Origin of the sequence: Salmonella sp. SAL-020 (assembly GCF_017372215.1) — a bacterium.
Taxonomy (GTDB): domain Bacteria; phylum Pseudomonadota; class Gammaproteobacteria; order Enterobacterales; family Enterobacteriaceae; genus Salmonella; species Salmonella enterica.
The window spans coordinates 4,306,711-4,364,381 of sequence record NZ_CP071690.1 but is presented as its reverse complement, the minus strand read 5'-3'; the positions used below and the strand labels follow the sequence as shown (position 1 = coordinate 4,364,381).

Here is a 57,671-nt window from a genome sequence, read left to right as displayed (position 1 = left end):
CAATTCGAGGAATTTAGAATGGCTAAGAAAGTACAAGCCTACGTCAAGCTGCAGGTTGCAGCTGGTATGGCGAACCCGAGTCCGCCGGTTGGTCCAGCACTGGGTCAGCAGGGTGTGAACATCATGGAATTCTGCAAAGCGTTCAACGCAAAAACGGATTCCATCGAAAAAGGTCTGCCGATTCCGGTTGTTATTACCGTTTACGCTGACCGTTCTTTCACCTTCGTTACCAAAACGCCTCCGGCAGCTGTTCTGCTGAAAAAAGCGGCTGGTATCAAGTCTGGTTCCGGCAAGCCGAACAAAGACAAAGTAGGTAAAATTTCCCGCGCTCAGCTGCAGGAAATCGCGCAGACCAAAGCTGCCGACATGACCGGTGCCGACATTGAAGCGATGACTCGCTCCATCGAAGGTACTGCACGTTCCATGGGCCTGGTAGTGGAGGACTAAGAAATGGCTAAACTGACCAAGCGTATGCGCGTGATCCGTGAAAAAGTTGATGCGACCAAACAGTACGACATCAACGAAGCTATTGCCCTGCTGAAAGAGCTGGCCACTGCTAAATTCAACGAAAGCGTTGACGTTGCCGTTAACCTCGGCATCGATGCTCGTAAATCTGACCAGAACGTTCGTGGCGCGACTGTACTGCCGCACGGTACTGGCCGTTCTGTTCGCGTTGCCGTATTTACCCAGGGCCCGAACGCTGAAGCAGCTAAAGCTGCTGGCGCTGAGCTGGTAGGTATGGAAGATCTGGCTGACCAGATCAAGAAAGGCGAAATGAACTTCGACGTTGTTATCGCATCCCCGGATGCAATGCGCGTTGTTGGCCAGCTGGGTCAAGTTCTGGGTCCGCGCGGCCTGATGCCAAACCCGAAAGTCGGTACCGTAACTCCGAACGTTGCTGAAGCGGTTAAGAACGCTAAAGCAGGTCAGGTTCGTTACCGTAACGATAAAAACGGCATCATCCACACCACCATCGGTAAAGTGGACTTTGACGCTGACAAACTGAAAGAAAACCTGGAAGCTCTGCTGGTTGCGCTGAAAAAAGCAAAACCGAGCCAGGCGAAAGGCGTGTACATCAAGAAAGTTAGCATCTCCACCACCATGGGTGCTGGCGTTGCCGTTGATCAGGCTGGTCTGAGCGCATCTGCGAACTAAGATTAGTCTTTACGTGGGCGGTGATTTTGTCTACAATCTTACCCCCACGTATTCTGCTAATTGCAGACGTATATCCGAGATATTCGGGTTGTGGCAAGGCGGCAAGTGAGTGAGTCGCCAGGAGCATAGCTAACTATGTGACTGGTGCGAACGAAGGAAGCCAACGCCGCCACAAGCTGAATAGCGACGGATAGACAAGATTTGTTCGTTGGAGCCTGGCCTATCCAGGCCTCCGTCGAAGACCGCAGGCGTCTCGCAAGAGGCTTAATCCCCTGCGTAGACGGTGACAGAACGCTAAGATTATTTTTGATACTCTGGCTTGTTTCTGCTCACCGTATTAAGACGCTCTTCTCGTTGAGATGAGTGAAGTGAGTTCCGGAACATGAGTTCCGGCAAACATCCAGGAGCAAAGCTAATGGCTTTAAATCTTCAAGACAAACAAGCGATTGTTGCTGAAGTCAGCGAAGTAGCCAAAGGCGCGCTGTCTGCAGTAGTTGCGGATTCCCGTGGCGTAACTGTAGATAAAATGACTGAACTGCGTAAAGCAGGTCGTGAAGCTGGCGTATACATGCGTGTTGTTCGTAACACCCTGCTGCGCCGCGTCGTTGAAGGTACTCAGTTCGAGTGCCTGAAAGACACGTTTGTTGGTCCGACCCTGATTGCATACTCTATGGAACACCCGGGCGCTGCTGCTCGTCTGTTCAAAGAGTTCGCGAAAGCGAATGCAAAATTTGAGGTCAAAGCTGCAGCCTTTGAAGGTGAGCTGATCCCGGCGTCTCAGATCGACCGCCTGGCAACTCTGCCGACCTACGAAGAAGCAATTGCACGCCTGATGGCAACCATGAAAGAAGCTTCGGCTGGCAAACTGGTTCGCACACTGGCTGCTGTACGCGATGCAAAAGAAGCTGCGTAATCGCAGTTGTCTTTATCAAGCATTTGCTTACGTATAAACTTATTCTGATATTCAGGAACAATTTAAATGTCTATCACTAAAGATCAAATCATTGAAGCAGTATCCGCTATGTCCGTAATGGACGTTGTAGAACTGATTTCTGCAATGGAAGAAAAATTCGGTGTTTCTGCTGCTGCTGCTGTAGCTGTAGCTGCTGGCCCGGCTGAAGCTGCTGAAGAAAAAACTGAATTCGACGTAATTCTGAAAGCTGCTGGCGCTAACAAAGTTGCTGTTATCAAAGCAGTACGTGGCGCAACTGGCCTGGGTCTGAAAGAAGCTAAAGACCTGGTAGAATCTGCTCCGGCCGCTCTGAAAGAAGGCGTGAGCAAAGATGACGCTGAAGCACTGAAAAAATCTCTGGAAGAAGCTGGCGCTGAAGTTGAAGTTAAATAAGCCAACCCTTCCGGTTGCAGCCTGAGAAATCAGGCTGATGGCTGGTGACTTTTTAGTCACCAGCCTTTTTGCGCTGTAAGGCGCCAGTAGCGTTTCACACTGTTTGACTACTGCTGTGCCTTTCAATGCTTGTTTCTATCGACGACTTAATATACTGCGACAGAGCGTACGTTCTGTGTAAATCGCAATGAAATGGTTTAAGCGTGATAGCAACAGGCATTGCGGAAAGTATCCATTTTCCGGTCAACAAAATAGTGTTGCACAAACTGTCCCCCGCAGGACAGATGGGTCGACTTGTCAGCGAGCTGAGGAACCCTATGGTTTACTCCTATACCGAGAAAAAACGTATTCGTAAGGATTTTGGTAAACGTCCACAAGTTCTGGATGTACCTTATCTCCTTTCTATCCAGCTTGACTCGTTTCAGAAGTTTATCGAGCAAGATCCTGAAGGGCAGTACGGCCTGGAAGCAGCCTTCCGTTCCGTGTTCCCGATTCAGAGCTACAGCGGTAATTCCGAGCTGCAGTACGTCAGCTACCGCCTTGGCGAACCGGTGTTTGACGTTCAGGAATGTCAGATCCGTGGCGTGACCTATTCCGCACCGCTGCGCGTAAAACTGCGTCTGGTGATCTACGAGCGCGAAGCGCCGGAAGGCACCGTTAAAGACATTAAAGAACAAGAAGTCTACATGGGCGAAATTCCGCTCATGACCGACAACGGTACCTTTGTTATCAACGGTACTGAGCGTGTTATCGTTTCTCAGCTGCACCGTAGTCCGGGCGTCTTCTTTGACTCCGACAAAGGTAAAACCCACTCTTCGGGTAAAGTGCTGTATAACGCGCGCATCATTCCTTACCGTGGTTCCTGGCTGGACTTCGAATTCGATCCGAAGGACAACCTGTTCGTGCGTATCGACCGTCGCCGTAAACTGCCTGCGACCATCATCCTGCGTGCGCTGAACTACACCACTGAGCAGATCCTTGACCTGTTCTTTGAGAAAGTCGTCTTCGAAATTCGCGACAACAAACTGCAGATGGAGCTGATTCCAGAACGTCTGCGCGGCGAAACCGCGTCGTTCGATATCGAAGCTAACGGCAAAGTGTACGTTGAAAAAGGCCGTCGCATTACCGCGCGTCACATCCGTCAGCTGGAAAAAGACGATATCAAGCATATCGAAGTTCCGGTTGAGTACATCGCAGGTAAAGTCGTCTCTAAAGACTACGTTGACGAATCCACTGGCGAGCTGATCTGCGCGGCGAACATGGAGCTGAGCCTGGATCTGCTGGCTAAGTTGAGCCAGTCCGGCCACAAACGTATCGAAACGCTGTTTACCAACGATCTGGACCACGGCCCGTACATTTCTGAAACGGTACGCGTCGACCCAACCAACGATCGTCTGAGCGCGCTGGTAGAAATCTACCGCATGATGCGCCCTGGTGAGCCGCCGACTCGTGAAGCGGCTGAAAGCCTGTTTGAGAACCTGTTCTTCTCCGAAGACCGCTATGACCTGTCTGCGGTGGGTCGTATGAAGTTCAACCGTTCTCTGCTGCGCGACGAAATCGAAGGTTCCGGTATCCTGAGCAAAGACGACATCATTGATGTCATGAAGAAGCTCATCGATATCCGTAACGGTAAAGGCGAAGTGGATGATATCGACCACCTCGGCAACCGTCGTATCCGTTCCGTCGGCGAAATGGCGGAAAACCAGTTCCGCGTTGGCCTGGTGCGTGTAGAGCGTGCGGTGAAAGAGCGTCTGTCTCTGGGCGATCTGGATACCCTGATGCCTCAGGATATGATCAACGCCAAGCCGATTTCCGCCGCAGTGAAAGAGTTCTTTGGTTCCAGCCAGCTGTCTCAGTTTATGGACCAGAACAACCCGCTGTCTGAGATTACGCACAAACGTCGTATCTCCGCACTCGGCCCAGGCGGTCTGACCCGCGAACGCGCAGGCTTCGAAGTTCGAGACGTACACCCGACGCACTACGGTCGCGTATGTCCTATCGAAACGCCGGAAGGTCCGAACATCGGTCTGATCAACTCCCTGTCCGTGTACGCACAGACTAACGAATATGGCTTCCTTGAGACGCCGTACCGTCGTGTGGTTGATGGCGTGGTCACTGACGAAATTCATTACCTGTCTGCTATCGAAGAAGGCAACTACGTTATCGCTCAGGCGAACTCCAACCTGGATGACGAAGGCCACTTTGTAGAAGATCTGGTGACCTGCCGTAGCAAAGGCGAATCCAGCTTGTTCAGCCGCGACCAGGTTGACTACATGGACGTTTCCACCCAGCAGGTGGTCTCCGTCGGTGCGTCCCTGATCCCGTTCCTGGAACACGATGACGCCAACCGTGCATTGATGGGTGCGAACATGCAACGTCAGGCGGTTCCGACTCTGCGCGCTGACAAGCCGCTGGTGGGTACCGGTATGGAACGTGCTGTCGCCGTCGACTCCGGTGTTACTGCAGTAGCTAAACGTGGCGGTACTGTTCAGTACGTGGATGCGTCCCGTATCGTTATCAAAGTTAACGAAGACGAGATGTACCCGGGTGAAGCAGGTATCGACATCTATAACCTGACCAAATACACCCGTTCTAACCAGAACACCTGTATCAACCAGATGCCATGTGTGTCTCTGGGCGAGCCGGTTGAGCGCGGCGACGTGCTGGCAGACGGTCCGTCCACCGACCTCGGTGAACTGGCGCTCGGTCAGAACATGCGCGTGGCGTTCATGCCGTGGAACGGCTACAACTTCGAAGACTCCATCCTCGTTTCCGAGCGTGTTGTCCAGGAAGACCGTTTCACCACCATCCACATTCAGGAACTGGCGTGCGTGTCCCGTGACACCAAGCTGGGGCCGGAAGAGATCACCGCTGACATCCCGAACGTGGGTGAAGCTGCGCTCTCCAAACTGGATGAATCCGGTATCGTTTACATTGGCGCGGAAGTGACCGGCGGCGACATTCTGGTCGGTAAGGTGACGCCGAAAGGTGAAACCCAGCTGACGCCGGAAGAGAAACTGCTGCGTGCGATCTTCGGTGAGAAAGCGTCTGACGTTAAAGACTCTTCTCTGCGCGTACCTAACGGTGTCTCCGGTACGGTTATCGACGTTCAGGTCTTTACTCGCGATGGCGTAGAAAAAGACAAACGTGCTCTGGAAATCGAAGAGATGCAGCTCAAGCAGGCGAAAAAAGACCTGTCTGAAGAACTGCAGATCCTCGAAGCGGGCCTGTTTAGCCGTATCCGTGCGGTGTTGGTGTCCGGCGGCGTTGAAGCTGAGAAGCTCGACAAACTGCCGCGCGACCGCTGGCTGGAACTCGGTCTGACCGACGAAGAGAAACAAAATCAGCTGGAACAACTGGCTGAGCAGTATGACGAACTGAAACACGAGTTCGAGAAAAAACTTGAAGCGAAGCGCCGTAAAATCACCCAGGGCGACGATCTGGCGCCGGGCGTGCTGAAGATCGTGAAGGTCTATCTGGCCGTTAAACGCCGTATCCAGCCGGGTGATAAGATGGCAGGTCGTCACGGTAACAAGGGTGTTATCTCTAAGATCAACCCGATCGAAGACATGCCTTACGATGAAAACGGCACGCCGGTCGACATCGTACTGAACCCGCTGGGCGTACCGTCTCGTATGAACATCGGTCAGATTCTGGAAACCCACCTGGGTATGGCTGCGAAAGGTATTGGCGACAAGATTAACGCCATGCTGAAACAGCAGCAGGAAGTCGCGAAACTGCGCGAATTCATCCAGCGTGCCTACGATCTGGGCGCCGACGTTCGTCAGAAAGTCGACCTGAGCACCTTCAGCGATGATGAAGTGCTGCGTCTGGCAGAAAACCTGCGTAAAGGTATGCCGATTGCCACACCAGTGTTTGACGGTGCGAAAGAAGCGGAAATCAAAGAGCTGCTGAAACTGGGCGACCTGCCGACCTCCGGTCAGATCACCCTGTTCGATGGCCGTACGGGTGAACAGTTCGAACGTCCGGTAACCGTCGGTTACATGTACATGCTGAAACTGAACCACCTGGTTGATGACAAGATGCATGCGCGTTCTACCGGTTCTTACAGCCTGGTTACTCAGCAGCCGCTGGGTGGTAAGGCGCAGTTCGGTGGTCAGCGCTTCGGGGAGATGGAAGTGTGGGCGCTGGAAGCTTACGGCGCCGCCTACACCCTGCAGGAAATGCTCACCGTTAAGTCTGATGACGTGAATGGTCGTACCAAGATGTATAAGAACATCGTGGACGGCAACCATCAGATGGAACCGGGTATGCCGGAATCCTTCAACGTTCTGTTGAAAGAGATCCGCTCGCTGGGCATCAACATCGAACTGGAAGACGAGTAATTCTCGCTCAAACAGGTCACTGGTGTCGGGGTAAAACCCGACACCAGATTGTGCTAACTCCGACGGGAGCAAATCCGTGAAAGATTTATTAAAGTTTCTGAAAGCGCAGACTAAAACCGAAGAGTTTGATGCGATCAAAATTGCTCTGGCTTCGCCAGACATGATCCGTTCATGGTCTTTCGGTGAAGTTAAAAAGCCGGAAACCATCAACTACCGTACGTTCAAACCTGAGCGTGACGGCCTTTTCTGCGCCCGTATCTTTGGGCCGGTAAAAGACTACGAGTGCCTGTGCGGTAAGTACAAGCGCCTGAAACACCGTGGTGTTATTTGTGAGAAGTGCGGCGTTGAAGTGACCCAGACCAAAGTACGCCGTGAGCGTATGGGCCACATCGAGCTGGCGTCTCCGACTGCTCACATCTGGTTCCTGAAATCGCTGCCGTCCCGTATCGGTCTGCTGCTCGATATGCCGTTGCGCGATATCGAACGCGTACTGTACTTCGAATCTTATGTGGTTATCGAAGGCGGTATGACCAACCTGGAACGTCAACAGATCCTGACTGAAGAGCAGTATCTGGACGCGCTGGAAGAGTTCGGTGACGAATTCGACGCGAAGATGGGTGCGGAAGCTATCCAGGCCCTGCTGAAGAGCATGGATCTGGAGCAAGAGTGTGAAACTCTGCGCGAAGAGCTGAACGAAACCAACTCCGAAACCAAGCGTAAGAAGCTGACCAAGCGTATCAAACTGCTGGAAGCCTTCGTACAGTCTGGCAACAAGCCAGAGTGGATGATCCTGACCGTTCTGCCGGTTCTGCCGCCAGATCTGCGTCCGCTGGTTCCGCTGGATGGTGGTCGTTTCGCGACTTCTGACCTGAACGATCTGTATCGTCGCGTCATTAACCGTAACAACCGTCTGAAGCGTCTGCTGGATCTGGCTGCGCCGGACATCATCGTACGCAACGAAAAACGTATGCTGCAGGAAGCGGTCGACGCCCTGCTGGATAACGGTCGTCGCGGTCGTGCGATCACCGGTTCTAACAAACGTCCTCTGAAATCTTTGGCCGACATGATCAAAGGTAAGCAGGGTCGTTTCCGTCAGAACCTGCTCGGTAAGCGTGTTGACTACTCCGGTCGTTCTGTAATCACCGTAGGTCCATACCTTAGGTTGCATCAGTGCGGTCTGCCGAAGAAAATGGCGCTGGAGCTGTTCAAACCGTTCATCTACGGCAAACTGGAACTGCGTGGCCTGGCCACCACTATCAAAGCCGCGAAGAAAATGGTTGAGCGCGAAGAAGCTGTCGTTTGGGATATCCTGGACGAAGTTATCCGCGAACACCCGGTACTGCTGAACCGTGCACCAACACTGCACCGTCTGGGTATCCAGGCATTTGAACCGGTACTGATCGAAGGTAAAGCTATCCAGCTGCACCCGCTGGTTTGTGCGGCATATAACGCTGACTTCGATGGTGACCAGATGGCTGTTCACGTACCGCTGACGCTGGAAGCCCAGCTTGAAGCGCGTGCGCTGATGATGTCTACCAACAACATCCTGTCTCCGGCGAACGGCGAACCTATCATCGTTCCGTCTCAGGACGTGGTATTGGGTCTGTACTACATGACCCGTGACTGTGTTAACGCCAAAGGCGAAGGCATGGTGCTGACTGGCCCGAAAGAAGCTGAGCGTATCTATCGCGCAGGTCTGGCCTCTCTGCATGCGCGCGTTAAAGTGCGTATCACTGAATATGAAAAAGATGAAAACGGCGAATTCGTTGCGCACACCAGCCTGAAAGACACGACCGTTGGTCGCGCCATTCTGTGGATGATCGTACCGAAAGGTCTGCCTTTCTCCATCGTCAACCAGGCGCTGGGCAAGAAAGCGATCTCCAAAATGCTGAACACTTGCTACCGTATTCTGGGCCTGAAACCGACCGTTATTTTTGCGGACCAGACGATGTACACCGGCTTTGCTTATGCAGCGCGTTCAGGTGCGTCCGTTGGTATTGATGACATGGTCATCCCGGAGAAAAAACACGAGATCATTTCTGAGGCGGAAGCTGAAGTTGCTGAGATCCAGGAGCAGTTCCAGTCTGGTCTGGTAACCGCTGGCGAACGCTATAACAAAGTTATCGATATCTGGGCTGCGGCGAACGATCGTGTATCTAAAGCGATGATGGATAACCTGCAAACTGAAACCGTGATTAACCGTGACGGCCAGGAAGAGCAGCAGGTCTCCTTCAACAGCATCTACATGATGGCCGACTCCGGTGCGCGTGGTTCTGCGGCACAGATTCGTCAGCTTGCTGGTATGCGTGGTCTGATGGCGAAGCCGGATGGCTCCATCATCGAAACGCCAATCACCGCGAACTTCCGTGAAGGTCTGAACGTACTCCAGTACTTCATCTCCACCCACGGTGCTCGTAAAGGTCTGGCGGATACCGCACTGAAAACCGCGAACTCCGGTTATCTGACCCGTCGTCTGGTTGACGTCGCGCAGGATCTGGTGGTGACCGAAGATGACTGTGGTACGCACGAAGGTATCCTGATGACCCCGGTTATCGAGGGGGGCGATGTTAAAGAGCCGCTGCGTGACCGCGTTCTGGGTCGTGTGACGGCGGAAGATGTGCTGAAGCCGGGTACGGCGGACATTCTGGTTCCACGCAACACGCTGCTGCACGAACAGTGGTGTGACCTGCTGGAAGCAAACTCCGTTGACGCCGTTAAAGTGCGTTCCGTTGTATCCTGCGACACCGACTTTGGTGTATGTGCGCACTGCTATGGTCGTGACCTGGCGCGTGGCCACATCATCAACAAAGGTGAAGCTATCGGCGTTATCGCGGCACAGTCCATCGGTGAACCGGGTACACAGCTGACGATGCGTACGTTCCACATCGGTGGTGCGGCATCGCGTGCGGCTGCTGAATCCAGCATCCAGGTTAAGAACAAAGGTAGCATCAAGCTCAGCAACGTGAAGTCGGTTGTGAACTCCAGCGGTAAACTGGTTATCACTTCCCGTAACACCGAACTGAAGCTGATCGACGAATTCGGTCGTACCAAAGAGAGCTATAAAGTGCCTTATGGCGCTGTCATGGCGAAAGGTGATGGCGAGCAGGTTGCCGGCGGCGAAACCGTGGCAAACTGGGACCCGCACACCATGCCGGTTATCACCGAAGTGAGTGGTTTCATCCGCTTCACTGACATGATCGACGGTCAGACCATTACGCGTCAGACCGACGAACTGACCGGTTTGTCTTCGCTGGTGGTTCTGGATTCGGCTGAACGTACTACCGGTGGTAAAGATCTGCGTCCGGCGCTGAAAATCGTTGATGCTCAGGGTAATGACGTTCTGATCCCGGGTACCGATATGCCTGCGCAGTACTTCCTGCCGGGTAAAGCGATTGTACAGCTGGAAGATGGCGTACAGATCAGTTCTGGTGACACCCTGGCGCGTATTCCTCAGGAATCCGGCGGTACCAAGGATATCACCGGTGGTCTGCCGCGCGTTGCGGACCTGTTCGAAGCGCGTCGTCCGAAAGAACCGGCCATTCTGGCGGAAATCGCAGGTATCGTTTCCTTCGGTAAAGAAACCAAAGGCAAACGTCGTCTGGTGATTACGCCGGTTGATGGTAGCGATCCGTACGAAGAGATGATTCCGAAATGGCGTCAGCTCAACGTGTTCGAAGGGGAACGTGTAGAACGTGGTGATGTGATTTCCGACGGTCCGGAAGCGCCGCACGATATTCTGCGTCTGCGTGGTGTTCATGCTGTGACGCGTTACATCGTTAACGAAGTCCAGGATGTATACCGTCTGCAGGGCGTTAAGATTAACGATAAACACATCGAAGTTATCGTTCGTCAGATGCTGCGTAAAGCGACCATCGAAAGCGCCGGTAGTTCCGACTTCCTGGAAGGCGAACAGGTTGAATATTCCCGCGTCAAGATCGCTAACCGCGAGCTGGAAGCGAACGGCAAAGTGGGGGCTACCTTCTCCCGCGATCTGCTGGGTATCACCAAAGCGTCTCTGGCAACCGAATCGTTCATCTCTGCCGCATCGTTCCAGGAGACCACGCGTGTCCTGACCGAAGCAGCCGTTGCGGGTAAACGCGACGAACTGCGCGGCCTGAAAGAGAACGTTATCGTGGGTCGTCTGATCCCGGCGGGTACCGGTTATGCGTACCACCAGGATCGTATGCGCCGTCGCGCCGCGGGCGAGCAGCCAGCAACACCGCAGGTCACTGCGGAAGATGCATCTGCAAGCCTGGCAGAACTGCTGAACGCAGGTCTGGGCGGTTCTGATAACGAGTAATCGTTAAATGGTGGAGGGGTATTTATCCCTCCACCAGCTTCATGCTGGATACCGAATTCCGGGTCGCTTGCCTACAAGGAAAGAAAATGCCAGCGATTATTTCATTAATCTATTTAATGTTTAGTCTTTTAGTATTTACAAAAAAGATAACCATTTCAAACGTTCTGTCCGCTTTTTTATTGTTTCTATCGTTATATATACTTCACCATAAATCATTACTTATATTTATTTATTGTCTTATTATTATTGTCGCCACCGCTATTCTTCATCGAGTCAAAACCAGCGCGGATAAAAAAGCCGTATTTTATTTTTCAATGCCATGCTGGCTCTTGGTTTTATCTGTAATTATAAATATTAATGAATAAATGAATTATTTTTTCATGACTCTTGTTTCTCGTATTATTGGTGAAAAATCATTATCACTGGTTATATGAATAAATTGTCCAGTTTTTGTATTATATTTTGCCATCGCACAGGGAAGACTATTACCACCGTTAGCCATAACAAATTTTGCTTTTGTATTACGATAAAGATTGACGCCAGGAATGGGGTCTTGACCGAATGTATAAGGCGTTGGGACAATTACATTATGTTTGTTTGAGAGCCACTTTGCTAAAATCCCGCCAACGCCATCAACCGGCGTAATAAAAGTAGAGAATCCACAATACTCAAAATTGAAATTTTTTATCATTGGGTTTGTTTTTTTCTGTAACATTGATTCCAAATGTGACTTTAAATTTATCCCATAAATCTAAGTTATTAAAGTCTATTGGCTCGCCATTATAAAATACCTGCTGTTCATACATTAAATGATAAACCTGTTTTATTGATTGTTTACGCGGGACATTTTAAATTATTAAATGAAGGATTTAATTCCATTAAGGTCTTTGTTTGCTCTTATTACAGGAATTATAAATATGATGCCATTTCTGGAATAAAAGTAAAGTTAATAAATTATTTATTTAATTGCTCACTGGTAGGGTATTTATGTATCCTCCGGTTAATGCTTAGTTTAGCATCTTTTAGCTGACAGCGATTGCAACGCTAAAAAACATGTGCTAATAATCATCATGTAAAATATGTAATGAAGTAAGTATGGAGCATTTAATTGTTATGATCCCACCATTAAATAGATATGTTCCCGCGCTTTCAAAAAATGAATTGGTTAAAACTGTTACCAACAGGGACATTCAGTTTACAAGTTTTAATGGAAAAGATTATCCCTTGTGCTTTTTAGATGAGAAAACCCCTCTTCTTTTCCAGTGGTTTGAGCGGAATCCTGCTCGCTTTGGGAAAAATGATATACCTATAATTAACACAGAGAAAAACCCCTACCTTAACAATATCATTAAAGCAGCAACAATTGAAAAAGAACGTCTTATAGGTATTTTTGTAGATGGTGATTTTTTTCCGGGACAAAAGGATGCTTTTTCAAAACTTGAGTATGACTATGAAAACATAAAAGTCATATATAGAAATGATATTGACTTTAGTATGTACGATAAAAAATTATCAGAAATTTATATGGAAAATATTTCTAAGCAAGAGTCCATGCCAGAAGAAAAAAGGGATTGTCATTTACTGCAGCTATTGAAAAAAGAATTGAGTGATATTCAAGAGGGTAATGATTCATTAATTAAATCTTACTTACTGGATAAAGGCCATGGATGGTTTGATTTTTACAGGAATATGGCTATGTTAAAGGCTGGTCAGTTATTTTTGGAGGCGGATAAGGTTGGGTGTTATGATTTATCAACAAATAGTGGGTGTATATATCTTGATGCTGATATGATTATCACGGAAAAACTGGGGGGTATATATATTCCGGATGGAATCGCTGTTCATGTAGAAAGGATAGATGGCCGTGCTTCTATGGAAAACGGGATAATAGCTGTTGATCGCAATAACCACCCGGCTTTACTTGCTGGATTAGAAATAATGCATACTAAATTTGATGCTGATCCCTATTCTGATGGTGTATGTAATGGAATTAGAAAACATTTTAATTATTCTTTAAATGAAGATTATAATTCTTTTTGCGATTTTATTGAGTTTAAGCATGATAACATTATAATGAATACCAGTCAGTTTACGCAAAGTTCATGGGCGAGGCATGTGCAGTAGCGGAAATGGCAATAATCATGCTATTGAATACATAAAATATTGGCATAAACTATCAAGTTTCGGCGAAAAATATTTGTTGCTCAGTTTTCTCTACTACAACGCCACTTTAAAATCGCAGTGCTGTTCAGAACGGAGATATACGGCATTCCTTGTGAAATATGGGAGTAAGAAGAGCTTAAATAATTTAATTGGTTATTAAATAACAATTTTATTTATACAGATATCTGTCAGATTACATCTGGCTTAAATTTTTGTCAGCCCAGATGCGTTTTCCATCAAGTAACGTTACCATCGGCGTCCGGCCGCAACACATTTTTCCCTGATGGGTTCGCCCCTGATTCCCGTTGTTCTGGGGCATCATTTTATGGACAAAAACGATCAGCAGACACGGTTGGAAGAGGGGCCGCCAGCGAAATTACAGTCAGGAACGCTGCCCGAAAACTTCAAGTTCACCGCTATTTCGATAATCCAGTGGCCAGCCCCCGGTCGTCAGTTACTGATGAAGGGGTGAAGGCTGGGCAATAATGAGGAAGGGATACTTTGCCTTGGTCAGCTTCCGTTGCTGACGATGACAAAATAAAAAAACGGGAGGTCGATAACAATCTCCCGTTTTTCACATTACGTACTCGCTCGTGAAATACTAATGCGTTTACATACGGGTTCACCGAATTTGCGAAGCGCGCCCCAGCCAACTGTCCCAGTCTTTCCAGACGGGCTGCAATCCTTGCGCGCTTAACGCGCTTGCTACTGTTTCAGGCCGACGGGCATCGTGGGGAGAAAACTGCTCCAGTTCCGGATGATCGTCAGCGTAGCCGCCGGGCTGCGTTTTCGAGAAGGCGCTGACGTTGTTGATTGCCAGAGGAATCACATGGTCACGGAACCAGGGCGATTCGCGGGTGGAGAGTGAGAGCTCAATTTCTGGCGCCAGTAAACGAAACGCGCAAATGGTTTGCACCAGTTGCTTTTCATCCATCACAGATGCGGGTTCCACACCGCCAGTACACGGACGCAGACGCGGGAAGGAAACAGAATAGCGACTCTGCCAATAGTGTTTCTGCATCCACAACAGATGCTCCGCCACCATATAGCAATCAACCCGCCAGCTGTCGGAAAGCCCGATTAGCGCGCCTAAACCAATTTTGTCGATACCTGCCCGGCCTAACCGATCCGGCGTTTCCAGCCGCCAGAAAAAGTCCTGTTTCTTTCCCTTCAGGTGATGCTGTGCATAGATTGCCTCATGGTAAGTTTCCTGATAAACCATCACGCCATCGATCCCCAGCGTTTTGAGCTCCGCGTAGTTTTCTTGCGACAAGGGCTGGACTTCCATCTGTAATGATGAAAATTGGCGACGAATGGCCGGGAGATGGCGGCGGAAATAGTCCATGCCGACTTTGGCCTGATGTTCGCCGGTGACCAACAGCAGATGTTCAAAACCCAGCTCACGGATAGCTGAGCACTCGCGGGCAATTTCAGCCTCATCCAGCGTCTTACGCTTAATGCGGTTGCTCATCGAGAAGCCGCAGTAGGTGCAGTCGTTGGCACAGAGGTTTGAGAGATAAAGCGGCACGTAGAAACTGACGGTGTTGCCAAAGCGTTGTCGGGTCAGCCTTTGTGCCCGCTGCGCTATCGGTTCCAGATAATCGGCGGCGGCGGGGGAGAGCAACGCCATCAAATCGTCCCGGCTAAGATGCGCGGCGTTCAGCGCGCGCTCCACGTCGGCGGCAGTTTTACCGTTGATGCGCAGGCGAATATCGTCCCACTCCAGTTGCCGCCAGCGGTCGGTGAAGGTTTTCATGCCAGGGCCTCCAGAAAGCCGGTGAGCGGGCTGGTGGCGCTGGCGTAGGTGCTACGATTCCCCGGCACCGCCTGACGCGCCAGTAATCCGGCTTCCACCGCCAGACGGAAAGCGGTTGCCATCATCACCGGATCGTCCGCCACGGCAATCGCCGTGTTGACCAGTACCGCATCAGCGCCCATTTCCAGCGCCTGCGCCGCATGGCTGGGCACGCCGATCCCGGCGTCGACCACCACCGGCACGGTGGCCTGCTGGATAATAATCTCCAGCATGGTTTTGGTTTCCAGCCCCTGATTCGAACCGATAGGCGCGCCAAGCGGCATCACCGCCGCGCAGCCGACCTCTTCCAACCGCTTGCACAACACCGGATCCGCGCCGCAGTAGGGCAGCACCACAAAACCCTGCTTCACCAGCGCCTCGGCGGCTTTTAGCGTTTCGATCGGATCCGGCAATAGCCAGCGGGCGTCCGGGTGGATTTCTAATTTCAACCAGTTTGTGCCCAGCGCTTCACGCGCCAGCTGGGCGGCGAAGATCGCCTCTTCAGCGGTTTTCGCCCCGGAGGTATTGGGCAGCAGCGTGACGCCCGCTTCAATGAGCGGCGCCAGAATCGCATCGTTGTGCTGACGTAAATCCACGCGCTTCATCGCCAGCGTCACCAGTTGGCTGCCGGAAGCGCGAATTGCCTCGACCATCAGTTGCGATGAGGCAAATTTCCCGGTACCGGTGAACAGATGTGAATCAAACGTTTTGTCGGCAATACGTAACATCTCAACCCCCTGCAATAACCTGAAAAAGCAGGATCTGGTCGCCTTCCTGCACGATTTGCTGTTCCCACTGCTCGCGCGGCAGGATCTGCTGATTGAGCGCCAACGCTGCGCCCGGTTTGAGCTGGTTGAGCTGGATAAGCAGCCCGCTGACGGTTTGCCCTGCGGCGCACTGCATCGGCTCATCATTGAATTGAATTTGCATGCTGCCCTCCGCATACCGGACAGCCGCTGGCGCGACGCAGCGCGAGGCTGCGCCACTGGCTGGTTTTGCCGTCAAACAGACGTAGCTGCCCGTTCGGTGTTTCAATACCGCTGAGTAATTTAATCGCCTCCAGCGCCTGCAAGGTACCCATCACGCCCACCACCGGACCGAGCACCCCAGCGGTGCGGCAGTTGCGTTCCGGCTCCACATCATCTGGCCACAGGCAGCGGTAACAGCCTTGTTCCCACGGTGGCATGAGCACCATCAACTGGCCGCCAAAGCCGACGGCGCTGGCGGTGATGAGTGGGGTATTGAGCGCAACGCAGGCGGCGTTGATTTCCTGGCGCGTGGACATGTTATCGGTACAGTCGAGCACCACGTCGGCTCGCGAGACCGCATGCCGGAGCGCATCGCCTTTTAGTCGCCGCTGGAGCGAGACCAGTTCGATATCCGGGTTGAGCTGCGTCAGGCGCTGCCGGGCAACCTGGGATTTCGAACGCGCGATATCATCGGTGGTAAACAGGATCTGGCGCTGCAAATTGCTCAGATGAATGTCGTCATCGTCTGCCAGCGTCAGTTTGCCAATGCCTGCTCCCGCCAGATACAGCGCGGCGGGTGAACCTAACCCGCCTAAACCTACGATCAGTACATGACTCGCGAGCAGCTTTTGCTGGCCTTCAATGGCGATATCGCCGAGCAGGATTTGCCGGCTGTAGCGCATAAAATCGCGGTCATTCATCGCCAACTCCCGCAATATCCAGTAACTGCGCGGTAGCGGCGCGCCAGTCGGCGGCCTGAGTAATGGCGCTGACCACGGCAATACTGCCGACGCCGGTCGCCAGTACCGCTGTGGCGCGTTCAAGGCTGATGCCGCCGATCGCGACGGTCGGGTAATCCGCCAGTCGTTCAATATGACTGGCCAACTGCGCCAGCCCCTGTGGGGCGGAAGGCATCTGCTTGGTTTGCGTGGGGAAGACGTGGCCGAGCGCGATATAAGAAGGCTTAGCGGCGAGTGCGACGTCAATCTCCATATCATCGTGAGTCGATACGCCCAGGCGTAACCCCGCCGCCTGAATGGCCTTCAGGTCGGTGGTTTCAAGGTCTTCCTGGCCGAGATGCACGCCGTAAGCGCGGTGCTTAATTGCCAGACGCCAGTAGTCGTTGATAAACAGACGGGCGTTATAACGACGCCCCAGCGCGATGGCAGCGATAACATCCGCTTCCACCTCTTCATCGCGTTTATCTTTGATACGCAGCTGGATCGTGCGCACGCCCGCCTCCAGTAGACGCTCAATCCATGCAACGCTGTCCACCACCGGGTAAAGCCCGAGGCGGAACGGCACGGTCGGGAAATCAGGCTGATACATCAGGCTTCCTCCCGTTTGAGATAAATTTCGCCGCCTTTGGCGCGGAAGTTCTCCGACATATCCGCCATGCCGACTTCAATGGCTTGCGCGGCGGCGTAGTCGCGGACCTCCTGGCTGATTTTCATCGAGCAGAATTTCGGCCCGCACATGGAACAGAAGTGGGCGACTTTGCCGGACTCCTGCGGCAGGGTTTCATCGTGATAAGCGCGGGCGGTGAACGGGTCGAGCGCGAGGTTAAACTGATCTTCCCAGCGGAATTCGAAGCGCGCTTTCGACATGGCGTTATCGCGGATCTGCGCGCCCGGATGTCCTTTGGCTAAATCCGCGGCGTGGGCGGCGATTTTGTAGGTGATTAGCCCCTGCTTCACATCTTCTTTGTTCGGCAGGCCGAGATGCTCTTTCGGCGTCACATAACACAGCATCGCGCAGCCAAACCAGCCGATCATCGCGGCACCGATCCCGGAGGTGAAGTGGTCATAGCCCGGCGCGATATCGGTAGTCAATGGCCCTAAGGTGTAGAACGGTGCTTCATGGCAGCTCTCCAGCTCTTCGGTCATGTTGCGCTGAATCATATGCATGGGTACATGACCCGGGCCTTCAATCATCACCTGCACGTCGTATTCCCAGGCGATTTTGGTCAGCTCGCCCAGCGTATGCAGCTCGGAGAACTGCGCTTCGTCGTTGGCGTCCTGAATGGAGCCGGGGCGCAGGCCGTCGCCCAACGACAGGGAAACGTCGTAGGCGGCGCAGATTTCGCAGATCTCGCGGAAATGTTCGAACAGGAAGTTCTCTTTGTGATGGGAGAGACACCACTTCGCCATGATCGAACCGCCGCGCGAGACAATACCGGTCAGGCGTTTGGCGGTCATCGGCACGTAGCGCAGCAGCACGCCGGCGTGGATGGTGAAGTAGTCGACGCCCTGTTCGGCCTGCTCCAGCAGCGTGTCGCGGAACGCTTCCCAGGTAAGATCTTCGGCGATCCCGTTGACCTTTTCCAGCGCCTGGTAGATCGGGACGGTGCCGATCGGTACCGGGCTGTTACGCAGGATCCATTCGCGGGTTTCGTGAATATAGCGACCGGTGGAGAGGTCCATCACCGTGTCCGCGCCCCAGCGGGTTGACCACACCAGCTTCTCGACCTCTTCTTCGATGGAGGAGGTGACCGCCGAGTTACCGATGTTGGCATTCACTTTGACCAGGAAGTTGCGGCCAATAATCATCGGCTCCGATTCCGGGTGGTTGATGTTGGCGGGAATAATCGCGCGGCCCGCGGCGACTTCATCACGCACGAATTCCGGCGTAATGTTTTCCGGCAGGCGCGCGCCAAAGCTCATCCCCGGATGCTGGTGGCGCAGCACTTCACTGCAAATGCGCTCGCGGCCCATGTTTTCACGGATGGCGATGAACTCCATTTCGGGAGTGACGATCCCTTGGCGGGCGTAGTGTAACTGGGTGATGCGCTTGCCCGCTTTAGCGCGTTTTGGCGTCAGCAGGCCGGTAAAACGCAGATCGTCCAGGCCATCGTCGGCCAGACGTTCTCTGGTATAAGCCGAGCTACGGTCGTCTAATTCTTCGCTATCGTTACGTGCGTCAATCCATGGCTGGCGCAGTTTCGCCAGACCCTGCTGGACGTTAATCGCCACCTCAGGATCGCCATAGGGGCCGGAGGTGTCGTACACCGGCACGGCTTCGTTCTCTTCAAACTGCTGGTTGTCTTTACTGCCGCCGATGAGCGTCGGGCTCAGTTGAATTTCACGCATCGGTACGCGAATATCATGCTGCGAACCGGTCACGTAGATGCGTTTCGAGTTGGGAAAGGCAGTCCCTTCCAGCGTATCGATAAAATGCTGGGCTTTAGCGCGCTGCTCGCGGCGGGTTAACGTTGTTGTAGACATAGCTCATTCCAAAAAATTAAGGACGTGGCTTGTCAGACGACGGATGGAGTAATGGATGTGCGCCGCCCGTAAAGGCAGCAGCATAAAGCAGAATTACTCTTGTTCCCTTCGCAGGTATTAACCTGATCAGGTTCCGCGGATCCCGAATTAACGGTCTCAGCCTTTTCCACTTCATCCTTCGCGCTGCCTCTTCGTTGGCTTCGTCCGCTCACTCCATTCACTTACTTATGTAAGCTCCTGGAGATTCACCAACTTGCCGCCTTGACGCATCACGAACGCTTTTGTGGAAAATTAGCACTCCGACAAGATAACCGCCCCTCCGAAGAGGGGGCTGAAGTAAACTACCTGTTACTCGCGCAGAACTCAAGCGGGACGTTTGACTCTGGCGCCGTCGTGCATCGCGTCAAACACCAGCATAATCAGCTTGTCTTCCAGCACAAAGCGGGCTTCCAGCGCTTCGCCGATATCTGACAGAGCTTGTTGAAATTCGAGACAATTATCGTGATCGATGGCAGTTTCCAGGCTGGTGTCGTAATAATCCATAATGCGCTGCGTATTATCTTCCAGCAGCGGCCAGATTTTTGCCGCATGTAAAAGCTGACCGTTTCCTTCCAATTTATGGAGAATACGTTCATAAATACTGAAGTGCCCGGCGGAAAGGTAATCGACCAGGCTCTGACAAAAATCATCCAGCGCTTTTTCATTCAGCCGCATGTACGATTCTTTGCCAGGCTTAATGCCAACCAGATTGTAGTAAGCCACGAGCAGGTGCTTACGTACATCCAGCCAGCGATCGACCAGTTTGTTGCTTCCGCCAACGCGCTCCGTCAGGTTTTCCAGCTGGTTTAGCATGATTGTCTCCGCAAGTTAGATAAAGGCTGCTCGCCATGAATGTAAAAATAATGTTAACAACATGCCAGTGAAGCAAAGGTAGTGCAATAGCTATGGATCGTATAATTGAAAAATTAGAGAGTGGCTGGTGGATCGTCAGCCATGAACAAAAATTATGGTTGCCGTATGGGGAATTACCACACGGGCTGGCGGCAAATTTCGATCTTGTGGGGCAGCGCGCACTCCGGATAGGTGAATGGCAAGGCGAGCCCGTTTGGCTGGTGTTACAGCATCGACGTCATGATATGGGATCGGTTCGCCAGGTTATCGATCAGGATGCAGGGCTGTTTCAACTGGCGGGACGTGGCGTACAGTTGGCGGAGTTTTATCGTTCGCATAAATTTTGCGGCTATTGCGGGCACCCTATGCACCCGAGTAAAACCGAATGGGCGATGCTGTGCAGCCATTGCCGCGAACGCTACTATCCGCAAATTGCCCCCTGCATTATCGTCGCGATCCGCCGTGAGGATTCCATCCTGCTGGCCCAGCATGTTCGCCACCGCAACGGCGTGCATACGGTACTGGCCGGGTTTGTTGAAGTCGGCGAAACCTTAGAACAGGCGGTCGCGCGTGAAGTGATGGAGGAGAGCGGCATTAAGGTGAAAAATCTGCGCTATGTGACTTCCCAGCCGTGGCCTTTCCCGCAGTCGCTGATGACTGCTTTCATGGCGGAGTATGACAGCGGCGAGATTGTCATCGACCCGAAAGAACTGTTGGAAGCAAATTGGTACCGTTATGACGATCTGCCGCTACTGCCGCCGCCGGGCACCGTCGCGCGCCGTTTGATCGAAGATACGGTGGCAATGTGTCGGGCTGAATATGATTGACATGTTACACTGGGCGCATCAACGCTAAAGGAATGTAAAAATGACCGAACTCAAAAACGATCGTTATCTACGTGCGCTGCTGCGCCAGCCCGTTGATGTTACGCCAGTGTGGATGATGCGCCAGGCGGGCCGTTATCTACCGGAGTACAAAGCCACTCGCGCTCAGGCGGGCGATTTTATGTCGCTGTGCAAAAATGCCGAACTGGCCTGCGAGGTCACTTTACAGCCGCTGCGCCGTTATCCGCTTGATGCGGCGATCCTTTTCTCGGATATCCTGACGATTCCGGACGCGATGGGCCTGGGGCTCTATTTTGAAGCCGGGGAAGGCCCGCGCTTTACGGCCCCTGTCACCTGCAAAGCCGATGTCGATAAGCTGCCCATTCCCGATCCGGAAGATGAACTGGGTTATGTGATGAATGCAGTGCGTACGATTCGCCGCGAACTAAAAGGCGAGGTTCCGCTGATCGGCTTTTCCGGCAGCCCGTGGACGCTGGCGACTTACATGGTGGAAGGCGGCAGTAGCAAAGCCTTCACGGTGATTAAAAAGATGATGTACGCTGACCCGCAGGCGTTGCATCTGCTGCTGGATAAGTTGGCGAAAAGCGTCACGCTGTACCTCAACGCGCAAATCAAAGCGGGCGCGCAGTCGGTGATGATTTTCGACACCTGGGGCGGCGTGCTGACTGGCCGCGATTACCAGCAGTTCTCCCTCTACTACATGCATAAAATCGTCGATGGCCTGCTGCGTGAAAACGACGGTCGCCGCGTGCCGGTAACGCTGTTCACTAAAGGTGGCGGTCAGTGGCTGGAGGCGATGGCGGAAACCGGCTGCGACGCGCTGGGTCTCGACTGGACGACAGATATCGCCGATGCGCGCCGTCGCGTTGGCCATAAAGTGGCGCTGCAGGGCAATATGGACCCCTCGATGCTGTATGCGCCACCGGCACGGATCGAAGACGAAGTAGCGACTATACTTGCTGGTTTCGGTCAGGGAGAAGGGCACGTCTTTAACCTTGGACATGGCATCCATCAGGATGTGCCGCCAGAACATGCTGGCGCATTTGTGGAGGCAGTGCACCGACTTTCTGCGCAGTATCACAACTAAGGAGTTAGTATGGATCTCGCGTCGCTACGCGCTCAACAGATAGAACTTGCTTCATCGGTTTGCCGCGAAGATCGCCTGGACAAAGATCCGCCAGCGTTTATCGGCGGGGCGGACGTCGGTTTTGAGCAGGGGGGCGAGGTGACGCGGGCGGCGATGGTATTGTTGAAATATCCGTCGCTTGAACTGGTAGAGTACAAGGTGGCACGTATTGCCACCACCATGCCGTATATCCCCGGCTTTCTCTCTTTTCGTGAATATCCTGCGCTGCTGGCGGCGTGGGAACAGCTCTCGCAAAAGCCCGATTTGCTGTTTGTGGACGGTCACGGTATTTCGCATCCGCGTCGGCTTGGCGTCGCCAGTCATTTTGGACTGTTGGTGGACGTGCCGACCATCGGCGTGGCGAAAAAACGGCTATGCGGTAAATTTGAACCACTTTCCACCGAACCTGGCGCACTTAGCCCCTTAATGGATAAAGGCGAGCAACTGGCGTGGGTATGGCGCAGCAAGGCGCGCTGTAATCCGCTGTTTATCGCGACAGGGCACCGGGTCAGTACTGACAGCGCGCTGGCGTGGGTACAGCGCTGTATGAAAGGGTATCGCCTGCCGGAGCCGACGCGCTGGGCGGATGCCGTCGCTTCCGGACGTCCGGCGTTTGTTCGTTGGCAAGAAATTCAGCGCTGATTCAGGTAAACTGCCGCTAATTTCCGATTCGAGATTCCATCATGTTACAAAACCCGATTCATTTGCGTCTGGAGCGGCTGGAAAGCTGGCAGCACGTTACCTTTATGGCCTGCTTGTGCGAGCGCATGTACCCGAACTACGCCATGTTTTGCAAGCAGACGGAATTCGGCGACGGACAGATCTACCGTCGCATTCTGGATCTGATCTGGGAAACCCTGACGGTGAAAGATGCAAAGGTCAATTTCGATAGCCAACTGGAGAAGTTTGAAGAGGCAATTCCGGCAGCTGACGACTATGATCTGTACGGCGTTTACCCGGCGATTGATGCCTGCGTCGCATTAAGCGAATTAATGCATTCTCGCCTTAGCGGCGAAACGCTGGAACACGCTATTGAGGTTAGTAAGACTTCCATTACTACGGTAGCGATGTTGGAAATGACTCAGGCTGGTCGGGAAATGACCGATGAGGAGCTCAAAACGAACCCTGCCGTTGAACAGGAATGGGATATTCAGTGGGAAATATTCCGACTTTTAGCCGACTGCGAAGAACGTGATATTGAACTGATAAAAGGGCTCAGGGCAGACCTGCGCGAGGCTGGCGAGAGCAATATCGGTATAAATTTTCAGCAATGACACCAGAAAACGTGATTTAACGTCTGATTTGTCGTGCCATAAGGCTTCCCTTATGCCCCCCGTCTGGTCTACATTTGGGAGGCGAAAAAAAGTGGCTATCGGTGCGTGTATGCAGGAGAGTGCTTTTCTGGCATTTCCGTCGCACTCGATGCTTAGCAAGCGATAAACACATTGTAAGGATAACTTATGAACAAGACTCAACTGATTGATGTAATTGCAGACAAAGCAGAACTGTCCAAAACCCAGGCTAAAGCTGCTCTGGAATCCACTCTGGCTGCTATTACTGAGTCTCTGAAAGAAGGCGATGCTGTACAACTGGTTGGTTTCGGTACCTTCAAAGTGAACCACCGTGCTGAGCGCACTGGCCGTAACCCACAGACCGGTAAAGAAATCAAAATCGCCGCCGCTAACGTACCGGCGTTTGTTTCTGGTAAAGCTCTGAAAGACGCAGTTAAGTAAGACGCGTAGCTGTGAACAGTTTTATCGAAGGGGCTCGTCAGCCCCTTTTGTCTGTCTGGCGTCGCGCGTTTCTGTTTTCTGGCGCGCTGTTGCTGACTGCCTGCAGTCATAACGCTTCACCGCCTCCGTTTACTGCCAGCGGCTTTGCCGGCGATCACGGCGCGGTGCGTATCTGGCGTAAAGATACGAACGATGAAGTCCATCTGCTTTCTGTTTTTAGCCCGTGGCATAGCGGCAGCACGACGACCAGCGAATATCGTTGGCAGGGTGATACGCTTTCGCTTATTGAACTCAATATTTACAGCAAACCGCCAGAACATATTCGCGCGCGTTTCGACGCTCATGGCGAACTCAGTTTTATGCAGCGTGAAGTCGGGGGGCAGAAGCAGCAGCTTTCCAACGATCAGATTGCCTTGTATCGCTATCGCGCCGAACAAATCCGTCAGACCAGCGACGCCTTGCGCCTGGGGCGGGTCATACTACGCCAGGGACGCTGGCACGCCGACCATACGGTAACCACCTGTGAAGGTGAAACGCTGAAACCGGATCTGGATTCCTGGGCAATAAGCCACATTGAGCGCCGCCAGAACCACTCATCGGTAGAGGTGAGCGTAGCATGGCTGGAGGCGCCGGAAGGATCGCAACTTTTGCTGGTGGCGAATTCAGATTTCTGTCACTGGCAGCCGCAAGCGAAAACCTTTTGATGGAATACCGAATGGCGAAGCCGCCATTCGGCATACATGCTTTACCAGTTTCCCATACCCATATGACCGCCGCCGCGATGATAACCGCCGCCATAGCCGCCGCAACCGCCATAGCCCATTCCTGCGCCGCGTGGTATGCCAGCCTGCGCCATCGCGACATCCCGTTTCACGCGTTGCTCATCTAACTTCTGGCCTAATGACTCCATCTCTTTGGCAACCGCGTTAATTTTCGCAGTATCCGGCGAACTGGCGGTCAGTAGCGCGTTGTATTCATAACGTTTGGATATCAGTTGCTGGCGCAGCGCGCTGGTCTGCGTATAGTAATCATCATAAATCTTCTGCGCCGTCGCCTGCTGTTCCGTAGTTAACGGGCTACCTCCCTGTTGCCACATACCGTCATTGTTGCCCCAGTGATGCCCGGCGAAGGCGGCGCCGGAGCTCAGGGCCAAAAGAGAGAGGGCGATTAGCGCGATAGCTGATTTATTGTTCCGTTTCATTTTGCGTTCTCCTGTTGCTCATCTTATCCTCTCTCTTGCATCTTCCGTGCCAGGTAACTATTCCTTGTCGGGCAGCGAGTTAACCCGCTTCAGGCGGCAAAAAGCGAGTAAAAATGACTCGCATGACCCGCCTGGCGAGTCATTTTTACCCATCCGTATCCGAAAGGGTGTGCGGCAACGCGCGGTTATGCGGAGCGAAGAATGGCATGATCTCTGCTTAAGTAAGGAAAATAAAAACGAGCCGGGGAAGCCTGTGAGTTTTATACGATTACATAAAGATGCCGCTGCAACGTGGTTGAGTCGGCTGTTACCTGCGGCGATCTTCATTCTGGTGGGGCTATTTTCCATTATGGTCATTCGCGACTATGGCCGTGAGAGCGCTGCCGCCAGGCAGACGCTGCTGGAAAAGGGAAATGTACTCATTCGCGCTCTGGAGTCCGGCACGCGAGTAGGTATGGGAATGCGGATGCATCACGCGCAGCAGCAGACATTGCTGGAAGAGATGGCGGGTCAGCCAGGCGTGTTGTGGTTCGCCGTAACGGATGCGCAGGGGGTAATCATCACTCATAGCAACCCTGGCATGGTGGGCAAATCGCTCTATTCCGCATCTGAAATGCATCAACTAAACCCCGGGCCGCAGGAGCGTTGGCGGCGTGTCGACGTTGCTGCTAACGGCGAGACGGTGCCTGCGCTGGAAATTTACCGTCAGTTCCAGCCGCTTTTCGGTATGAGAGGTCACGGTATGAGGGGGCACGGCATGGCGCGTAGCGCCAATGACGACGAACCAGCGAAACAAACTATTTTTATTGCCTTTGACGCCAGCGAGCTGGCCGCGACACAGGCAAGGGAGTGGCGTAATACGCTGATTGTTTTGTCTGCGTTAGCGACGGTGCTGTTGGCAACGTTACTGGCGTTTTTTTGGCATCAGCGTTATCAGCGCTCGCACAGAGAACTGCTTGATGCAATGAAGCGTAAAGAAAAGCTGGTGGCGATGGGGCATCTGGCGGCGGGCGTCGCGCACGAAATTCGTAACCCGCTCTCGTCCATCAAAGGGCTGGCGAAATACTTTGCCGAGCGCACGCCTGCCGGCGGCGAGTCGCATGAACTGGCGCAGGTGATGGCCAAAGAGGCCGACCGTTTGAACCGGGTGGTAAGCGAATTGCTCGAACTGGTAAAGCCCGCGCATCTGACGCTCCAGGCGGTTAACCTCAATGATATTATTACTCACTCCCTGAATCTGGTCAGTCAGGATGCCCAAAGCAGAGAGATTCAGTTGAGATTCACGGCGAATGAGACGCTTAAGCGTATTCAGGCTGACCCGAACAGGCTGACTCAGGTGCTATTGAATTTGTACCTGAACGCTATTCATGCGATTGGCCGCCAGGGAACGATTACCGTAGAGGCAAAAGAAAGTGGGACCGACCGCGTTATCATCACTGTTACCGATAGCGGGAAAGGGATCGCCCCGGATCAGTTGGAGGCGATTTTTACACCTTATTTTACGACCAAAGCTGACGGGACAGGCCTGGGGCTGGCGGTGGTGCAAAATATCATCGAACAGCATGGCGGCGCGATTAAGGTGAAAAGTATTGAGGGTAAAGGCGCGGTCTTTACTATCTGGTTGCCAGTGATAGCGAGACAACAGGATTAACAAGGGTGATACGCGGAAAAATCGATATTCTGGTTGTGGATGATGATGTAAGCCACTGCACGATTTTACAGGCGCTGCTTCGGGGCTGGGGCTATAACGTCGCTCTGGCCTACAGTGGGCATGATGCGTTGGCTCAGGTGCGTGAGAAAGTCTTTGATCTGGTACTGTGCGATGTGCGTATGGCGGAGATGGACGGTATCGCTACGCTGAAGGAGATTAAAGCGCTCAACCCCGCCATTCCGATTTTGATTATGACGGCATTCTCCAGCGTGGAAACGGCGGTAGAGGCGTTGAAAGCCGGCGCGCTCGACTATTTAATTAAACCGCTGGATTTTGACCGTCTGCAGGAGACGCTGGAAAAGGCGTTGGCGCATACGCGGGAAACGGGCGCTGAATTGCCATCGGCGTCGGCTGCGCAGTTTGGCATGATTGGCAGCAGCCCGGCGATGCAACATTTACTGAATGAAATCGCGATGGTCGCACCATCAGACGCCACGGTATTGATTCACGGAGACTCCGGCACGGGTAAAGAGCTGGTGGCGCGGGCGCTACACGCCTGTAGCGCCCGGAGCGATAAACCGCTGGTCACGCTCAACTGCGCGGCGCTTAATGAATCGCTGCTGGAGTCCGAGCTGTTTGGTCACGAAAAAGGTGCGTTTACCGGTGCGGATAAACGTCGGGAGGGACGCTTTGTCGAAGCTGACGGCGGGACATTGTTTCTTGATGAAATCGGCGATATCTCGCCGTTAATGCAGGTACGTTTGCTGCGGGCGATTCAGGAGCGCGAAGTGCAACGCGTGGGAAGTAACCAGACGATATCTGTGGATGTTCGGTTAATTGCCGCTACCCACCGCGATCTGGCGGAAGAGGTGAGTGCTGGTCGTTTTCGCCAGGATCTCTATTACCGCCTGAATGTGGTGGCGATTGAAATGCCTTCTTTGCGCCAGCGTCGGGAAGATATTCCGCTACTGGCAGACCATTTTCTGCGGCGTTTTGCCGAACGTAACCGAAAAGCGGTAAAGGGGTTTACGCCGCAGGCGATGGATCTGCTGATCCACTACGACTGGCCGGGCAATATCCGTGAGCTGGAAAACGCTATCGAGCGGGCGGTGGTGTTGCTGACGGGAGAATACATTTCTGAACGCGAATTGCCTCTCGCTATTGCCGCGACGCCGATAAAAACGGAATACAGTGGTGAGATCCAACCGCTGGTGGACGTCGAAAAAGAGGTGATTCTGGCGGCGCTGGAAAAAACGGGCGGCAACAAAACCGAAGCCGCCCGTCAATTGGGCATTACGCGCAAAACGCTGCTGGCTAAACTCAGCCGTTAGTTCTGTTCACGCTCGATGGCGCGCCAGCCGATGTCGTTACGGCTGAAGCTGCCGTCCCAGCGGATGTCGGTCATCAAGGCGTAAGCGCGTTTCTGCGCCTCAGCCACGGTGTGGCCCAGCGCGGTGGCGCACAGTACGCGACCGCCGCTGGTCAGCACACGGTCGTCATCGGCGAGTTTGGTGCCCGCGTGGAAAACCTTACCGTCAGCCACTTCTTCCAGCGGCAGGCCGTGGATCTCATCGCCAGTGTTGTAGTTGCCCGGATAACCGCCCGCGGCGATCACCACGCCTAATGAAGCGCGCTCGTCCCACTCGGAGGTTTTCTCATCCAGCTTGCCGTCGCAGGCGGCCAGGCAAAGATCCACCAGATCCGACTTCATGCGCAGCATGATCGGCTGGGTTTCCGGATCGCCGAAGCGGCAGTTGAACTCGATAACTTTCGGGTTGCCCTGCTTGTCGATCATCAGACCCGCATACAGGAACCCGGTATAGGTATTCCCTTCCGCCGCCATGCCTTTCACGGTTGGCCAGATGATGCGTTCCATGGTGCGCTGGTGCACTTCATCAGTGACCACGGGAGCAGGAGAGTAAGCCCCCATGCCGCCGGTGTTCGGGCCGGTATCGCCGTTGCCCACGCGTTTGTGATCCTGGCTGGTGGCCATCGGCAGCACGTGCTCGCCGTCGACCATCACGATAAAGCTCGCTTCTTCGCCGTCGAGGAACTCTTCAATCACGATGCGGTGGCCCGCATCGCCAAAGGCGTTGCCTGCCAGCATGTCATGGACGGCGGCTTCGGCTTCTTCGAGCGTCATCGCCACGATAACGCCTTTGCCCGCAGCCAGACCATCGGCTTTGATGACGATCGGCGCGCCTTTCTCACGCAGATAAGCCAGGGCTGGCTCAATCTCGGTGAAATTCTGGTATTCCGCCGTCGGAATCTGGTGACGAGCGAGGAAATCTTTGGTGAACGCTTTGGAGCCTTCCAGTTGGGCGGCCCCTTCGGTTGGGCCAAAGATCTTCAGACCCGCCGCGCGGAACGCATCGACCACGCCAATCACCAGCGGCGCTTCCGGGCCAACGATGGTCAGGTCAATCTTCTCGTGCTGGGCAAAGCTCAGCAGCGCCGGAATATCGGTGACGCCGATAGCCACGTTCTGCAACGCGGGCTCCAGCGCGGTACCGGCGTTACCCGGTGCGACAAAAACAGTATCAACCAGCGGCGACTGTGCGGCTTTCCAGGCCAGCGCGTGTTCGCGTCCGCCGTTACCAATCACTAATACTTTCATGTTTCGCTCCATTAATGGCGGAAGTGGCGCATGTCAGTGAAGATCATCGCAATACCGTGTTCGTCGGCAGCGGCAATCACTTCGTCATCACGGATAGAACCGCCAGGCTGGATCACACAGCTCACGCCAACGGCGGCAGCGGCATCAATACCGTCACGGAACGGGAAGAACGCGTCGGAGGCCATCGCGGAACCTTTCACTTCCAGACCTTCGTCAGCCGCTTTAATGCCAGCGATTTTCGCGGAGTACACGCGGCTCATCTGGCCTGCGCCTATACCGATAGTCATGTTCTCTTTCGCATACACAATGGCGTTGGATTTCACGAACTTGGCGACCTTCCAGCAGAACAGCGCATCGCGCAGCTCCTGCTCGGTCGGCTGGCGTTTAGAGACCACGCGCAGTTCAGCTTCGCTCACCATACCCAGATCCCTGTCCTGAACCAGCAGGCCGCCGTTAACGCGTTTAAAGTCGAGGCCCGGTACGCGCTGTGCCCACTGGCCACAGGTCAGGACGCGAACGTTCTGTTTAGCGGCAGTGATCTTCAGCGCTTCTTCGGTCGCAGATGGGGCGATGATCACTTCCACGAACTGGCGGGAGATGATGGCCTGCGCGGTTTCCGCATCCAGCTCACGGTTAAAGGCGATAATGCCGCCGAACGCGGAGGTCGGGTCGGTTTTATAGGCGCGATCGTAAGCGTCGAGAATAGAGGTACTTACCGCCACGCCGCACGGGTTAGCGTGCTTGACGATTACGCAGGCTGGCTCGTTGAACGCTTTCACACACTCCAGCGCCGCGTCGGTATCGGCGATGTTGTTGTAGGAAAGCGCTTTGCCCTGAACCTGTTGTGCGGTGGCAACGGACGCTTCTTTCACATTCTCTTCTATATAGAAGGCAGCCTGCTGGTGGCTGTTCTCGCCATAGCGCATATCCTGCTTCTTAATGAAGTTCAGGTTCAGCGTACGCGGGAAGCGACCGGCGGCTTCTTTGCTTTCACCGTGGTAGGCCGGAACCATGCTGCCGAAGTAGTTAGCGATCATGCTGTCGTAGGCGGCGGTGTGTTCGAAGGCTTTAATCGAGAGATCGAAACGGGTGTCGAGGGTCAGAGAACCTTCGTTAGCATCCATCTCTTTAATAATGGCGTCGTAGTCGCTGCTCTTCACCACGATGGCCACGTCTTTATGGTTCTTCGCGGCGGAGCGCACCATCGTTGGGCCACCGATATCAATGTTCTCTACCGCATCTTCCAGCGAGCAGCCAACGCGTGCCACGGTTTCGGCGAACGGATACAGGTTAACGACAACCATATCGATAGGGGCGATGTGGTGCTGTTCCATAATGGCATCGTCCTGGCCGCGACGACCGAGGATGCCGCCGTGGACTTTTGGATGCAGGGTCTTTACGCGTCCATCCATCATTTCCGGGAAACCGGTGTAATCGGAAACTTCGGTCACCGCCAGACCTTTTTCTGCTAACAGGCGGGCGGTGCCCCCCGTAGACAGCAGCTCCACACCGCGTGCGGAAAGTGCCTGGGCGAATTCGATGATACCGGCCTTGTCAGAAACACTGAGCAGAGCGCGGCGGACTGGACGACGTTGTTGCATGGTAAATCCCCTGGATTTGACGATTACAGAGAGCGTTAGCTGAATTTTTCGTGAAAAACTCAGCTAACGCCCCTTATGGGGTATTCTCATTTTGCGGCGACATTGTAACGAAAACGTTTGCGCAACGCTCGCGAATTTTTCTTTTTAAATTCTGGCCCCGCTTTTATCCCTGAAAGATCATTTGCAGAGTGAGAAGATCCAGGAGATGAACGCGCATTTTGTGGATAAGTCTGTGCGTAAATGGGTATAACCAGGGGTTTTGCTGGGGAATGCAGCAAACAGTCATTTTTCTGCAATTTTTCTATTGCGGTCAGCAGAGAACTCCCTATAATGCGCCTCCATCGACACGGCGGATGTGAATCACTTCACACAAACAGCCGGTCGGTTGAAGAGAAAAATCCTGAAATTCAGGGTTGACTCTGAAAGAGGAAAGCGTAATATACGCCACCTCGCAACGGTGAGCGAAAGCCGCGTTGCACTGCTCTTTAACAATTTATCAGACAATCTGTGTGGGCACTCGAAGATACGGATTCTTAACGTCCTCGGACGAAAAATGAATACCAAGTCTCAAGAGTGAACACGTAATTCATTACGAAGTTTAATTCTTTGAGCATCAAACTTTTAAATTGAAGAGTTTGATCATGGCTCAGATTGAACGCTGGCGGCAGGCCTAACACATGCAAGTCGAACGGTAACAGGAAGCAGCTTGCTGCTTCGCTGACGAGTGGCGGACGGGTGAGTAATGTCTGGGAAACTGCCTGATGGAGGGGGATAACTACTGGAAACGGTGGCTAATACCGCATAACGTCGCAAGACCAAAGAGGGGGACCTTCGGGCCTCTTGCCATCAGATGTGCCCAGATGGGATTAGCTTGTTGGTGAGGTAACGGCTCACCAAGGCGACGATCCCTAGCTGGTCTGAGAGGATGACCAGCCACACTGGAACTGAGACACGGTCCAGACTCCTACGGGAGGCAGCAGTGGGGAATATTGCACAATGGGCGCAAGCCTGATGCAGCCATGCCGCGTGTATGAAGAAGGCCTTCGGGTTGTAAAGTACTTTCAGCGGGGAGGAAGGTGTTGTGGTTAATAACCGCAGCAATTGACGTTACCCGCAGAAGAAGCACCGGCTAACTCCGTGCCAGCAGCCGCGGTAATACGGAGGGTGCAAGCGTTAATCGGAATTACTGGGCGTAAAGCGCACGCAGGCGGTCTGTCAAGTCGGATGTGAAATCCCCGGGCTCAACCTGGGAACTGCATTCGAAACTGGCAGGCTTGAGTCTTGTAGAGGGGGGTAGAATTCCAGGTGTAGCGGTGAAATGCGTAGAGATCTGGAGGAATACCGGTGGCGAAGGCGGCCCCCTGGACAAAGACTGACGCTCAGGTGCGAAAGCGTGGGGAGCAAACAGGATTAGATACCCTGGTAGTCCACGCCGTAAACGATGTCTACTTGGAGGTTGTGCCCTTGAGGCGTGGCTTCCGGAGCTAACGCGTTAAGTAGACCGCCTGGGGAGTACGGCCGCAAGGTTAAAACTCAAATGAATTGACGGGGGCCCGCACAAGCGGTGGAGCATGTGGTTTAATTCGATGCAACGCGAAGAACCTTACCTGGTCTTGACATCCACAGAAGAATCCAGAGATGGATTTGTGCCTTCGGGAACTGTGAGACAGGTGCTGCATGGCTGTCGTCAGCTCGTGTTGTGAAATGTTGGGTTAAGTCCCGCAACGAGCGCAACCCTTATCCTTTGTTGCCAGCGGTTAGGCCGGGAACTCAAAGGAGACTGCCAGTGATAAACTGGAGGAAGGTGGGGATGACGTCAAGTCATCATGGCCCTTACGACCAGGGCTACACACGTGCTACAATGGCGCATACAAAGAGAAGCGACCTCGCGAGAGCAAGCGGACCTCATAAAGTGCGTCGTAGTCCGGATTGGAGTCTGCAACTCGACTCCATGAAGTCGGAATCGCTAGTAATCGTGGATCAGAATGCCACGGTGAATACGTTCCCGGGCCTTGTACACACCGCCCGTCACACCATGGGAGTGGGTTGCAAAAGAAGTAGGTAGCTTAACCTTCGGGAGGGCGCTTACCACTTTGTGATTCATGACTGGGGTGAAGTCGTAACAAGGTAACCGTAGGGGAACCTGCGGTTGGATCACCTCCTTACCTTAAAGAACTGTTCTTTGAAGTGCTCACACAGATTGTCTGATGAAAAGTAAAAAGCAAGGCGTCTTGCGATTGAGACTTCAGTGTCCCCTTCGTCTAGAGGCCCAGGACACCGCCCTTTCACGGCGGTAACAGGGGTTCGAATCCCCTAGGGGACGCCACTTGCGCGGTAATGTGTGAAAGGCGTTGCCATCAGTATCTCAAAACTGACTTACGAGTCACGTTTGAGATATTTGCTCTTTAAAAATCTGGATCAAGCTGAAAATTGAAACACAGAACAACGAAAGTTGTTCGTGAGTCTCTCAAATTTTCGCAACACGATGATGAATCGTAAGAAACATCTTCGGGTTGTGAGGTTAAGCGACTAAGCGTACACGGTGGATGCCCTGGCAGTCAGAGGCGATGAAGGGCGTGCTAATCTGCGATAAGCGCCGGTAAGGTGATATGAACCGTTATAACCGGCGATACCCGAATGGGGAAACCCAGTGTGACTCGTCACACTATCATTAACTGAATCCATAGGTTAATGAGGCGAACCGGGGGAACTGAAACATCTAAGTACCCCGAGGAAAAGAAATCAACCGAGATTCCCCCAGTAGCGGCGAGCGAACGGGGAGGAGCCCAGAGCCTGAATCAGCATGTGTGTTAGTGGAAGCGTCTGGAAAGGCGCGCGATACAGGGTGACAGCCCCGTACACAAAAGCGCATGTGCTGTGAGCTCGATGAGTAGGGCGGGACACGTGGTATCCTGTCTGAATATGGGGGGACCATCCTCCAAGGCTAAATACTCCTGACTGACCGATAGTGAACCAGTACCGTGAGGGAAAGGCGAAAAGAACCCCGGCGAGGGGAGTGAAAAAGAACCTGAAACCGTGTACGTACAAGCAGTGGGAGCACAGGTTTACCTGTGTGACTGCGTACCTTTTGTATAATGGGTCAGCGACTTATATTCTGTAGCAAGGTTAACCGAATAGGGGAGCCGGAGGGAAACCGAGTCTTAATTGGGCGTTAAGTTGCAGGGTATAGACCCGAAACCCGGTGATCTAGCCATGGGCAGGTTGAAGGTTGGGTAACACTAACTGGAGGACCGAACCGACTAATGTTGAAAAATTAGCGGATGACCTGTGGCTGGGGGTGAAAGGCCAATCAAACCGGGAGATAGCTGGTTCTCCCCGAAAGCTATTTAGGTAGCGCCTCGTGAATTCATCTCCGGGGGTAGAGCACTGTTTCGGCTAGGGGGCCATCCCGGCTTACCAACCCGATGCAAACTGCGAATACCGGAGAATGTTATCACGGGAGACACACGGCGGGTGCTAACGTCCGTCGTGAAGAGGGAAACAACCCAGACCGCCAGCTAAGGTCCCAAAGTCATGGTTAAGTGGGAAACGATGTGGGAAGGCCCAGACAGCCAGGATGTTGGCTTAGAAGCAGCCATCATTTAAAGAAAGCGTAATAGCTCACTGGTCGAGTCGGCCTGCGCGGAAGATGTAACGGGGCTAAACCATGCACCGAAGCTGCGGCAGCGACACTGTGTGTTGTTGGGTAGGGGAGCGTTCTGTAAGCCTGTGAAGGTGTGTCGTGAGGCATGCTGGAGGTATCAGAAGTGCGAATGCTGACATAAGTAACGATAAAGCGGGTGAAAAGCCCGCTCGCCGGAAGACCAAGGGTTCCTGTCCAACGTTAATCGGGGCAGGGTGAGTCGACCCCTAAGGCGAGGCCGAAAGGCGTAGTCGATGGGAAACGGGTTAATATTCCCGTACTTGGTGTTACTGCGAAGGGGGGACGGAGAAGGCTATGTTGGCCGGGCGACGGTTGTCCCGGTTTAAGCGTGTAGGTGTGTGTTCCAGGTAAATCCGGTTCACTTTAACACTGAGGCGTGACGACGAGGCACTACGGTGCTGAAGCAACAAATGCCCTGCTTCCAGGAAAAGCCTCTAAGCATCAGGTAACATCAAATCGTACCCCAAACCGACACAGGTGGTCAGGTAGAGAATACCAAGGCGCTTGAGAGAACTCGGGTGAAGGAACTAGGCAAAATGGTGCCGTAACTTCGGGAGAAGGCACGCTGACACGTAGGTGAAGTGATTTACTCATGGAGCTGAAGTCAGTCGAAGATACCAGCTGGCTGCAACTGTTTATTAAAAACACAGCACTGTGCAAACACGAAAGTGGACGTATACGGTGTGACGCCTGCCCGGTGCCGGAAGGTTAATTGATGGGGTCAGCGCAAGCGAAGCTCCTGATCGAAGCCCCGGTAAACGGCGGCCGTAACTATAACGGTCCTAAGGTAGCGAAATTCCTTGTCGGGTAAGTTCCGACCTGCACGAATGGCGTAATGATGGCCAGGCTGTCTCCACCCGAGACTCAGTGAAATTGAACTCGCTGTGAAGATGCAGTGTACCCGCGGCAAGACGGAAAGACCCCGTGAACCTTTACTATAGCTTGACACTGAACATTGAGCCTTGATGTGTAGGATAGGTGGGAGGCTTTGAAGTGTGGACGCCAGTCTGCATGGAGCCGACCTTGAAATACCACCCTTTAATGTTTGATGTTCTAACGTGGACCCGTTACCCGGGTTGCGGACAGTGTCTGGTGGGTAGTTTGACTGGGGCGGTCTCCTCCTAAAGAGTAACGGAGGAGCACGAAGGTTGGCTAATCCTGGTCGGACATCAGGAGGTTAGTGCAATGGCATAAGCCAGCTTGACTGCGAGCGTGACGGCGCGAGCAGGTGCGAAAGCAGGTCATAGTGATCCGGTGGTTCTGAATGGAAGGGCCATCGCTCAACGGATAAAAGGTACTCCGGGGATAACAGGCTGATACCGCCCAAGAGTTCATATCGACGGCGGTGTTTGGCACCTCGATGTCGGCTCATCACATCCTGGGGCTGAAGTAGGTCCCAAGGGTATGGCTGTTCGCCATTTAAAGTGGTACGCGAGCTGGGTTTAGAACGTCGTGAGACAGTTCGGTCCCTATCTGCCGTGGGCGCTGGAGAACTGAGGGGGGCTGCTCCTAGTACGAGAGGACCGGAGTGGACGCATCACTGGTGTTCGGGTTGTCATGCCAATGGCACTGCCCGGTAGCTAAATGCGGAAGAGATAAGTGCTGAAAGCATCTAAGCACGAAACTTGCCCCGAGATGAGTTCTCCCTGAGACTTAGAGTCTCCTGAAGGAACGTTGAAGACGACGACGTTGATAGGCCGGGTGTGTAAGCGCAGCGATGCGTTGAGCTAACCGGTACTAATGAACCGTGAGGCTTAACCTTACAACGCCGAAGATGTTTTGGCGGATGAGAGAAGATTTTCAGCACTGATTCAGATTACATCAGAACGTAAAAACGGTCTGATAACAGAATTTGCCTGGCGGCAGTAGCGCGGTGGTCCCACCTGACCCCATGCCGAACTCAGAAGTGAAACGCCGTAGCGCCGATGGTAGTGTGGGGTCTCCCCATGCGAGAGTAGGGAACTGCCAGGCATCAAACAAGTGAAGAAGCCCGTCCGTCAGGACGGGCTTCTTTGCGTGTGTGGTAACATTTAAAAATGTAGGCCTGATAAGCGCAGCGCCATCAGGCAACCTGCACCGCCGGATGGCCGCTTCGCCTTATCCGGCCTACATGCACTTATCAGACAGCGCCGCTACTCACGGATAAATTAAATTCAACAATGGATACGGTTTCCCAAGATCGTCGACCTCCGAACGTCCCGTCACCTTAAATCCCATTTTCTTATAAAATCCAACAGCTTGTGTATTTTGCTCGTTAACATTGGTTGTCAACCCCGGCGCCAGTGTTAACGCATGTTCAACTAATCTCTTACCGATACCCTGACCACGCACGTCCGGATCGACAAACAGCGCATCCATATGTTCGCCGGTAAGCAGCATAAATCCTACCGGCTCATCCTGATCGGTCACGGCAACCCATAGTGGCGCTTCTGGCAGAAAATCGCTCACCAGTTCTTCCAGTTCGGCCCGATAAGCGTTTGACAGAAAATCGTGCGTGGTATCGACTGAGCGACGCCAGATCGCAATCAGTTTTTCCCCTTCCTCATGCCTTGAACGACGAATGTTAATCATCATCTTCACTCCTTTTTTGCTTACTTCTATTCTAATGCAAATGCTGTCGTGAAACTTTCTCACCTTGAACTTGCAGACTCGACATTCGCCTGATTTCTGAGTATCTTCAGCTATCTGGATGTCTAAACGTTTAAACGTATGTCGTGAGGTTATCAGGTTATGCCGATTCGCGTGCTGGACGAGCTACCCGCCGTCAATTTTTTACGTGAGGAGAATGTCTTCGTCATGACGACTTCTCGCGCATCAGGTCAGGAAATTCGCCCGCTAAAGGTACTTATCCTTAACCTGATGCCGAAGAAGATTGAAACGGAAAATCAGTTTCTGCGCTTGCTATCGAACTCGCCATTGCAGGTCGATATTCAACTGCTGCGGATAGATGCCCGCGAGTCGAGGAACACGCCAGCCGAGCACCTGAACAACTTTTACTGTAACTTCGACGATATCTGCGATCAGAACTTTGATGGGCTTATCGTGACCGGAGCGCCGCTGGGTCTGGTGGAATTTAATGACGTGGCTTACTGGCCGCAGATTAGGCAGGTGCTTGAATGGGCGAAAGATCACGTTACTTCGACGCTATTTGTCTGTTGGGCCGTTCAGGCCGCACTCAATATTCTGTATGGTATCCCTAAGCAGACCCGTACAGATAAACTTTCCGGCGTCTATGAACATCACATCCTTCATCCACATGCTCTGTTAACGCGTGGTTTTGATGATTCGTTTCTTGCGCCACACTCACGCTATGCCGATTTCCCGGCGGCGCTGATACGGGATTATACGGATCTTGAAATTCTGGCCGAAACAGAAGAAGGGGATGCGTACCTGTTTGCCAGCAAAGATAAACGTATTGCGTTTGTCACCGGTCATCCTGAATATGACGCTCATACGTTAGCGGGTGAATATTTTCGTGACGTTGAGGCCGGGTTAAATCCGGAGGTTCCGTACAACTATTTCCCAAAAAACGATCCGCAAAACATACCGCGCGCAACCTGGCGCAGCCACGGTAATTTACTGTTTACTAACTGGCTCAACTATTATGTCTACCAGATTACGCCATATGATCTGCGTCACATGAATCCAACCCTGGATTAATCTTCTGCTTCTGACGATCCTAAAGCGTTTCAGCATGTTGAATCAGGCACCTTCGGGTGCCTTTTTTATTTCCGAAACGCACCTCATCATGTAATTAAATTTAATTTATATTGTTATCAATAGGTTAATGCATAATTAAATTAAAAATGGAAATTGTTTTTGATTTTGAAATTTAATTGAGTAGTCTTAGTTGTGTTGAACGAAAAGCGCACAGTGATCCTTCGTTCGCATTGGGGATGTATCTGGATCAACAACGAGGAGCTGCATGATGAATCCACAGGCAACCACAACTGATGAATTAACCTTTACCAGGCCGCAAGGCGAGCTGGAAAAGCAAGTCCTGACCGCTGAAGCAGTCGAGTTTTTGACGGAGTTAGTCACCCGTTTTACGCCAAAACGCAATAAACTCCTGGCTGCACGTATCCAGCAACAGCAGGATATTGATAACGGTAAGTTGCCTGATTTTATTTCGGAAACCACTTCCATTAGAGAAAGTAATTGGCAGATTCGTGGTATTCCGGCGGATTTACAGGATCGCCGAGTAGAAATTACCGGGCCGGTTGAACGTAAAATGGTGATTAATGCCCTGAACGCAAATGTGAAAGTGTTTATGGCGGATTTTGAAGACTCGCTGGCGCCGGACTGGAATAAAGTTATTGATGGTCAAATCAACCTGCGTGATGCGGTGAACGGCACCATTAGCTATACCAACGAAGCCGGAAAAATCTATCAGCTCAAGCCCGATCCGGCCGTATTGATTTGTCGTGTACGTGGTCTACATCTGCCAGAAAAACATGTTACCTGGCGGGGGGAAGCCATTCCCGGCAGCCTGTTTGATTTTGCTCTGTACTTTTTCCACAACTATAAAGCGCTGCTCGCTAAAGGTAGCGGCCCGTATTTTTACCTGCCGAAAACGCAAGCCTGGCAGGAGGCAGCCTGGTGGAGCGAAGTCTTCAGCTACGCCGAAGACCGCTTTAACCTGCCGCGCGGTACGATCAAAGCGACCCTGTTGATTGAAACGCTTCCTGCTGTTTTCCAGATGGATGAGATTCTTCATGCGTTGCGTGATCATATTGTCGGTCTCAACTGTGGTCGCTGGGATTATATTTTCAGCTATATCAAAACGTTGAAAAATCACCCGGATCGCGTCCTGCCGGACAGGCAGGTGGTAACGATGGACAAACCGTTTCTGAGCGCCTACTCGCGCCTGCTGATCAAAACCTGTCACAAGCGCGGCGCGTTCGCGATGGGCGGTATGGCGGCGTTTATCCCGAGCAAAGACGTTGAACGCAACAATCAGGTCCTTGCCAAAGTGAAAGCGGATAAAGCGCTGGAAGCGAACAACGGCCACGACGGCACGTGGATTGCGCATCCTGGGTTGGCGGATACCGCAATGGCCGTCTTTAACGAGGTACTGGGCGAGCACAAAAATCAGCTGTTCATTACCCGTGATGAAGATGCGCCGATTACCGCTGAACAGTTACTGGAGCCATGTGAAGGCGAACGCACAGAAGCGGGAATGCGCGCCAATATTCGCGTGGCAGTGCAGTACATTGAAGCGTGGATCTCCGGCAATGGCTGTGTACCGATTTACGGTCTGATGGAGGATGCCGCGACGGCGGAAATCTCACGAACCTCTATCTGGCAGTGGATTCACCATGAGAAAACACTGAGCAATGGAAAACCCGTAACGAAAGCGCTTTTCCGCGAAATGTTGGCGGAAGAGATGCGGGTAATCCAGGACGAACTGGGCGAGCACCGCTACAGCAGCGGGCGCTTCGACGATGCCGCACGTCTGATGGAGCAAATCACCACCTCAGATGACTTAATCGACTTCCTCACCCTGCCGGGCTATCGCTTACTGGCTTAATTCACCACATAACAATATGGAGCATCTGCACATGAAAACCCGTACTCAACAAATCGAAGAATTACAGAAAGAGTGGACACAACCGCGCTGGGAAGGCATCACCCGCCCGTACAGCGCGGAGGAGGTGGTGAAATTACGCGGCTCGGTTAACCCGGAATGCACGCTGGCGCAGCTCGGCGCAGCGAAAATTTGGCGGCTGTTGCACGGTGAAGCGAAAAAAGGCTATATCAACAGCCTTGGCGCGCTGACTGGCGGTCAGGCGTTGCAGCAGGCGAAAGCCGGTATTGAGGCGATTTATCTTTCAGGCTGGCAGGTAGCGGCAGATGCCAACCTGGCATCCAGCATGTATCCGGATCAATCGTTGTACCCGGCAAACTCTGTTCCGGCGGTAGTGGATCGGATCAACAACACTTTTCGTCGTGCAGATCAGATCCAGTGGGCATCCGGTATTGAACCCAATGATCCGCGCTATGTGGATTACTTCCTGCCGATCGTTGCTGATGCGGAAGCCGGTTTTGGCGGCGTTCTGAATGCCTTCGAACTGATGAAATCGATGATTGAAGCCGGTGCAGCGGCCGTTCACTTCGAAGATCAGCTGGCGTCGGTGAAGAAATGCGGCCATATGGGCGGCAAGGTGCTGGTCCCCACGCAGGAAGCGATTCAGAAACTGGTTGCTGCGCGTCTGGCCGCTGATGTGATGGGTGTCCCGACGCTGGTGATTGCGCGTACCGATGCGGATGCGGCAGATCTGATTACTTCCGACTGCGATCCCTATGACAGCGGTTTTATTACCGGCGAACGCACCAGCGAAGGTTTCTACCGCACCCATGCGGGCATTGAGCAGGCGATCAGCCGCGGTCTGGCGTATGCCCCGTATGCCGATCTGGTATGGTGCGAAACTTCTACGCCGGATCTCGAATTGGCGCGTCGTTTTGCCGATGCTATCCACGCGAAGTATCCGGGCAAACTGCTGGCCTATAACTGTTCGCCATCCTTCAACTGGCAGAAGAATCTGGACGACAAGACCATTGCCAGCTTCCAGCAGCAGTTGTCGGACATGGGTTACAAATACCAGTTTATTACCCTGGCGGGCATCCACAGCATGTGGTTCAACATGTTCGACCTGGCGCATGCATACGCGCAGGGCGAGGGCATGAAGCACTATGTTGAGAAGGTTCAACAACCCGAGTTCGCCGCGGCGAAAGACGGCTACACCTTTGTTTCCCACCAGCAGGAAGTGGGTACAGGTTACTTCGACAAAGTCACCACCATTATTCAGGGCGGCGCGTCATCCGTTACCGCGTTAACAGGATCGACGGAAGAATCGCAGTTTTGATTGATGCCCGGTGGCGCTGCGCTTACCGGGCCTACAGATAGCGTAGGCCGGATAAGCGAACGCGCCATCCGGCATGACGTGGTGCCGGATGAGGGAAAAAAATGCCGCGTGGCCTGGAATTACTGATTGCTCAAACCATCCTGCAAGGCTTTGACGCGCAGTATGGTCGATTTCTGGAAGTGACTTCCGGCGCGCAGCAGCGTTTTGAACAGGCCGACTGGCACGCCGTCCAACAGGCGATGAAAAGCCGTATCCACCTCTATGATCATCATGTGGGTCTGGTGGTGGAGCAACTGCGCTGTATTACCGATGGCAAAAGTACCGACGCGGATTTCCTTTTACGCGTTAAAGAGCATTACACCCGGCTGTTGCCGGATTACCCGCGCTTCGAGATTGCGGAGAGCTTTTTCAACTCCGTTTATTGCCGGTTATTTGACCACCGCTCGTTAACACCCGAGCGGTTGTTTATTTTCAGTTCGCAACCGGAGCGCCGCTTTCGTACTATCCCGCGCCCGCTGGCCAAAGACTTCTTTCCCGATCACGGTTGGGAGCCGCTGTTGATGCGCATACTCAGTGACTTACCGCTGCGTCTGCCCTGGCAGAATAAAAGCCGGGATATCCGCTATATTATCGCGCACCTGACTGAAACACTGGGCGAGGACGCGCTACCTCGCTGCCATGTCCAGGTGGCGAATGAGTTGTTTTACCGTAATAAAGCGGCCTGGCTGGTAGGTAAATTAACCACACCTGACGGTACGCTGCCGTTTTTACTGCCGATTCATCGCACTGATGAGGGTGAACTGTTTGTCGATACCTGCCTGACCACCACGGCAGAAGCGAGCATTGTGTTTGGTTTTGCCCGCTCTTATTTTATGGTGTATGCGCCGCTGCCTGCCGCGCTGGTTGAGTGGTTGCGTGAAATCCTGCCGGGTAAAACCACTGCCGAACTGTATATGGCGATTGGCTGCCAGAAACATGCGAAAACCGAAAGCTACCGCGAATATTTATGTTATCTGGCTGAAAGTGATGAGAAATTCATTGAGGCGCCTGGTATCCGCGGCATGGTGATGCTGGTGTTTACCCTGCCAGGTTTCGACCGGGTATTTAAAATCATTAAAGACAAATTCGCCCCGCAGAAAGAGATGTCTGCCGCTCATGTGCGTGCCTGTTATCAACTGGTAAAAGAGCATGATCGCGTCGGTCGTATGGCGGATACCCAGGAGTTTGAGAATTTCGTACTGGATAAACGGCAAATTGATCCGGCGCTGATGGCGCTTTTACGGCAAGAAGTGCCAGAGAAGATTACCGATCTTGGGGAACATATCGTCATTCGCCATCTCTATATTGAACGGCGCATGGTGCCGCTCAATATCTGGCTGGAACAGGTAGAAGGCCAGCAGTTGCGTGATGCGATAGAAGAATATGGTAATGCGATTCGCCAGCTTGCCGCCGCTAATATTTTCCCCGGCGATATGTTGTTTAAAAACTTTGGCGTTACCCGTCATGGTCGCGTGGTGTTCTACGACTACGATGAAATTTGCTACATGACGGAAGTGAATTTCCGCGATATTCCGCCAGCGCGTTATCCGGAAGACGAACTGGCCAGCGAACCCTGGTATAGCGTCTCGCCGGGTGATGTTTTCCCGGAGGAGTTTCGCCACTGGCTGTGTGCCGATCCGCGTATCGGGCCATTGTTTGAAGAGATGCATGCCGACCTGTTTCGCGCCGATTACTGGCGCGCGCTACAGACGCGTATTAAAGAAGGGCATGTAGAAGATGTGTATGCCTATCGACGTAGACAGCGCTTTAGCGTGCGTTACGGCGCGATCTCGAGTACGGCGAACTCTTCGTAAACCAGTTCCATCTCCGGCGACCAATTACCCTCGCGCTCAAAAAAGGCCCGGTGTGCCGCTTGCCAGTACGCCAGGCTAAGATCGCCTTCGCCTTCCAGTGCGGCGAGATCGGCGCTCATCTCGTTAAAACGGATCAGCCTGAGCGCCAGCGTGCGTATGACGCACACGGCGTCGCCTGTGCCGTTGAGCACAATGTGATATGACCCGGGCGTGACAGGGGGCTGCTCTTTCTGATAGCTAACCAGCGAGCTACAGGTGCCACGCTTTTTACCGGCGACCACTAGCGCCGCCAGCTCGTCGGCCAGCGCCGGCGAATCACCGAAAGACCAACAGAAGGCCTGTGGGTACTTCTCCTGCCAGTATAATTTCAGGCTGCTCATTTCAGCGAGTTCCACCATAGGCCAGCGTCACCTCTTTCGCCGCTTTAATCACCATGGCGCCAAGTTCGGTGACGCGATCGTCGGTAATGCGTGAGCAGGGGCCGGAAATAGAGAGGGCCGCAAACGGTTCGCGGTGTTCGTCATAAATACACGAGGCCACGCAGCGCAGACCGAGCGCATGTTCTTCGTCGTCAAAGGAATAGCCGCGCTTGCGTGTTTGGGCGAGGTCATCTTTCAGATGCAGCGGCGACACCAGCGTCGCATGGGTATAAGCGTGCAACCCCTTGCGGTGCAGCAGACTGGTAACCTGTTCCTCACTGAGCTGTGATAAAAACGCCTTGCCCGCGCCAGAGGCGTGCATGGGCAGCTTGCCGCCGATCGGCGCGGACATACGCATCAGCTGCGTACACTGCACCTGATCGATAATAATGGCCTGATGGTCGCTCTGGTCGAGTACGGCAAGGTTTACCGTTTCGCCGGAGTCCTCCATCAGCTTGCGCAAAATCGGATGGACAATCGCCAGCAGATTACGGCTCTGTAAGAAGCTGCTGCCGACGATAAACGCGTGTGCGCCTACGGCCCAGTGGCCCAGCTCACCAACCTGGCGGACAAAACCCTGCTGCTGCATGGTGGTGAGTAGACGGTGAGTCGTGGAATTAGGCAAACCCGCCTGTTGCGCCAGTTCGGTCAGCGCGACGCTGCCGTTGGACTCGGCAATCCACTCCAGCAGCTTCAGACCGCGAGTTAATGACTGAACCTGCCCGGTTACGGGTGCAGTGGTAGCGGCAGGTTTTCTCCCGCGTTTCGCGGGAACAGGGGCAACCATGGCAGACTCCTTTTTCTGTATCGTGGAAATCATTTTCGTTTTATTCAATTATAATGCAAGAGTTCCTGAACTGATCGGATGAGTGACATCACAGGATGCCCGATAGCGCTGCGCTTATCAGGCCTACGCTTTGGGAGCCGCCAAAGTAATTTGTAGACTGATAAGGCGCTTGCGCCGCCATCCGGCAAAGCGACAGAAGTGGGTGGCAAGCTGAACATGTCTCATGTTGCCCGTTGTTCTCTTTTCCGCCAGCACGCTTTGTGCCAGTATGGCTCGTTACGTGGAGCGTTGTCGGGAGCGAGTGTGAGCAGCAAAGTTGAACAACTGCGTGCGCAGTTAAATGAACGTATTCTGGTGCTGGACGGCGGTATGGGCACCATGATCCAGAGCTATCGTCTACATGAAGAAGATTTCCGCGGGGAGCGCTTTGCCGACTGGCCCTGCGACCTGAAAGGCAACAATGACCTGCTGGTACTCAGCAAGCCGGAGGTGATCGCCGCTATCCACAACGCCTACTTTGAGGCTGGCGCGGATATCATCGAAACCAACACCTTTAACTCGACAACCATTGCGATGGCGGATTACCGGATGGAATCCCTGTCGGCGGAAATCAACTATGCGGCGGCCAAACTGGCGCGCGCCTGCGCCGATGAATGGACGGCGCGAACACCAGAAAAACCACGTTTTGTTGCGGGCGTGCTTGGTCCAACTAACCGCACGGCCTCCATTTCGCCGGACGTCAACGACCCGGCGTTTCGTAATATCACCTTCGATCAGCTGGTGGCGGCCTACCGTGAATCCACCAAAGCGCTGGTGGAAGGCGGGGCGGACCTGATCCTGATTGAAACCGTCTTTGACACCCTGAATGCGAAAGCGGCGGTGTTTGCGGTGAAAGAAGAGTTTGAAGCGCTGGGCGTTGATCTGCCGATCATGATTTCCGGCACCATCACCGACGCCTCTGGTCGTACCCTCTCCGGCCAGACGACCGAAGCCTTTTATAACTCGCTGCGCCACGCCGAGGCGCTCACTTTTGGCCTTAACTGCGCGCTGGGGCCTGATGAGCTGCGCCAGTACGTCCAGGAACTGTCGCGGATTGCCGAATGCTACGTCACCGCGCACCCGAACGCCGGCCTGCCGAACGCTTTCGGCGAGTACGACCTCGACGCCGACACCATGGCGAAACAGATTCGCGAATGGGCGGAAGCGGGCTTCCTGAATATCGTTGGCGGCTGCTGTGGCACTACGCCGGAGCATATCGCCGCCATGAGCCGCGCCGTTGCCGGTTTGCTGCCGCGCCAGCTGCCGGATATCCCGGTCGCCTGCCGCCTTTCCGGCCTGGAGCCGCTGAACATTGGTGACGATAGCCTGTTTGTGAACGTCGGCGAACGTACTAACGTCACCGGCTCGGCCAAATTTAAACGGCTGATCAAAGAAGAGAAATACAGCGAAGCGCTGGATGTCGCCCGTCAGCAGGTAGAAAGCGGCGCGCAGATTATTGATATCAATATGGATGAGGGGATGCTCGACGCCGAAGCGGCGATGGTGCGTTTCCTCAGCCTGATTGCCGGTGAGCCGGACATTGCCCGTGTACCAATCATGATCGACTCCTCCAAATGGGAGGTTATCGAAAAAGGGCTGAAGTGCATTCAGGGTAAAGGCATCGTCAACTCTATTTCGATGAAAGAGGGCGTGGAAGCCTTTATTCATCATGCGAAGTTGCTACGTCGCTATGGCGCCGCAGTGGTGGTGATGGCCTTTGATGAGCAGGGGCAGGCCGATACCCGCGCGCGTAAAATCGAAATTTGCCGCCGAGCCTACAAAATTCTCACCGAAGAGGTGGGTTTCCCGCCGGAAGACATCATCTTCGACCCGAATATCTTCGCCGTGGCGACCGGTATTGAAGAGCACAACAACTACGCGCAGGACTTTATCGGCGCTTGCGAAGACATCAAACGCGAGCTGCCGCACGCGCTGATCTCCGGCGGCGTGTCTAACGTGTCCTTCTCGTTCCGCGGCAACGACCCGGTACGTGAGGCTATCCACGCGGTATTCCTCTACTACGCCATCCGCAATGGCATGGACATGGGCATCGTCAACGCCGGGCAACTGGCGATTTATGACGACCTGCCTGCCGAACTGCGCGATGCAGTTGAAGATGTCATTCTTAACCGTCGCGATGACGGCACCGAGCGTTTGCTGGATTTGGCGGAGAAATACCGCGGCAGCAAAACCGACGAAGCTGCCAACGCCCAGCAGGCGGAATGGCGTAGCTGGGACGTGAAAAAGCGTCTCGAATACTCGCTGGTGAAAGGCATCACCGAATTTATCGAACAGGATACCGAAGAAGCCCGTCAGCAGGCCGCCCGCCCGATTGAGGTGATTGAAGGGCCGTTGATGGACGGCATGAACGTGGTCGGCGACCTGTTCGGCGAAGGGAAAATGTTCCTGCCGCAGGTGGTGAAATCCGCTCGCGTGATGAAACAAGCGGTGGCCTACCTGGAGCCGTTTATTGAAGCCAGCAAAGAAAAAGGCTCCAGCAACGGCAAGATGGTGATCGCCACCGTGAAGGGCGATGTGCACGATATTGGTAAAAATATCGTTGGCGTGGTGCTGCAATGTAACAACTACGAAATCGTCGATCTTGGCGTGATGGTGCCAGCGGAGAAAATCCTCAGAACGGCGCGTGAAGTGAATGCCGATCTGATCGGTCTTTCCGGGCTTATCACCCCGTCGCTGGACGAAATGGTCAACGTGGCGAAAGAGATGGAGCGTCAGGGCTTTACTATCCCGCTACTGATCGGCGGCGCAACCACTTCGAAAGCGCATACGGCGGTGAAAATCGAGCAGAACTACAGCGGTCCGACGGTCTACGTGCAGAATGCTTCGCGTACCGTGGGCGTGGTGGCGGCGCTACTCTCCGACAACCAGCGCGATGACTTTGTCGCCCGTACCCGCAAAGAGTACGAAACCGTGCGTATTCAGCACGCCCGCAAAAAACCGCGTACGCCGCCGGTCACGCTGGAAGCGGCGCGCGATAATGATCTGGCATTCGATTGGGAACGCTACACCCCGCCGGTAGCCCACCGTCTGGGCGTGCAGGGGGTGGAAGCCAGCATCGAAACTCTGCGCAACTACATCGACTGGACGCCGTTCTTTATGACCTGGTCGCTGGCCGGCAAATACCCGCGCATTCTGGAAGATGAGGTGGTGGGCGTTGAGGCGCAGCGTCTGTTTAAAGACGCCAATGATATGCTGGATAAACTCAGCGCCGAGAAGCTGTTGAATCCGCGTGGCGTGGTGGGCCTGTTCCCGGCTAACCGTGTGGGTGACGACATCGAAATCTATCGCGACGCAACCCGTACTCATGTTCTGACGGTCAGCCACCACCTGCGCCAGCAGACCGAGAAAGTCGGTTTTGCCAACTACTGTCTGGCGGATTTTGTCGCGCCGAAACTGAGCGGCAAAGCGGATTACATCGGTGCTTTCGCGGTGACCGGCGGTCTGGAGGAGGATGCGCTGGCGGACGCCTTCGAAGCGCAACACGACGACTATAACAAGATCATGGTGAAAGCGATTGCCGACCGTCTGGCGGAAGCGTTTGCCGAGTATCTGCATGAGCGTGTACGTAAGGTTTACTGGGGATATGCGCCGAACGAGAGCCTGAGTAACGACGAATTAATCCGCGAAAACTACCAGGGGATTCGCCCGGCGCCGGGTTATCCTGCCTGCCCGGAACATACCGAAAAAGGCACTATCTGGCAGCTACTGGATGTCGAAAAACACACCGGGATGAAGCTCACCGAATCTTTCGCCATGTGGCCTGGCGCGTCGGTCTCCGGCTGGTACTTCAGCCATCCTGAGAGCAAATACTTCGCGGTAGCGCAGATCCAACGCGATCAGGTGACAGATTATGCTTTCCGTAAAGGAATGAGCGTTGAGGACGTTGAGCGGTGGCTGGCGCCGAACCTGGGGTACGATGCGGACTGATTCATAAAATCGTCACTTTTCCTTACAACATACAAGGCACTCATTGGGTGCCTTGTCTCTTTCTTACAATTAAACCCTTATACTGAAGGAAGGCTCTACGCTGAATTTGCCGGATGGCGGCGTAAACGCCTTATCCAGCATACCGTATTACGTATGGTAAGCCCGGTGGCGTGCAACGCCAGCAGGCCTTAACGCTGTGCGCCATCAGGCAATTTATCGCAAGTGAGCTTCAGGAAAACGTATAACGATAAGGAGAACCTGACGCCGTGTTAACTTTGCTCCATCTACTTTCTGCCGTTGCGCTGTTGGTATGGGGAACACATATCGTTCGTACTGGCGTAATGCGCGTGTTTGGCGCGCGTCTACGCACTGTCCTCAGCCGCAGCGTGGAAAAGAAACCGCTCGCCTTTTGTGCGGGTATCGGTGTTACCGCGCTGGTACAAAGCAGTAACGCCACCACTTTATTGGTAACGTCGTTTGTCGCCCAGGATCTTGTCGCCCTGACGCCAGCTCTGGTGATTGTGCTGGGCGCTGATGTGGGTACTGCGCTAATGGCGCGTATTCTCACCTTTGACTTGTCGTGGCTATCGCCGCTGCTGATTTTTATTGGCGTGATTTTCTTTTTGGGACGTAAGCAGTCCCGCGCCGGGCAGCTGGGTCGCGTCGGTATCGGGCTTGGCCTGATTCTACTGGCGCTGGAGCTGATTGTGCAGGCAGTGACGCCGATCACTCAGGCTAATGGCGTGCAGGTCATTTTCGCGTCGCTGACGGGCGACATTATGCTGGATGCGCTGATTGGCGCGATGTTCGCTATTATCAGTTATTCCAGCCTGGCGGCGGTGTTGCTGACGGCGACCCTGACGGCGGCGGGGATTATATCGTTCCCGGTGGCGTTGTGCCTGGTCATCGGCGCCAATCTGGGATCGGGCTTGTTGGCGATGCTCAACAACAGCGCCGCCAATGCTGCCGCGCGTCGCGTAGCGCTCGGCAGCCTATTGTTCAAATTGATCGGCAGCCTGGTCATCCTGCCGTTTGTCCATCCGCTGGCGAATCTGATGGATGAGCTATCGCTACCGAAGTCAGAGCTGGTGATCTATTTCCACGTTTTCTATAACCTGGTGCGCTGCCTGGCGATGGTGCCATTTGCCGAGCTGATGGCGCGTTTTTGTAAACGAATTATTCGTGATGAGCCTGAACTGGATACCCATCTGAAGCCGAAACATCTGGATGTCAGCGCGCTGGATACGCCAACGCTGGCGCTGGCTAATGCTGCCCGTGAGGTGTTGCGCATTGGCGATGCGATGGAACAGATGATGGAAGGGCTAAAAAAGGTCATGCACGGCGAGCCGCGTGAAGAGAAAGCGCTGCGCAAGCTGGCGGATGACGTTAACGTGCTCTACACCGCGATTAAGCTTTATCTGGCGCGAATGCCGAAAGACGAGCTGGCGGCGGAGGAGTCCCGTCGGTGGGCGGAGATTATTGAGATGGCCCTGAACCTCGAACAGGCGTCGGATATTATCGAGCGAATGGGCAGCGAGATTGCCGACAAGTCGCTGGCGGCGCGTCGGGCATTTTCAGAAGAAGGATTGAAAGAGCTGGATGCGCTTTACGATCAACTGCTCAGTAATCTGCAACTGGCGATGTCGGTCTTTTTCTCCGGCGATGTCACCAGCGCCCGTCGGTTGCGCCGCAGTAAACATCGCTTCCGTATACTTAATCGCCGATACTCACATGCGCATGTCGACCGCCTGCACCAGCAGAACGTGCAAAGCATTGAAACCAGCTCGCTCCATTTAGGGCTGCTGGGCGATATGAAGCGTCTTAACTCACTGTTCTGTTCGGTCGCCTATAGCGTACTGGAACAGCCGGATCAGGACGAGGAACGGGGCGAGTATTAAGTGAAATGCCGGATGGCGGGGCCTACGGAGAACATGCGTGTAGGCCCGTCATTCGGCATTCAATGTGGCCAGGGATTAAAAGCGATGACCGCTTCCAGCGCCACGGCCTCTTCGCCCGCTTTAAACACCCAGGTGGTATTCGGGCCGCCGAGAACCGCCTGGCCGTTGCTCACCTGAATCCAGTTACCTTCCGGCAAACCAATCACTGTCAGTTCCGGCGCGACCACCAGCAGTTCGCGAATACGCTGCTCGCGGGTCTCGCCCTTATGACCTTCCGGCAAGGCGTTAGTGAAGTGAGGATTAATTTGCAGCGGGAACAGATCCAGCGCGTCGAAACCGTTTGGATCGACGATCGGCATATCGTTGGTCGTGCGGATAGTCGGGCAGGCAAGGTTGGCGCCCGCGCTCCAGCCGATATACAGCGCGCCGCGTTTTACCCTGTCCGCCATCGGCGCCAGCAGCCCGCGTTCACGCGATTCTTTCAGTAGCTGAAAGGTATTTCCGCCGCCGACAATAATGATTTCCGCTTTCTCAATCGCTGCAAGCGGATCGGCGACACGATGAATCCCTGTGACGTTTATCCCTAATGGCGCAAGTACCTCTGCGGTTTTATCCGTGTACTCGTCCCATGTTTGCGTGACGCCGGCAAACGGAATAAACACGGCTGAGCGTCGACCGTTCAATTGATTCGCTATCAGCGGCAGAGCGTGTTCCAGCTAGGCTTTACCCGGCAGCGTCGAGTTACTTAATAAAAGCAGTTCCATTACTTCTCCACCTCATCAGGAAATGTCAAAACGTAATAATGCTACCATTATCCATTTAATGTCTTACTGATATGGCTCATGATGTTGCGCGTGTTACAGGCAACGCGCGGTCGCTAAAAGTGACGCCAGGCCAGATCTGCTATCTGGTATCGCCTGAAAAATTACAGGTATAATCCGCAAAATTATTTAACACGTTTAGAGACGAAAATGGCAAAACTGACCTTACAAGAGCAACTGCTACAAGCGGGATTAGTGACCAGCAAAAAAATGGCCAAAGTCCAGCGCACGGCTAAAAAATCACGCGTTCAGGCTCGTGAGGCCAGAGAGGCGGTGGAAAAAAATAAAAAGGCGCAACTTGAGCGTGATAAACAACTCAGTGAACAGCAAAAACAAGCGGTTTTAGCGAAAGAGTTTAAAGCTCAGGTTAAGCAACTTATTGAAATGAATAGAATCAATGTATCTAAAGGCGATATTGGTTTTAACTTCACCGATAATAACGTCATCAAAAAAATAGACGTGGATAAGCTCACTCAGACGCAACTGATTAATGGGCGTCTCGCGATTGCGCGTCTGGTTATCAATAACAGCGGTGAATGTGAATATGCGATTATTCCCGCGAGCGTCGCCGATAAAATCGCACAACGAGATGCGGACAGTATTGTCGTAAACAGTGCGCTGAGTCAGGAAGAGCAGGACGAAGATGATCCGTATGCCGATTTTAAAGTTCCCGACGATTTGATGTGGTAAGTCACATTCCCGACGTTTATGTAGAAAAATTTCTCAGAGAGTAAATATGCTGACCGACACATCTATCCGGCTTAATAAATATATCAGTGAAAGCGGCATCTGTTCGCGTCGCGAGGCGGACCGTTTTATCGAACAGGGCAATGTCTTTATCAACGGCAAACGCGCCGCCATTGGCGATCAGGTAGTCGCCGGGGATGTTGTTAAAGTAAATGGTCGGTTGATTGAGCCGCGAGAAGCGGATGATTTAGTGCTGATTGCGCTGAATAAACCGGTTGGCATTGTCAGTACCACTGAAGACGGCGAACGCGACAATATTGTCGATTTTGTGAACCACAGCAAACGTATCTTCCCGATTGGTCGTCTGGATAAAGACTCGCAGGGGCTGATATTTCTGACTAACCACGGCGATCTGGTCAATAAGATTCTGCGTGCCGGTAACGATCACGAAAAAGAGTATCTGGTGACGGTGGATAAACCGATTACCGACGAGTTTATTCGTGGTATGGGCGCTGGCGTGCCGATTCTGGGTACTGTCACCAAAAAATGTAAGGTGAAAAAAGAGGCGCCGTTTGTCTTTCGCATTACCCTGGTGCAGGGATTAAACCGTCAGATCCGTCGTATGTGTGAATACTTTGGTTATGAAGTGACGAAACTGGAGCGTACGCGCATTATGAACGTCAGCCTGAGCGGGATTCCGCTGGGCGAGTGGCGCGATCTGACGGACGATGAGCTGATCGATCTGTTTAAATTGATTGAGCGTTCCTCTTCCGAAGCCAAACCAAAGGCCAAAGCGAAGCCGAAGACCACGGGTATTAAGCGACCGGTTATTGCGATCGAAAAAAGCAATGAGAAAGCGCGCCCGGCATCAAGCGGTAAGCGCTTTACCTCGCCGGGACGAAAGAAGAAAGGACGTTAACGTCTGCCGCGCGTCGGCGTATTCGCCGACCAGGAGAATGACGCTTCCGTATCGGGTTTATACGCCTGCTTTTTCTTCAACTGGCGGGCTTTTTTCGCTTCAGCCTCACGCAGCGCCATCAGCTTATCGATGTACTCCTTTTTTACGCTGTTGGTCTCAGAATTGGTCAGCGGACGACCGTGCGCAATACGGGCGCGGTCCAGCAACGTTTTCAGTTCGCGCTGTTCGCGCTCGGTCATCTCTTTTTGGGTAATGCGGGGGAGTGCCATACGGGTGCCCTCAGTTAGCCGATGCATTTAGTCTACGGCAATACGCTACGGGCGGATAGCGCTCAGTCAGCAATCCGCAGCTTTCCGGCGAAATCCTGTGGCGTATAACCCGTTGACGTAAATCCTTTATCCGTGATGATGTTATCGATTTCTTTTACGCTTGCGATGCACATCACACCGTCCTGACCAAATTTGGTATGGTCGGCGAGAATCACTGATTTTTTGCTCATCGCAATCATGGCTTTGGCAACGTAGGCTTCTTCAAAGCTCTTCACCAACACGCCATGCTGGGGAGAAATGCCGCCAGCGCCAATAAAACAGATATCCGCGTGAATTGCGTTAATCTGCTGACACACCGAGACGCCGAGGTTGGCGCGAAAATGGTAATCATATTCGCCGCCTAATACATACACGCGGGCCTGCAGGTTATGCTCTTTAATTTTATCGGCAATCAGGGCTGAATTGGTAATCACGGAAAAAGCGAGAGGCGGTAATTGCTCGGCCAGAATAAGGTTAGTTGTACAGGAGTCAATAAACAATGTATCCCGTTCACTGACCATTTCGGCGGCAAGTTTGCCAATCGCTATTTTCTCTTCGCGATGCGCCTCTATTCTTGCGCTAAACGCATCCTCCTGGACAACTTGCTTTTTGACTGCGCCCCCATGAATCTTAGTGATTTTGCCTTCTGATTCCAGTAAGGAGAGATCGCGACGAATGGTTTCCGAGGTGACGTTGAGCATTTCCGATAATTTAATAACGGTGACTTCACCGAATTTGTTTAATTCATCAAGAATATGTTTTCGTCTTTTAATTGGATTCATTATCTTTCGCCGCCGTCAACCTTTGGCGCATGGTAACTGGATGCGTAAGGCAACGCAACCACTCCAACGCATGGACGATACCCTCCTCATCATTCGTGGCAGTCACATAGCCGGCCTGCCGCTTTACTGCATCCGGCGCGTTGCCCATTGCGATGCTGATTCCGGCGGCGGCAAACATGCTGACATCATTCTGCTGATCGCCAATCGCGACCACCTTGTCAGAAGATATATTTAAATAATGAATTAATTGTTCTATTATGCACCCTTTATTTATATCGGATCTTTGAATATCAATATAATTCTCTCCCGTGACAACCGCATAATATCCACAAGGCAGGTGATTATTCACTTCTGTACACAGATTATCTATCTCCGGAGATGCGGCAACAAGTGTAATTTTATATATGTTGCGACGATTAAAGATATTTTCTGCAGTTTCAGTTATAAGCGGTAATCCAAATAAGCGAGCCTCATATGTTGTCCAGTGCGCAATCAGTCTATCGTCACGATGGTGAATTGCTTCGGCACTAAAAAAATGGTGGTGATAGCGGGAAAGAGAAATATGCTGGTCAATATTCCACAGGTCTGTGGCGGTCAGAGGGGCAGCATGAATAATGCGCTGTCCCGCCATCTCCAGAAGGTGTCCGCAGTTAAAACCGGCGCACCAGCTAAACAACCTATCAACCTGTTGTTGGCGTAGCAGGCGTACCATTGAGGAGACCGGTCTGGCGGAACATGCCGCCAGTAGACCACCGTCCTGGCGGAACGCAATCAGCGCCTGACGCGTGCGCGGGCTGATTGTTTTCTGCGAGGTGAGTAATGTTCCATCCAGATCGGTGATTAACAACATCTCTCGTTCCCTGATATCAATGAACAATAAACGGCGTAACGGCTTCTTTGGCGGCGTTGCACACCATGTTGTCGATAGCCGTACCGACCACCAGAATATTGACTCCGGTATCTTTAAACGCTTTCGCGTTGGCGAGGTTAATCCCGCCTTCCGCCAGCGTCGGAACATCCACCGCGCCGACCAACGCCCGCAGGCGATCTTTAATCATCTGCGGGATATCGCCTGCCGCTACGCCTTCATAGCTCATGCCGGTCATCAGACCAATCATATCCACGCCGATATCCTGCATCCGCTTCGCCACGCTGGCGACCTCTTCCGGCGTGCGTGCAGGAATACCGAAAGTATGCAGATCGTCAGGATGGCCAATATAGGCATCGACGGTCAGACCATATTGATGGGCGAGATTAACGATGTCCTGCAGATCGTCCCAGTCGGATTTATGCGTATGTAAACCGTCGGCTCCAGCGCGGGCAATCTCCAGAATTTCCGTTTCGCTGAGCGGCACCGGTAAGGTTTCGGTAAAACCGCCGGCGATACCAACGGTGATAAAAATATCGTCCGGGACCACATTACGCACACCGTGTACGGCCTCAGCCATCTGGCTGTTGGTGATTTCGTGACGAATCTGCTCCGCCGCGTGCATGTTGCTCACGCCTTTGTGTCCACGCGCCAGCGCCAACGCAGGGTGGTTCGGCTCCAGAAGCTTAACGCCAGCCTCACACACGGCTTTCGCCAGGCGCGCATCGTCGCCAGTTATTCCTGTGCTGAGGATAGTTTGCCCACCGTGAAGCGTGATGGCTTCTTTCACTTTCTGTAACGCTTTGGCGCGTTTTTTATTCATATCGCCTTTAAACATGGTGTACCTCTGGTGTTGGTGCATTAATTAACGGCTGTCGTTGTTGATTCGCTCTGTACGACAGGTTTGAAACGGTTAGCAATAATGGTGGTAAGGCAGGTCATAGCCATTGTGGCAATCATTACGATGGCCATCTGGAGCGCATTGCTGGATAAGAACGGTGAGGCGAAAGCCGGAACATAGGCCACGCCTTTGACGTTAAAAAAGCCCAGCATCATGCCGCCCATTCCGGCCCAAAAAATGGCGGAGCCAAAAACAATTTTGTTGGCGAACATGAAGGGATAGGCGGATTCAACAAAGGTGCCAAAACCCAGGTTAATGAGCAGGCCCGGCGTAGCAACGGCAGCTTCGCTTTTTTCACGCGGGGCGATCACATTGGCAAGGTTAATACCTGCGGCCACCATCACCAGACCGACCATATCGACCGCGCCGAGGAAGCTGACGCCGGATTTTTCCATCTCCAGCAGCACCAACGGCAGGATCACCGCGTGATAGACGCCGCCGAGAATGGCAGGCCAGATAACCAGACCAGCCAGCAGCCCGGCAAGAATTGGGCTGAATGCCAGCGTGCTTTCGATAGCCAGTTTGATGTAATTACCCGCAGATAGCGCCAGCGGACTCAGCAGATAGTGCATGACTAACCCAGCGGCAAGGCCCGATATCCCACCGGCGACGATGTTGACGGTAGTCATTGGGAAGCGCCAGTTCAGGCACAGCTCGAACAGCCAACGGACGAAAATCCCCGCCATTACACCGCCGATAATGCCGCCGATCAGTCCGCCCTCTACGGAAAGCACGCCAGCGACGACCCCGGCCACAATTGAAACTTCATCCAGTTCGGAAATCTGTTTTGCCGCCAGTACCGCGACTAACACTGGCAGACCTTTTAATAAGATTTCAAAGATATCGTTAAGTTTTTCCAGTCCTGGTATGTGGCTCAGGGCGAGTACAATCGCCATGGCGATAAAGCCTGGTAGAGCAGGGATCATGATGCTACGAATGTTAAAACGTTTGAGCAGGCTTTTTCCGGAACCGCTCTGCGAGGGCGAAGCGCTACCCAACTGTGGTTTGTACTTGATACCCCAATGTTTACACAGCGACGCCACGAAGGAGACGGCGCGGGTACGGCTGGTGGTGCCAGTTGTTCCGGAGGTCGCGACCACATTCGCCCCCTTTGCCGCCACCAGCGCCATGGAGGTTCCCCCGGTGCCGACAATCGGTGTTTTCATCTCAACGGCGGCGGCAAAAACGGCCTGGTTCGCCTTTACCGGATCAGCGCTCATTACCACGATCCCATCGATCTCACCGCGGCGGATCATCTCAGCGATTTGGCGATCGCTTTCTACTACCGAGGTGTTTACCTCCGAAAGTTTGCCCTGAAATATGCGCTGTGGTTTTTGTTGGTTTTCTGTGGTTAATGCATAAACCGATGCCGGGGTATCCGGTTTGGCGACGTCCATCGAGGCTTCTGCCGCGATAAACTGTACGGCGGCCACATTCACGCCCGCAGCCTCACACTGCTGATAAATTTCCTGGAGTAACTTCTCTGGCTCGGCGCCACCCAGGTTGTAGAGGTTGCCTCCACTGCTTCCAATAATCGCAATTTTTTTCATAGCGGCCTCAAATAGGGTAAGGGGGTTATCTGTGTTGTAGTGCAATCATAATTCCAACTAAAACAAAATAAAGCAACAATGAAAAGGTGGTTTTATACCAAATGATCTCAATTTTCAAATGTAACTAACTAAAATATAATGATTAATTTGTATTTTTGCTTTATGTTGTTTCGTGTGGTTTTGTGACGAGGTTCAAAATGAGGAGTGCATAAATAGGGGAAAGCTGCCCATGTTGATGGGACGAGTAGGGTGTTGCGGATTCCTGAGCAGTATTCCGCCGGCAGCGCCTGGCGCGGGAACCGCCGGATGACGCGCCTGCGTCGCCATCCGGCAACGCATCGCCCGATGGCGCTTACGCTACCGTATTAGAAACATATAGAGGTTCTGGTGGCGCAAAGAA

46 protein-coding genes, 1 tRNA gene, 3 rRNA genes and 1 riboswitch are annotated in these 57,671 nt (G+C 53.2%); of the genes, 30 read left to right on the top strand and 20 right to left on the bottom strand.

Going from position 1 to position 57,671, the window contains the following annotated elements; all coding sequences use genetic code 11:
• Positions 1-18 precede the first annotated feature (18 nt).
• The 7 genes from rplK to J1G48_RS21070 all read left to right on the top strand — a co-directional run bounded on the left by rplK (position 19) and on the right by J1G48_RS21070 (position 11,511).
• On the top strand, positions 19-447 hold the full coding sequence (gene rplK, locus J1G48_RS21100; protein WP_001085926.1) for a 50S ribosomal protein L11: 429 nt from the start codon (positions 19-21) through the stop codon (positions 445-447).
• Between the two features lie 3 nt (positions 448-450).
• Complete coding sequence (gene rplA, locus J1G48_RS21095) at positions 451-1,155, top strand: 50S ribosomal protein L1 (RefSeq protein WP_001096676.1); 705 nt, start codon at positions 451-453, stop codon at positions 1,153-1,155.
• A gap of 415 nt (positions 1,156-1,570) precedes the next feature.
• Positions 1,571-2,068 (top strand): 50S ribosomal protein L10, encoded by a 498-nt coding sequence (gene rplJ, locus J1G48_RS21090; RefSeq protein ID WP_001207203.1) that lies wholly within the window; start codon positions 1,571-1,573, stop codon positions 2,066-2,068.
• A 66-nt stretch (positions 2,069-2,134) separates the two neighbouring features.
• Positions 2,135-2,500: a 50S ribosomal protein L7/L12 gene (rplL, locus tag J1G48_RS21085; RefSeq protein ID WP_000028882.1), complete on the top strand. Its 366-nt coding sequence runs from the start codon at positions 2,135-2,137 to the stop codon at positions 2,498-2,500.
• A gap of 317 nt (positions 2,501-2,817) precedes the next feature.
• Complete coding sequence (gene rpoB, locus J1G48_RS21080; protein ID WP_000263105.1) at positions 2,818-6,846, top strand: DNA-directed RNA polymerase subunit beta; 4,029 nt, start codon at positions 2,818-2,820, stop codon at positions 6,844-6,846.
• Positions 6,847-6,922: 76 nt separating this feature from the next.
• Positions 6,923-11,146, top strand: a complete 4,224-nt coding sequence (gene rpoC, locus J1G48_RS21075; protein ID WP_000653965.1) for a DNA-directed RNA polymerase subunit beta' — start codon at positions 6,923-6,925, stop codon at positions 11,144-11,146.
• A 41-nt stretch (positions 11,147-11,187) separates the two neighbouring features.
• Complete coding sequence (locus J1G48_RS21070; RefSeq protein ID WP_001576436.1) at positions 11,188-11,511, top strand: membrane protein; 324 nt, start codon at positions 11,188-11,190, stop codon at positions 11,509-11,511.
• Positions 11,512-11,516: 5 nt separating this feature from the next.
• Here J1G48_RS21070 and J1G48_RS21065 read toward each other — a convergent pair whose 3' ends face one another.
• Complete coding sequence (locus J1G48_RS21065; RefSeq protein WP_012543419.1) at positions 11,517-11,861, bottom strand: hypothetical protein; 345 nt, start codon at positions 11,859-11,861, stop codon at positions 11,517-11,519.
• A 380-nt stretch (positions 11,862-12,241) separates the two neighbouring features.
• Here J1G48_RS21065 and J1G48_RS21060 point away from each other — a divergent pair, with 380 nt between their 5' ends.
• Positions 12,242-13,270: a type III secretion system effector arginine glycosyltransferase SseK1 gene (locus J1G48_RS21060; protein WP_000400600.1), complete on the top strand. Its 1,029-nt coding sequence runs from the start codon at positions 12,242-12,244 to the stop codon at positions 13,268-13,270.
• A 322-nt stretch (positions 13,271-13,592) separates the two neighbouring features.
• Positions 13,593-13,781, top strand: coding sequence for a hypothetical protein (locus J1G48_RS21055; protein ID WP_001526923.1), 189 nt, complete (start codon positions 13,593-13,595; stop codon positions 13,779-13,781).
• 150 nt (positions 13,782-13,931) lie between these two features.
• Here J1G48_RS21055 and thiH read toward each other — a convergent pair whose 3' ends face one another.
• From thiH to rsd, 7 genes are all read right to left on the bottom strand, one after another.
• Complete coding sequence (thiH, locus tag J1G48_RS21050) at positions 13,932-15,065, bottom strand: 2-iminoacetate synthase ThiH (RefSeq protein ID WP_000847563.1); 1,134 nt, start codon at positions 15,063-15,065, stop codon at positions 13,932-13,934.
• Positions 15,062-15,832, bottom strand: coding sequence for a thiazole synthase (gene thiG, locus J1G48_RS21045; protein ID WP_000944083.1), 771 nt, complete (start codon positions 15,830-15,832; stop codon positions 15,062-15,064). Before thiG ends, thiH begins: the two co-directional genes overlap by 4 nt.
• Position 15,833: 1 nt before the next feature.
• Positions 15,834-16,034: a sulfur carrier protein ThiS gene (thiS, locus tag J1G48_RS21040; RefSeq protein ID WP_001166833.1), complete on the bottom strand. Its 201-nt coding sequence runs from the start codon at positions 16,032-16,034 to the stop codon at positions 15,834-15,836.
• Positions 16,015-16,773, bottom strand: coding sequence for a HesA/MoeB/ThiF family protein (locus tag J1G48_RS21035; RefSeq protein ID WP_000999759.1), 759 nt, complete (start codon positions 16,771-16,773; stop codon positions 16,015-16,017). Before J1G48_RS21035 ends, thiS begins: the two co-directional genes overlap by 20 nt.
• Positions 16,766-17,401, bottom strand: coding sequence for a thiamine phosphate synthase (thiE, locus tag J1G48_RS21030; RefSeq protein WP_000284639.1), 636 nt, complete (start codon positions 17,399-17,401; stop codon positions 16,766-16,768). Before thiE ends, J1G48_RS21035 begins: the two co-directional genes overlap by 8 nt.
• A complete protein-coding gene (gene thiC / locus J1G48_RS21025; protein WP_000108429.1) occupies positions 17,401-19,296 on the bottom strand; it encodes a phosphomethylpyrimidine synthase ThiC in 1,896 nt (631 codons plus the stop codon). The genes thiE and thiC overlap by 1 nt, the downstream gene beginning before the upstream one ends.
• A gap of 85 nt (positions 19,297-19,381) precedes the next feature.
• Positions 19,382-19,545: riboswitch (TPP riboswitch) on the bottom strand.
• 114 nt (positions 19,546-19,659) lie between these two features.
• Positions 19,660-20,148, bottom strand: a complete 489-nt coding sequence (rsd, locus tag J1G48_RS21020) for a sigma D regulator (RefSeq protein WP_000934315.1) — start codon at positions 20,146-20,148, stop codon at positions 19,660-19,662.
• A gap of 92 nt (positions 20,149-20,240) precedes the next feature.
• Here rsd and nudC point away from each other — a divergent pair, with 92 nt between their 5' ends.
• From nudC to J1G48_RS20990, 6 genes are all read left to right on the top strand, one after another.
• On the top strand, positions 20,241-21,014 hold the full coding sequence (nudC, locus tag J1G48_RS21015) for an NAD(+) diphosphatase (protein ID WP_000373958.1): 774 nt from the start codon (positions 20,241-20,243) through the stop codon (positions 21,012-21,014).
• A gap of 40 nt (positions 21,015-21,054) precedes the next feature.
• A complete protein-coding gene (hemE, locus tag J1G48_RS21010; RefSeq protein WP_000137619.1) occupies positions 21,055-22,119 on the top strand; it encodes a uroporphyrinogen decarboxylase in 1,065 nt (354 codons plus the stop codon).
• A 9-nt stretch (positions 22,120-22,128) separates the two neighbouring features.
• Complete coding sequence (gene nfi / locus J1G48_RS21005; protein ID WP_000362363.1) at positions 22,129-22,800, top strand: deoxyribonuclease V; 672 nt, start codon at positions 22,129-22,131, stop codon at positions 22,798-22,800.
• 41 nt (positions 22,801-22,841) lie between these two features.
• Positions 22,842-23,432, top strand: a complete 591-nt coding sequence (locus J1G48_RS21000; protein WP_000940092.1) for a YjaG family protein — start codon at positions 22,842-22,844, stop codon at positions 23,430-23,432.
• 186 nt (positions 23,433-23,618) lie between these two features.
• Positions 23,619-23,891 (top strand): nucleoid-associated protein HU-alpha, encoded by a 273-nt coding sequence (gene hupA / locus J1G48_RS20995; RefSeq protein ID WP_001044509.1) that lies wholly within the window; start codon positions 23,619-23,621, stop codon positions 23,889-23,891.
• 11 nt (positions 23,892-23,902) lie between these two features.
• Positions 23,903-24,595 (top strand): DUF1481 domain-containing protein, encoded by a 693-nt coding sequence (locus J1G48_RS20990; RefSeq protein ID WP_001083931.1) that lies wholly within the window; start codon positions 23,903-23,905, stop codon positions 24,593-24,595.
• 41 nt (positions 24,596-24,636) lie between these two features.
• On the opposite strand, the gene zraP is transcribed toward J1G48_RS20990, so the two are convergent.
• The gene (gene zraP, locus J1G48_RS20985; protein ID WP_000828129.1) at positions 24,637-25,092 is read right to left on the bottom strand and encodes a zinc resistance sensor/chaperone ZraP; all 456 of its coding nucleotides are present in this window, start codon (positions 25,090-25,092) and stop codon (positions 24,637-24,639) included.
• Between the two features lie 253 nt (positions 25,093-25,345).
• On the opposite strand from zraP, the gene zraS reads away from it, so the two are divergent.
• On the top strand, positions 25,346-26,743 hold the full coding sequence (gene zraS, locus J1G48_RS20980) for a two-component system sensor histidine kinase ZraS (RefSeq protein ID WP_001680270.1): 1,398 nt from the start codon (positions 25,346-25,348) through the stop codon (positions 26,741-26,743).
• 5 nt (positions 26,744-26,748) lie between these two features.
• Positions 26,749-28,074, top strand: coding sequence for a sigma-54-dependent response regulator transcription factor ZraR (zraR, locus tag J1G48_RS20975; protein WP_000617928.1), 1,326 nt, complete (start codon positions 26,749-26,751; stop codon positions 28,072-28,074).
• Here the strand turns inward: zraR and purD are convergent.
• Entirely contained in the window at positions 28,071-29,360 is a 1,290-nt protein-coding gene (purD, locus tag J1G48_RS20970) for a phosphoribosylamine--glycine ligase (protein WP_000866765.1), read from the bottom strand. The genes zraR and purD overlap by 4 nt on opposite strands.
• An 11-nt stretch (positions 29,361-29,371) precedes the next feature.
• Positions 29,372-30,961: a bifunctional phosphoribosylaminoimidazolecarboxamide formyltransferase/IMP cyclohydrolase gene (purH, locus tag J1G48_RS20965; RefSeq protein ID WP_001187494.1), complete on the bottom strand. Its 1,590-nt coding sequence runs from the start codon at positions 30,959-30,961 to the stop codon at positions 29,372-29,374.
• Between the two features lie 623 nt (positions 30,962-31,584).
• On the opposite strand from purH, the gene J1G48_RS20960 reads away from it, so the two are divergent.
• The 4 genes from J1G48_RS20960 (at position 31,585) to rrf (ending at position 36,596) form a co-directional block, all read left to right on the top strand.
• Positions 31,585-33,126 (top strand): 16S ribosomal RNA (locus J1G48_RS20960).
• 85 nt (positions 33,127-33,211) lie between these two features.
• Positions 33,212-33,287: transfer RNA gene (locus J1G48_RS20955), tRNA-Glu, on the top strand.
• A gap of 193 nt (positions 33,288-33,480) precedes the next feature.
• Positions 33,481-36,387: ribosomal RNA gene (locus J1G48_RS20950) — 23S ribosomal RNA — on the top strand.
• Positions 36,388-36,480: 93 nt separating this feature from the next.
• Positions 36,481-36,596 (top strand): 5S ribosomal RNA (gene rrf, locus J1G48_RS20945).
• The 16S, 23S and 5S rRNA genes sit together here with 1 tRNA gene alongside, the layout of an rRNA operon.
• A gap of 165 nt (positions 36,597-36,761) precedes the next feature.
• Here the strand turns inward: rrf and J1G48_RS20940 are convergent.
• Positions 36,762-37,199, bottom strand: a complete 438-nt coding sequence (locus J1G48_RS20940; protein ID WP_000973249.1) for an acetyltransferase — start codon at positions 37,197-37,199, stop codon at positions 36,762-36,764.
• A gap of 156 nt (positions 37,200-37,355) precedes the next feature.
• On the opposite strand from J1G48_RS20940, the gene metA reads away from it, so the two are divergent.
• The 4 genes from metA (at position 37,356) to aceK (ending at position 43,344) form a co-directional block, all read left to right on the top strand.
• Positions 37,356-38,285: a homoserine O-succinyltransferase gene (gene metA, locus J1G48_RS20935; RefSeq protein ID WP_001122767.1), complete on the top strand. Its 930-nt coding sequence runs from the start codon at positions 37,356-37,358 to the stop codon at positions 38,283-38,285.
• 268 nt (positions 38,286-38,553) lie between these two features.
• Complete coding sequence (gene aceB / locus J1G48_RS20930) at positions 38,554-40,155, top strand: malate synthase A (protein WP_001069371.1); 1,602 nt, start codon at positions 38,554-38,556, stop codon at positions 40,153-40,155.
• A gap of 31 nt (positions 40,156-40,186) precedes the next feature.
• A complete protein-coding gene (gene aceA / locus J1G48_RS20925; protein WP_000857874.1) occupies positions 40,187-41,491 on the top strand; it encodes an isocitrate lyase in 1,305 nt (434 codons plus the stop codon).
• Positions 41,492-41,592: 101 nt separating this feature from the next.
• Positions 41,593-43,344, top strand: a complete 1,752-nt coding sequence (aceK, locus tag J1G48_RS20920; protein WP_001137268.1) for a bifunctional isocitrate dehydrogenase kinase/phosphatase — start codon at positions 41,593-41,595, stop codon at positions 43,342-43,344.
• On the opposite strand, the gene J1G48_RS20915 is transcribed toward aceK, so the two are convergent.
• Positions 43,308-43,715 carry an ASCH domain-containing protein gene (locus J1G48_RS20915; RefSeq protein ID WP_010989091.1) on the bottom strand — a complete coding sequence of 136 codons (408 nt, stop codon included), beginning with the start codon at positions 43,713-43,715 and terminating at the stop codon, positions 43,308-43,310. The two genes, aceK and J1G48_RS20915, sit on opposite strands and share 37 nt — an antisense overlap.
• A 10-nt stretch (positions 43,716-43,725) precedes the next feature.
• Complete coding sequence (gene iclR, locus J1G48_RS20910; protein WP_000226434.1) at positions 43,726-44,550, bottom strand: glyoxylate bypass operon transcriptional repressor IclR; 825 nt, start codon at positions 44,548-44,550, stop codon at positions 43,726-43,728.
• Positions 44,551-44,853: 303 nt separating this feature from the next.
• Between iclR and metH the strand changes: the two genes are divergently transcribed.
• Positions 44,854-48,537, top strand: coding sequence for a methionine synthase (gene metH / locus J1G48_RS20905; protein WP_000095957.1), 3,684 nt, complete (start codon positions 44,854-44,856; stop codon positions 48,535-48,537).
• Between the two features lie 266 nt (positions 48,538-48,803).
• The gene (locus J1G48_RS20900) at positions 48,804-50,435 is read left to right on the top strand and encodes a Na/Pi cotransporter family protein (RefSeq protein WP_000956811.1); all 1,632 of its coding nucleotides are present in this window, start codon (positions 48,804-48,806) and stop codon (positions 50,433-50,435) included.
• Between the two features lie 59 nt (positions 50,436-50,494).
• On the opposite strand, the gene pepE is transcribed toward J1G48_RS20900, so the two are convergent.
• Complete coding sequence (gene pepE, locus J1G48_RS20895) at positions 50,495-51,151, bottom strand: dipeptidase PepE (protein ID WP_223155438.1); 657 nt, start codon at positions 51,149-51,151, stop codon at positions 50,495-50,497.
• Positions 51,152-51,270: 119 nt separating this feature from the next.
• Between pepE and J1G48_RS20890 the strand changes: the two genes are divergently transcribed.
• The 3 genes from J1G48_RS20890 to rluF are packed head-to-tail and all read left to right on the top strand — an operon-like array spanning position 51,271 to position 52,862.
• Positions 51,271-51,372, top strand: a complete 102-nt coding sequence (locus J1G48_RS20890; RefSeq protein WP_001576533.1) for a hypothetical protein — start codon at positions 51,271-51,273, stop codon at positions 51,370-51,372.
• A 34-nt stretch (positions 51,373-51,406) separates the two neighbouring features.
• A complete protein-coding gene (locus tag J1G48_RS20885) occupies positions 51,407-51,946 on the top strand; it encodes a DUF2058 domain-containing protein (protein WP_001096730.1) in 540 nt (179 codons plus the stop codon).
• 46 nt (positions 51,947-51,992) lie between these two features.
• Entirely contained in the window at positions 51,993-52,862 is an 870-nt protein-coding gene (rluF, locus tag J1G48_RS20880) for a 23S rRNA pseudouridine(2604) synthase RluF (protein WP_000954605.1), read from the top strand.
• On the opposite strand, the gene J1G48_RS20875 is transcribed toward rluF, so the two are convergent.
• The 5 genes from J1G48_RS20875 to J1G48_RS20855 all read right to left on the bottom strand — a co-directional run bounded on the left by J1G48_RS20875 (position 52,859) and on the right by J1G48_RS20855 (position 57,271).
• Positions 52,859-53,131 (bottom strand): DUF3811 domain-containing protein, encoded by a 273-nt coding sequence (locus J1G48_RS20875; protein WP_001207628.1) that lies wholly within the window; start codon positions 53,129-53,131, stop codon positions 52,859-52,861. The two genes, rluF and J1G48_RS20875, sit on opposite strands and share 4 nt — an antisense overlap.
• A gap of 62 nt (positions 53,132-53,193) precedes the next feature.
• Positions 53,194-53,952: a DeoR/GlpR family DNA-binding transcription regulator gene (locus J1G48_RS20870; RefSeq protein WP_001068171.1), complete on the bottom strand. Its 759-nt coding sequence runs from the start codon at positions 53,950-53,952 to the stop codon at positions 53,194-53,196.
• Positions 53,939-54,802 (bottom strand): Cof-type HAD-IIB family hydrolase, encoded by an 864-nt coding sequence (locus J1G48_RS20865; protein ID WP_000924640.1) that lies wholly within the window; start codon positions 54,800-54,802, stop codon positions 53,939-53,941. The genes J1G48_RS20870 and J1G48_RS20865 overlap by 14 nt, the downstream gene beginning before the upstream one ends.
• Before the next feature lie 16 nt (positions 54,803-54,818).
• Positions 54,819-55,658, bottom strand: a complete 840-nt coding sequence (locus J1G48_RS20860) for a hypothetical protein (RefSeq protein WP_000472332.1) — start codon at positions 55,656-55,658, stop codon at positions 54,819-54,821.
• A gap of 23 nt (positions 55,659-55,681) precedes the next feature.
• The gene (locus tag J1G48_RS20855) at positions 55,682-57,271 is read right to left on the bottom strand and encodes a PTS sugar transporter (protein ID WP_000716850.1); all 1,590 of its coding nucleotides are present in this window, start codon (positions 57,269-57,271) and stop codon (positions 55,682-55,684) included.
• Positions 57,272-57,671: the final 400 nt, after the last annotated feature.

Bases quoted from the DNA above. Each gene is read 5' to 3' on its own strand.
- rplK (WP_001085926.1), top strand. From the start codon at position 19: ATGGCTAAGAAAGTACAAGCCTACGTCAAGCTGCAGGTTGCAGCTGGT.
- rplA (WP_001096676.1), top strand. From the start codon at position 451: ATGGCTAAACTGACCAAGCGTATGCGCGTGATCCGTGAAAAAGTTGAT.
- rplJ (WP_001207203.1), top strand. From the start codon at position 1,571: ATGGCTTTAAATCTTCAAGACAAACAAGCGATTGTTGCTGAAGTCAGC.
- rplL (WP_000028882.1), top strand. From the start codon at position 2,135: ATGTCTATCACTAAAGATCAAATCATTGAAGCAGTATCCGCTATGTCC.
- rpoB (WP_000263105.1), top strand. From the start codon at position 2,818: ATGGTTTACTCCTATACCGAGAAAAAACGTATTCGTAAGGATTTTGGT.
- J1G48_RS21070 (WP_001576436.1), top strand. From the start codon at position 11,188: ATGCTGGATACCGAATTCCGGGTCGCTTGCCTACAAGGAAAGAAAATG.
- J1G48_RS21065 (WP_012543419.1), bottom strand. From the start codon at position 11,861: ATGTTACAGAAAAAAACAAACCCAATGATAAAAAATTTCAATTTTGAG.
- J1G48_RS21060 (WP_000400600.1), top strand. From the start codon at position 12,242: ATGGAGCATTTAATTGTTATGATCCCACCATTAAATAGATATGTTCCC.
- J1G48_RS21055 (WP_001526923.1), top strand. From the start codon at position 13,593: ATGGGTTCGCCCCTGATTCCCGTTGTTCTGGGGCATCATTTTATGGAC.
- thiH (WP_000847563.1), bottom strand. From the start codon at position 15,065: ATGAAAACCTTCACCGACCGCTGGCGGCAACTGGAGTGGGACGATATT.
- thiG (WP_000944083.1), bottom strand. From the start codon at position 15,832: ATGTTACGTATTGCCGACAAAACGTTTGATTCACATCTGTTCACCGGT.
- thiS (WP_001166833.1), bottom strand. From the start codon at position 16,034: ATGCAAATTCAATTCAATGATGAGCCGATGCAGTGCGCCGCAGGGCAA.
- J1G48_RS21035 (WP_000999759.1), bottom strand. From the start codon at position 16,773: ATGAATGACCGCGATTTTATGCGCTACAGCCGGCAAATCCTGCTCGGC.
- thiE (WP_000284639.1), bottom strand. From the start codon at position 17,401: ATGTATCAGCCTGATTTCCCGACCGTGCCGTTCCGCCTCGGGCTTTAC.
- thiC (WP_000108429.1), bottom strand. From the start codon at position 19,296: ATGTCTACAACAACGTTAACCCGCCGCGAGCAGCGCGCTAAAGCCCAG.
- rsd (WP_000934315.1), bottom strand. From the start codon at position 20,148: ATGCTAAACCAGCTGGAAAACCTGACGGAGCGCGTTGGCGGAAGCAAC.
- nudC (WP_000373958.1), top strand. From the start codon at position 20,241: ATGGATCGTATAATTGAAAAATTAGAGAGTGGCTGGTGGATCGTCAGC.
- hemE (WP_000137619.1), top strand. From the start codon at position 21,055: ATGACCGAACTCAAAAACGATCGTTATCTACGTGCGCTGCTGCGCCAG.
- nfi (WP_000362363.1), top strand. From the start codon at position 22,129: ATGGATCTCGCGTCGCTACGCGCTCAACAGATAGAACTTGCTTCATCG.
- J1G48_RS21000 (WP_000940092.1), top strand. From the start codon at position 22,842: ATGTTACAAAACCCGATTCATTTGCGTCTGGAGCGGCTGGAAAGCTGG.
- hupA (WP_001044509.1), top strand. From the start codon at position 23,619: ATGAACAAGACTCAACTGATTGATGTAATTGCAGACAAAGCAGAACTG.
- zraP (WP_000828129.1), bottom strand. From the start codon at position 25,092: ATGAAACGGAACAATAAATCAGCTATCGCGCTAATCGCCCTCTCTCTT.
- purD (WP_000866765.1), bottom strand. From the start codon at position 29,360: ATGAAAGTATTAGTGATTGGTAACGGCGGACGCGAACACGCGCTGGCC.
- purH (WP_001187494.1), bottom strand. From the start codon at position 30,961: ATGCAACAACGTCGTCCAGTCCGCCGCGCTCTGCTCAGTGTTTCTGAC.
- J1G48_RS20940 (WP_000973249.1), bottom strand. From the start codon at position 37,199: ATGATGATTAACATTCGTCGTTCAAGGCATGAGGAAGGGGAAAAACTG.
- metA (WP_001122767.1), top strand. From the start codon at position 37,356: ATGCCGATTCGCGTGCTGGACGAGCTACCCGCCGTCAATTTTTTACGT.
- aceB (WP_001069371.1), top strand. From the start codon at position 38,554: ATGAATCCACAGGCAACCACAACTGATGAATTAACCTTTACCAGGCCG.
- aceA (WP_000857874.1), top strand. From the start codon at position 40,187: ATGAAAACCCGTACTCAACAAATCGAAGAATTACAGAAAGAGTGGACA.
- aceK (WP_001137268.1), top strand. From the start codon at position 41,593: ATGCCGCGTGGCCTGGAATTACTGATTGCTCAAACCATCCTGCAAGGC.
- iclR (WP_000226434.1), bottom strand. From the start codon at position 44,550: ATGGTTGCCCCTGTTCCCGCGAAACGCGGGAGAAAACCTGCCGCTACC.
- J1G48_RS20890 (WP_001576533.1), top strand. From the start codon at position 51,271: ATGGCTCATGATGTTGCGCGTGTTACAGGCAACGCGCGGTCGCTAAAA.
- J1G48_RS20885 (WP_001096730.1), top strand. From the start codon at position 51,407: ATGGCAAAACTGACCTTACAAGAGCAACTGCTACAAGCGGGATTAGTG.
- rluF (WP_000954605.1), top strand. From the start codon at position 51,993: ATGCTGACCGACACATCTATCCGGCTTAATAAATATATCAGTGAAAGC.
- J1G48_RS20875 (WP_001207628.1), bottom strand. From the start codon at position 53,131: ATGGCACTCCCCCGCATTACCCAAAAAGAGATGACCGAGCGCGAACAG.
- J1G48_RS20870 (WP_001068171.1), bottom strand. From the start codon at position 53,952: ATGAATCCAATTAAAAGACGAAAACATATTCTTGATGAATTAAACAAA.
- J1G48_RS20865 (WP_000924640.1), bottom strand. From the start codon at position 54,802: ATGTTGTTAATCACCGATCTGGATGGAACATTACTCACCTCGCAGAAA.
- J1G48_RS20860 (WP_000472332.1), bottom strand. From the start codon at position 55,658: ATGTTTAAAGGCGATATGAATAAAAAACGCGCCAAAGCGTTACAGAAA.
- J1G48_RS20855 (WP_000716850.1), bottom strand. From the start codon at position 57,271: ATGAAAAAAATTGCGATTATTGGAAGCAGTGGAGGCAACCTCTACAAC.